The sequence below is a fragment of the Peribacillus sp. TH16 genome, assembly GCF_016651095.1.
In the GTDB taxonomy this organism is placed as follows: Bacteria; Bacillota; Bacilli; order Bacillales; family DSM-1321; genus Peribacillus; species Peribacillus butanolivorans.
On the sequence record NZ_JAEKEM010000002.1, the window covers coordinates 1 to 57,671 of the forward strand.

Here is a 57,671-nt window from a genome sequence, read left to right on the forward strand (position 1 = left end):
TATATAAAATGATTTCTTTATTTGTCGTTAATATGTGTTATTTAAAAGTAATTATTCTCTACATAGATTACTCAACTAAAACAGGTCATTGATGCTTTACTTCAAGGGAAGTTCTGCTGTTGCAACCTCTTTCTTAAGGAATGAAAGGATCAGGTTAGTTGACGAAAAAAATATGATAAAATACGGGTTTATATAAAAATATAAGCTATATGAGTTAGGAGATTTAAGAATGAGCATTACAATTAGGCAGGAACTATCTGAGGATTATAAAATTACTGAAAAAGTTGTAAGAAGTGCATTTGCTAATATGGAGTTTAGTGATAAAAAAAACATGAATTGGTGTCTCGTATTAGAAAATCCGACGCATTTATTCCAAATTTATCTTTAGTGGCCGTGAATAAAGAAATTGTTGGCCATATTCTTTTATCTAAATTAAAAATTAATAATGACAATCAATTTGCTGAATCCCTTGCCCTTGCTCCTGTTTCAGTCTTGCCAGAGTATCAAAATGAAGGTATAGGAAGACTCTTAATTCTTGAAGCATTAAAAAAAGCAAAAGAAATTGAATACAATTCTGTTGTTGTACAGGGCACCCAGAATATTATCCAAAATTCGGGTTTAAAAAAACATCTTTATGGGGAATAAAAGCACCTTTCGAAGTACCAGAAGAGGCATTTATGGCATTGGAGTTGCAAGAAAATGCTCTTTATAATATTTCAGGAGTTGTTGAATATCCAAGTGCATTTTTTGAATAAGGGAATACCTAAAAAAGGGTTAAATAAAAGAGCGCGATTCTTAAATAAGAAGCGCTTTTTTTTATGAACTAACTCGTACGTTAGTAGTATAAAAAGGAGCTGGTCAAAAAAACTGTTATTAAGATAAAATATTTGTTCATGAGCTAATCTAAAGATATATAATCGTGATTCCTAGCCATACTAATAAAGATTAAAATTTAGTTAGGAGGCAGTATTATGGGAAGTTCAAACAATCAAAAATCATCTAGCAGAAAAAAATCATTACCTCAAACTCCCAAAAACTTAAAAATAGAACCGGAACGTGTTAATGAAGAGTTTTCTCGTGAGCTAGGTGAAAGTCCGAAAATAAGAGCTACAAGACCTAAATGAAACTAAGATACGGATTGATTACATGCCTTTATTAAATTTTAGTAAAACAGATACAAAAGGGGCCACAATAAGTGGTCTCTTTTGTATGTTTAAAAATCAACATTATTAAGGTTTACAAAGCTATATGTTGAAAAGATCATATTGTGTTCATATTCAGTAACTTATTTTACCTTAAAGCTATTAATTATCGCGCAATATGCGAAAGTACTCTCCGATTGCTGAATCTTTGTATCTCGTATCCTTTTCTCGAAATGCTTAGTTGTTTAGTGATTTTTTAGTACATTACAGAATACTACTTGAAATGACTTAGTAGCTATTTGAGCATTATTGTGTTTAATATAGCGGAAAAGAGACTCAAACTTAATGTTACGTTTAACATTATTAGTCATAATATCTTTATTATGATGTAATTAAGTTAGATCATATGAAAGCGGATCTACTTTGTTTTTCTCCATCATTATTTCCTAGTGTGCTTAATAAGAATGGTTAATTAATTCAGCATTAATCTACCTAAGAGCGGATTTAATATTTGATCAAAATGTTTGATATTTATTAACTTATTTCTGAAAGTTATTTATGCTAACCGTTCCTCTAACAGCATTTTCAAACACAACTTTGTTTAAGTAGCATTAGCAATAAACAGTTAACTAATAATAAAACATATTAACGGTATTATGAGAATTATGTGGGTAGAGAGAGAAGACTATCTTATTATTTCTTATTGGTAAGCGGAACTTATGATATTTCAGGTTGTTAATTAAACAACTGCATAATTTTTGATGGATTTATTCAATTCAATAAGGAATTTCCGTTTTTTAAAAATTATTTTAATATAACTTTTTCGAAGTGTTAACCCGAAATATTTCTCATTTTGCTTATATTTATATATATCAGAATAATAAATTTGTCATTTTAATTCTTAAAGTTGAAGGATACCAAGTACAGAGCAAAATATTTGCTGAATTTGTAAGAGTTTTTATGTAAACAAATCGTGAGGAAACATTCTGATAATTAATGCTGGATTTAATTTGGGAGAAATCCGAAATAAACTACGAATGAAATATTAGATCCTGGTTAAAATAAAGATTGAAAATCATTTATGTACGTAGCTAGAAGAAATTAGCAGATAATTATAGAATTAAGTAAAAGTAAATTACATAAGATTTGAACTTTCTGTGAAATTAGTAAGAACCGCAATAATGAGAAATAAAAAACACATTATAATGCTGAGATTCTAAATCAATCAAATTTTTAACGAAATTATGATATATGATAATTATTTGATTTTTTCTAACTAAATGTAATTTCTAAAATTAATAAATAAAACAATAATAAAAATCTGAGTTTTCGTCTCACTTTGTTAAGTATTCTTAAGATATGAGACAAAATTAACAATTAAAATACAACTTCCTATAATATATATTATGTAAACTAGAATAAAAATTAGTTATGATATAGTTAAACCTTTGAACCTCCTTTATTATCTGGACTTTGGAACCTCTACCTCTTAAGATCCTTAGAATTATGAATACTTTTCATGTGAATTATAATTAGAAGTTATTGAACGAATAATTTATTATCGTATATGCACCTTTGACTATAGTGGTTTGTTTGTAGTTACAGCAAGCAATAGTTGAATCCATTCTGTACATTCAATTTGAAAATAAGCAATTTGAATATGTTTATAGCGTTTTTGAATGGGCTTACAGACTATCACGAAAACAAAACTTGAGCGCGTTTCATACAGCATCAAATTAGATCAAGTTCAAAAACAAAAAAAATTAACCTTGACTCGGAAATTATGAATGGGATTGAAAATGGATCATAAAACTACCGGTATATGTCTCTGTAGGATTTAATTTAAAATAGTGTTTTTCCGCTTCTTAAAACAAAATACATCGCGATTAGCCAAACCGAATGAAGTGATTTTTAAATACTTGCGACAACAGGAATCGGACGTTCAGAAATCATGTTTCTTACGTAGGAACACATCTACTAAATTAAACGATATGAATTTATGGAAAAAAGACTTTGCTGCCGTTTCATCCGCTTCTCCCCCCCAAGGGTTCGTTTCAAATCCACGATAAGGAAGTCTTTTATAAAGATGGAAAGTAATTGGGGATACGTGGCTATAAAGTGAAAAAGCACGGTTGCTTACTGCGCGTTTTTCCCTGTCTCATTTTACAGCATACGCTTACGCCCCCTTTTGTGTGTGAGGAAAACCATTTTAACATCGATTTACGGACTCTTCAGGAGCTTTTAGACCATGAAAGTATTACATCAACACAAGTATTTACGCATATCGCGTTTTTACAAATGAAGAAAACCATCAATTCTTCGTTTGATATTTTGTAATCCCTTTTACTTAAAAAAATAACTACCTCAATTGGGTAGTTATTTTTAAATCTGTTTGATACTCCATTTGAGGATTTGTAGGTCGTTGATAGATTCCCCCATGAGTTAGTACCGGATAGGTTGAATATAAAAGGATTTGTCCTATATGTGGTTGCGTCGGTACATAATATTAGCTGGTTGAACAATGGCTAAGGCAGTCCATTGAAACAACATGGGCGGCATTACACCTGCTAAATAAAGGTATTTCAGACGAAGCTCCTTCCTTCTATATATACCTCACCACATACTATTAAAGGTTACCAGACTAATATTTTCAAATTCCCTTTGGACTCCAATACATTAAGGCTGCATGAAATGGATATTCATACTCATATTTCCCCTCTTTTTCTACCACATATTTATCAAGAATAGTTTTCACCTCATGGTCAGAATAATGCTGATCCAGAATTTTTGTAGTATTATCGCGAATCATTTCCTCATAAGAAGAATAGATTTTTTTGCTTTTCAATTTCACGATCTTACAGTCGGCTAGTATTCCAAGTTGATACAATACATTTAAAATGTGTATGTAATCTCGTTTTCTCAAATTGATTGTATATCCTCGTTGTTTCAATTCCATATAATGAGGTTTTTCTGGTCCTGTTGTCATACCTACGATAACTAAACGTGTTGCTGACTCATTCATTTTTAATAAGGTATGACCGATTTCTTTCATACGGTAGTAGCAATTAAAACCAAATACTACGTCATATTTCTCTCTTTTTGTCTCACTTTCCCACTTATTATGAATCAATTCCATGTTTTCGAAACCTTTTTCATTTGCCTGAGATGCCAAAAAACTGATAATGCTTTTTGAACTATCTATACAAGTTAACTTCCTGACTTCTTCAGCAATAGCGAAGGTATAATTGCCCCACCCAGGACCGATTTCTAAAACATGATCATCTTGATTTAATAATGTTAGTAGCTCTTGTTGCACAAGTTTTGCATAAGGGTCCTCTTTATGTTGTTTTTTCCCTTCAACCCTCGAAGACCAAAAAGCTTCTTCTGCTGCATCATCATTTAGCCTTTTCGGTATATTTCCAGTATGATCTACCATGGCTTGTCTCCAAAGTTCAATATAATCAAAATTATCTGTCTTCATCTTTTCTCTCCTCAAATTATATAATTTATGTATAATACTTTCTTAAACTATTCTACCCCATAGTTGCAAAAGAAAAAGAGCTGCAAATCAGCTCCTGATAATGAACAAAGCCCTTTTCAATAATGATCTCTCAACAGATTAGCATTCGTCATTCTTAACTTCGTTCAATGCTTTGTGTATTGACTCACTGTTACTTTTAAGGATTTCTATCACCCTATTTTATAGGTAATTATTCTAATAATACAATAAGATTATTCAAACAGAATGAAGTAATGTTTACATTACTTGCGAAAAAGGGAATGAGGCGTTCAGAAATCGTGTCTTTTACGGGAGAACAAGTCGATCTAAAGAATCAAACGATAAGAGTGTAAGGGAAATGCTGCCGCTTCTCCCACTCTATAAAAATTATTAAAGGTTTACACGTTTTTAAAATGCTGTTGGATATAAAAATTCACTTTATCAGGTACTTCAATTTGGATGAAATGCCCGGCATTTTGAATGATGTGAACCTGTGCATGTGGTAAACCTTCTTTCTGGAGCTTGTAGGCAAATTCAAAAGGGATATAAGGATCCTTCTCCCCCCAAATTATGGTGACAGGTATTTTGATCTGGTTTAGTTTTTGATTGTACGATTTAACCTTTTCTATATTTCCTGACCGGTATAGATCTAAGATGACTTTACCTGATTCGGGAGTTCTAAAGACACGATAGAAGTCTTCCAGAGTTTCGTCAACTATGTTCGGAATCGAATTCTTCATGTCAGTTTGAAATTGGGAATCATCTGACATGCGCTTCATTATTTTTTCTCCGACATTTGGTGTTCTCCAAATCTGAGCAAGTGAGTGCCACTTGTAATCTCCTGATATGGTTGTATTTGAAACAAAGAGACTTAGTATTCTCTCTGGATGATCACATGCCCATTTAAGTCCAATAAGTCCGCCCCAGTCATGTACAATCAGATGGAATTTATCTAGTTTTAGTTCCCTCGTAAAATCCGAGACAAACTGTTCATATCTCTCCCATGTTGAGGATTCATCAAACCGTTCACTTTCGCCGAATCCAGGGAGATCCGGTGCAATGGTTCTAAATCCACAAGACACAAGGCAAGGAATCATTTCCCTCCACAAAAGGCTGGACTCAGGTACCCCGTGCAATAAAAGAACAGGGGGGTCATTAACATTGCCCTTCTCAATATAAGATATCTTCTTTCCATTTATTATCATATTTTTCTTTTCCACTTTAATCTACCTCCTAAAATAAGTATGGTGAAACCTTATTAGCATAAAATCAGGTCATAGTTACTGGATTGTAGAAAGGAAATTTCTTTGGAAACAGACTATTGATAAAATACTGAATTGACTATTCAGAGAGACTCATTGAAATTTCTACCTATCTCCCTCTCTCATTTCTATGTTTAACTGCGATTTAATGCTTGTGTTTTTTTATACAAAGCTTATTTAAAAATGCATTCTCAGGGATTTTTTTATGATAAGTCTTTATTAATTCATGCATCTCCAATATATATTAGGTTTATGTTGATTTCGAAATGTTTCCACATCAAGAATACTTGCAATGCAAAATTTTTTATTTACATAGAACTTATAAAACAAAACAAAAAAGGTAAAGCATAAAAATCAGGCCTCACCTCTGAAATGATTAAAACCTATGTTTCTCTCAAGATATCAAAGCTAATTCATTTATCTTGTTGTTCCGCTCATTCATATACTGATCTAATCTTTACGGGTGTTTCATCAATTTATTTAATACCTTAAAGATAATTCATTTACCTCCCTCACCTTTTGTATCAAGGATTCTCTATATTAGCATTTTTAGCAGATGACACTTATCTAGGATTAAGGTATTACCTTTATTAATGAATTTAGTCATCTGTGGACTTTTGCTGAGTGAAGAAAAATATGAAAATGATAATGGGAAGGGCTATTAGAAATGCATTGTTTCTAGAACTTTTTACTGTAGGAATATCTGTTAATGACATTTTACTCATTCCCTCTTATATTAGTTAATAATTCTGGTGGTACGATATAATGCTTAGTTATGATTGTATTAAATAAGTTATAATCTTCAATTGGCAGTGCCGGAACAACTTCAGGATAACCAAAAATAGGACCTGAAACATTAATTGTAAACTCACCAGACGAAACAAAAAAGCCAGTCACATGTATTACATCATTGATTAATAATATAGCTATAATGATGTCCAGTATATCGATAAAAAGGTTTCCTTCTTGCGAGTGGTCCTTCCCTTCTAAACGATGTCCTCCAAAAAGAGGACCACCTAATGAGAGACTAAATCTGCCTGGCCTTACAAATATGCCAATGATTGTGATTTGCCCGGTTAATAATAGGATTGCTGAAGTAATTTCGATACTACGTTGAAAGGAGTGAATTACTTTTTTATTTGTATCAAATTCACAGGTCTCATTCAATATCATCACTCCCTATGTAGGCATTTTATTCAGATATACTGACAAACGTCACTTAATTGATTGATTTTTTATATTGTTTATTACTGAACGTATTGATTCTTCAATTTCTTTATATCCGGTGCAACGACAAATATTCGAAGAAAGCCATGATTTAATCTTTTCAGGACTAGGATTGTTGTCATTAAGGAGTAATGCCTGACAAATCAATATAAATCCTGATGTACAATACCCGCATTGAAAACCAAAATGCTCTACAAATGCTCTTTGAATCGGTGTATCCTTGAGACCTTCTATTGTAAGAATTTCTGTATCAATTGCCTCAATAGCTAACATTAAACAGGATTTTATTGGCTGATTATTCACTATCACAGTACAAGCCCCGCAGTCCCCATTTAAACACCCAGGTTTAGCTCCAGTAAGTCCGATTTTATCTCGGAGTACATCAAGCAATATATCTGAAGCCAGTATATCTATCTCGTACCACTCTTTATTTATTTCTAAATTAATTGTGATTCTTTGATTTGTGGGGTACCTATTCAAGTTCTTCACCACCTAAATATGACAAAATATTAGATAGGGTATTTTCTAAAACAAATAATCTATATCCATCTGATCCTTCAATATCGTTTAATATAGGACTTGGTAAATACTCAAAAGAAGCTAAAACTCGCTCCTTATAAGATAATTTCTTGTCATTTAGTATTTTTTCCATTGGAATTGAACGAAATGGATATGAGCATACCCCACTGAATGCAAATCTAATAATCCCGTCTTTTTTTAAAGCAGCAACTGTTAAAAGTGGGTATCCCGTGTCCCATTGCTTACGTTTCTTTACACTTAGGTATGGTGCTTTTAGATATTCTTTTTCTGTACCAATTTGAACTAGAAATTCCCCTTCGTCCAGGCGTAACTCTTTATTAAAAATCTCATTAATTAAAATTTTTTTACTCCGCTTGGTCCTGCAATAATAACAGTACTATCTGATAATAAAAATGGCAGTACAGCCTCCCTATAAAAAATTTGTCCACATATATTTCCACCTATAGTAATTGAATTTCTTGATGAATAATCCGCAACCTCTTTTGAAGTATTCGTTAATAAAGGGAACACCTTGTTTTCTTCAAATACACTTAAACTCAATGTTGAACCAATGATTAGTTCATTGTTTTGAAAGCCGAATACCTTACATTCAGGAATACCCTTCAAATCAATAATCGCATCGGTATATATATAATTCAGACGTCCTAATGTTAAAATTTCTGTTCCTCCACCATAGTACAAAGGTTTTTTATCTTGTGATTTTAATGTTTGGTATTGTTCTATCGCTTCTTTTATGGATTTTGGTTTATAGTATTCGAAATTGTAAGATAACATCACAGTCTACTCCCTTTCTTCCCTCTCCAAATAAGTTCAGGGATTAACGGCAACTGGTTTAATGGTATTCCAGCAGCAAGAGATAAACAGTTACCGAGAGCGGCTGGCATGCCAAGAAGACCATGTTCTCCAAGGCCCCTAGCGCCATATGGAGCATCTAATTGTGGTGTATTTACAAATTCACAAATATATTCAGGATTTTCTCCATATCTTAACGGTCTATATGTTCTAAATTGAGGATTCAACACCCTACCAAAGTTATCAAAGTAGAACGTTTCACGTCCGCCAAAAGCTAAGCCCATGCTCATTGCACCCATTATTTGTCCTTCTGCAGTTTTTTGATTCAGTACCCTTCCTGCATCAATGACAGATATTGCCTTGACTATCTTGTAAGTATATTCATTTATGTCATACTCTACTTCAACCCCTTGTGCACCAACTGTCCATTCAGGTCCTGGCTTGCCTGCACCTGTTTCGGGGTCTAAATTTGTTATGTGTGGAATGGTATATTGTCCTCTACCGATTATTTGTCCTCCTATTGCACTTCCATCAGGATATTTATATCCATAAACTAACTGATTGAATGGTATTCCAATTTCAGGATCGCCCCTTAGATATACCCTTTCTTGACCGAGGTCGATGTCTTCAACTGGGGCTCTTAACACAATGGAAGCAAGTTGCTTTATTTGTAATAGAGCATCTTCGGCAGCTTGAATCGCTGCCCTCCCTGCCATTAATGTCGCACGACTTGCTACAGTTTTCCAATGTTCTGGAGTACTCTGTGTATTTACCTCCATCTGAACTTTTACATGATCAATATCCATCTTCAATTTTTCAGATACAATCTGTGCTAAAACCGTTTTCGTTCCTGTACCGATTTCTATTACTCCTGATATGACGTTTACACTTCCATCAGGATTAAAGGTTAAAATGACACCTGAGCCAGCGTTGGTATCAATCGTAGAAGTTTTCCATACACAAGCTATCCCTTTCGCCCTTATTGTATTTTCGTTTATTTTAACTAGCTGGCCCTCTTCCCAATTCATTTTTTTCTTAAGCTCACTTATACATTTAGGGAGATTACCTACCGTGCTAGAATTCAATTGAACCTGGGTTGGAGTGGAATTACCAGGGAGTATCGCATTCATTTCACGAAGTTCAAGTGGATCTATTCCAAGCTTTTTGGAAAGGGAATCCATAGTCCGCTCAAATGCAAACAAAACTTCTGAATGCGCAAAGCCACGATAAGGTGAGGCATATGGATGGTTCGTATACATACAAAGAGAATCGCACCAAATATTTTCTATATGGTAAGGACCAGTGCAATCAACTGCTCCAGCACGACTCAGGTCTGTAGCCTTGTCAGCATATGCTCCTCCGTCCCAAAGATAAGTCATTTCCGCAATTTGAAGCAAACCAGATTTTGTACATCCTAATTTCACTGTCGCATCTAATCCTATATGACATGGTGATGTCAAAATATCCTCTTCACGACTATTTTCAACTTTTACTAGCCTTCCATTAACAGCCTTTGATGCAATATAGGCTAATAGTTCAAGTTGTACCGAGGCTTTACCACCAAAAGCACCTCCAACTAGAGGCGTGTTTACAATAACATTTCCAATTTCAACACCAAAATAATCACTTATTAAACGCTTGATCATGAATGGTGCTTGAGAAGAAGAACTTATCACAACTTTATTATCTGCCCGAATTTCTGCCAAGGAACATCTTGTTTCCATAGCAACATGATCTGAAGGGGAAAAAGAAAACTTTTCCTCGACAATAATATCGCTCTCTTGCCAACCTTTTTTCATATCACCTTTTCGGATTTTGGTTCGATTTGCTATATTTGTACCTGGCTCAGGAAATACCTCGGATATTTTTTTATAGGTATCTAAATCTGGGTGGAGTAAAGGATATTTAGGATTTATGGCATCCATTGGTGAATTGATAACAGGTAAAGGTTCATAAATAACTTGAATACTGTCTGCTGCAAATTTTGCTTGTTTGGGTGTATCAGCAACAACAAGTGCGACAACTTCTCCATGATAGCGGACTTTATCTTGAGCTATGGGGTACCTATCCCTGATCTCTTCTCCTGTTAGCGGTAAATTCCCGCCAGTTATGATTGCACGAACTCCAGCAACTTTTTCAGCCTTGGTTATGTCAATATTTTTAATATTGGCATGTCCATACGGACTAATTACCTTTTTAACATGAAGGATTTTTGTTTCTTTATGGTCACCGGTGTAAATCGCTTGTCCTGTCACCTTATCCCATGCATCTTTACGAATTACACCTTTTCCGATAATATCCATATAGAATCCCCTCGTTATCATTATTATTCTTGGTTAATTGTTATCAAATATCAATTTCCCAAAATAAGTAATCTAATATATCATCAATGTAAGCAAACAGATTTCCCTCTAAAAAAACACAAGTATTCCTGCGCTATCTATAACTTCAGAATATGTTTTGCCTCTTGGTTTCCTTGTATATTGTTAATTTCAGAAAAAGATATTTTTGTCTCTAAGTATTGGAGGTTGTAACAGTCTTGAAAACTAGAAGCAACTAAGGAGTAGATAGGTTCTTTTTGAATACTTCGATGATGGTAGCCACCATTAAAGCGAATACTAAAAAGGGTTTTTCGTGTTATGTAATTAACATCTATATCTTTGGACATTAAATTACTTCTAGGAGAAAAGTTTTCTATCAATTTCTGATCAACATACTCAAGCTCAAGCATAATATATACCGTTCATTAACGTATGAATTCAAATATATGTATTACTAACTTTATGTTGAGTTATAAAGAAAATGTGTTTTTAGGGGGAATTAATAAATAATTCATTATATATACAATGAAATGTACAAAGTGTTTGGAGTGCATTTTGGAGCTAAGGTTTCCCATTAGAAGAACCTTTTGCTTTATGGCTTCATCTATATTGGTTTTCTCAGCTTATGCTTTGTAAGACAACACCTAATATGGAATATGATTAATTATTAACGAATTCAATATTGAGTGAATCAGAAGAACATTACTTTTGTGAATTTTAATGTAATGATATTTAAACATAAGAAAAAGGAGCAAAACAATGCTCCTTTTTCTTATGTTATTAAACTAAAACGCTAATAGTTGAACGAGTAACTTACTTTATATTCTTTAAAATAAAAATTGTGTCATTTAATATTTACTTTTTAGATAAGGCTGTCCATGTGTTTTCAAGCCAATTATCAAAGTCCGCTCCCTTTTCACCTTCGTAAATATCATAAATGTCCATTCTCATTTTCTTTAACTTCTCTTTGAATTCTTTAAACGTATGATCTTCAGGTAAGCTCTTCTTAATTCTTAACAGGATTTTTCGTAATCCCTTAATCAATTCTCCTTTTTTCCTTGAAGGTAATTGAACATCTTCACCGAATGCTTTAAGTTTACGGTAAGCGGCCTCTTGAATCTTATACACAGCATCGCTATTCATTATATGTGTAAGTACATCGATAACTTGTTTATTATTGAACTGACCTAACTCTTCAATCGCATCTAAACGTTCTCTCCAATTCGATGTACGATTGGCAGATTTTTTTAATTCCTCATAATTTGCAGGTAACTCAATTTTTTTTGCTTCTTTATTATTCAAACGAATCATTTCTCCTTCTGTCTTTATGTAAGTATCTAAGGTTTTATAAAAAATTAAACCCGATACTACAAATATCCTTTTTACTAAGAAATTTATTCTTACATTTCTTATTATACCCTTTTCCATATGTTAATATAGTAAAATTTCAAGGCCTTATGATTAGTAATATCAATTAAAGGTTTTAATCAATCGAACTAAAAGGGGTCATCGAGGCGGCTCACCCTAACTTTCGATAAAATGAAGTTAAAAAATGGAATAGAAACATCCGCTTCTGTACAATAAAAATTAAACTGTTTATATAAGTTCTCCTTAGATTTCTTACCAGCACATTTCGAGCAACTGATAATGCCATCTACCGAGTCAGACAGCTATAGTATGTATTGAAATCAATCATATAATTTCGTAACATATGCTTTAAGAATTGAGCATGAAATAGATTATTATGGATTAACAAAAAGCACCAGCAATTTCTCCTTATTTAAAGGAATTGCTGGTGCTTCTTATGCTTACTTGTTCTATTGACTAATTACCGCATTTTTCTTTCCATTCATTAATGTAATCCGCAAGCCTCAGCGAGTATTTCAACAAGATGCATACTTTTGATTCGCTTTGCCGCTCCCTCTCTTTGAATGCCAATGCTCATTTGCATCTGACAGCCAGGATTAACAGTGATGGCTGTGGCCACATTGGAACTACTAGGGTCAGGTGGATAGAACAATCCCACTTCTTCAGCTTTTATATGTATATTTGCCAATTTTACTAATTTACTAATTTCATTTGCATTCTTTGGTTGAATAACTATTTCAGGTAAATACTCTCCAAAAGAAGCATCATAGCTATAACAATACCTTTCTGATAAATCATTAAATATTCTGTCACTGGGGATAATCTGACTTATTTCAGCAAGTACTTCTTTCTCCATGCTTCTCACTGCCTTCTCTATAATAATCTAGAGATAAATGAATAGAAAAAATCATCATACCCACTTTATAGTTTTCGAATAAAAATATGGCTGATCGAAAAGATTGTACACATATGAATCGAGTTTCACGACAGAAAAGATCATCGATAAGTGATATCACTTCTTCAGTCAAACACTTTATAATTTTCCTAATAAGAGACATACTTTATTGAACACCTATCCAACGTTTTTTATTAAATGAGGTTTTTATCGAAGTGATTTTGTAACCTCTGTCATTCGTATTCAAGAATATGATAGCGTTGCAGTGTCCTGCTAGATATAATGAAATTAAAGGAAAAGGAGGGTTTCTATTGAAAATTGCATTGATTCATGCAACAACAACCGCACTAAATCCGATTGAAAAAGCGTTTCAGACAGTTGAACCAGACCTTGAGCTTCTTCATTTCATGGACACGAACCTGCTTGCTTTAATGGAAAAAAGCGGCACGCTAACTCCAGAAATCATTCGCCGCTTTTCTTTATTAGTGAACTTAGCCTATGACGCTGGTGTTTCCTGTATTCAACTTACCTGCTCTGCATTTAACGATATTACATCAATTTTACAACCTCTTTATCCTGTGAAGTTATTTCGGTCAGATGAGGCGATGCTTGATGAAGCACTTCAATATAATAGTATCGGTCTAATATCTACAGTAAAAGAAACACCAATCGCCCTTCAAAACTATCTAAGAGATAAAAACCCAGACTGTATTGTGGAATCCATAGTTGATCCTGGGATTATTCACTTATTATCGCAAGGAAAAAGAACAGAACATGACGAGCGGGTAAAAATGATGGTTGAACAAATAGATGGGAGAACAGAAGTGATTGTGCTTTCCCAATATAGTATGGAACATGTAGCAAAGCTGGTTAACCCTTCTGTCCCCATCCTAACGGCTCCTTTATCAGCAGCAAAACGGTGTTTAGCTTATTTGAATGGACAAATTGTGTAAAAACCCGCAGGGAAAATGTCTGAAAAATTAATTAATTCAAGCTAGTGAATAATAAACTTATTGTCTACGTTTCTATTAACCGTTCGTATGATGAGAACCGCCGAAAACCTTTCCGACACCTTGAATTTTTTCAAGTATAACGATTAGAACGACTGATATGAAAATAACTACGCTTGACACGGAAGCAACGATTGGATTATAGGCATCCTGCATTTGTGAAAAAATCTCAATTGGAAGCGTACGCATTTCAGGTGATACCATAAAAAGAGAGACAGTTACATTATCAAATGATGTTAGAAATGCAAATAGTCCTCCTGAGATAGCAGCTGATCCAATAAGCGGAAGTGTCACTTTCAAAAAAACAGTAAGTGGATTAGCACCAAGTATAGCTGCAGCACGTTCAAGATTATAATCAAATCCACTTAAACCAGTTAAAACGAGACGCATTACATATGGGATACAAATGACAATATGGGCAATTAAAAATCCTGTAGAAGTACCGGCAAGCATCATTGGTGTGAAATACATCAACAGTGCAATACCTAAAACAAGCTGCGGCACACTTAATGGAGAAGTTAAGAGTGCCGTAATGTACGATTTGCCGGGTATATCATACTTTGCAATGCCAAGAGCCCCTAAAGTTCCAAATATGACGGAGAAAATAGCTGCTAAGGCGGCGAATTTGGCACTATTAATAAATGCTTCCAAAAACTCAGGGCGTTCTAAAATTTTGGTATACCATTGTAGTGAGAAACCTTCTGCTGGAAAACTTGGATAATTAGCACTTGTAAAAGAAGCAGGTATAACTACAATGAGTGGTATTAAGATATAGATTATTGCTAACACAGCAACAGCGATGCGAAGGCCACCAAGAGTTTTCATCATCGGAATACCTCCTTAAATTTCCCTTTTTCAAACATTCTAGTAAAGACAGCTACTGAAATGACCGTTGTTGCTAATAGAATATAAGAAAGAGCTGATCCAAATGTCCAGTGAAGCAAGTTATTTATTTGATCATATATGACAACTGGCATAACAGGTACATTTGCTCCACCCATTAGTGCAGGTGTAACATAGGCACTCATCGACAAGCTAAATACAAGAATGCAACCAGAGACAATACCAGGTATACTTAGCGGCAAAGTAATTGAAAAGAACCTTCTGAAAGGACTTGCCCCAAGAATTGCTCCCGCCTTATCTAAAGAAGGATCAATATTATATAAGCTAGCAACAATAGATAAGATCATGAAAGGCAGATATGCATTAGAAAGCCCGATAACAACTCCAATTTCCGAAAATAGTAGTTTCAATGGAGTATCTATAATACCTAGAGCCATCAACGTTTGATTTATCGTTCCGTTAGGCAGTAGCAATAGATACCAACCAAAATTACGAACCACTATACTTACCAAAAGTGGTGACACGATCAAGAGAGTAATGTACCCTCTAACTCGTGGTGAACTTTTTGCCATTGTCATTGCTACTGGATAACCTAGAAATAGAGAAACTAAGACCGAATATAAACTGATTTTCACTGTCAACCATAAAGAAGACAAATAGTAACTATCCGTAAATATTTGTGTATAGTTTTTCAAGCTATATACTGCATCTGCCCCACCAAGATTATCAGTTGAAATAAAGCTTAAATATAGAATGTATAGCATTGGAATGACAAAGAAACCAAAGATAAATAATAAAATAGGTGTTAAAAGGAGTAGTCCTGGTATCCAAATTTTTCTTTTTTTGAATTTAGGTTCTTTTTGTGGCTCTATTGGATTCATATCCTTTTCTATTTCTTGACTAGCATAACTTCTGATGGGCTCCATCCGATATACACCTCACTCCCATTTTGCCATGAAGAATTAAAAGAAGAAGTTAAAACTTGAACACTTTTCCCTTGTAATAAAACATTAATTTCCCATGACGTACCAAGATAATTAATTTGACTAATCTTGGCTTTATGGTAATCAAAAAGTGATAAAGCGGTTTCTTCTACAGGAACAATTTGTACCTTTTCGGGTCTAATATACATCTTCACCTCATCCCCAGCTTTCAAATTGCTATCATTTCCCATGATATTATCTGCATCAACATGAGTGATATCATCACCTATTTTGACTGAAATTCTCCGCTTATCCACTTCTGAAACTTTACCTTCAAAACAATTTGACTTTCCAATAAATTGAAAGACGAATTCTGTTTTAGGATGATTGTAAATATCAGTTGGAGTACTGATTTGTTCGATTTTCCCTGCATTCATAACCACTACTCGATCTGACATAGACAGAGCTTCTTCTTGATCATGTGTTACAAAAATAGTTGTTACCCCAATCTCCTTTTGTAAACGTTTAATCTCGGCTCTTAGCTCATGGCGTAACTTAGCATCAAGATTTGAAAGGGGCTCATCAAGTAAAAGGAGTTCTGGCTCAACTACAAGTGCCCTGGATATTGCAACACGCTGACGTTGCCCTCCTGATAATTCTCTTGGATAACGATTTTCCAATCCTGACATTTTTACTAATTCAAGTGCTTTACTTATTTTCTTTTTTTGTTCAGCTTTACCTACTTTTCGCAACTTCAATCCAAAGCTAAGATTTTCATAGACTGTCATATGAGGAAAAAGGGAATAAGTTTGAAAAACCATACCTAAATCTCTCTTATATGGCGGAACCTTTGTTACATTGTTCCCTTTAATATAAACCTCACCTTGATCTGCATCGAGAAAACCTGCAATTAGATTTAAGGTAGTCGACTTTCCACATCCAGAAGGACCAAGAAGAGTAAGTAACTCTCCTTGCTTCACTTCTAAATCAATGCCATTTAATACAACATTTGATCCGAATTGTTTAAATGCTCCTTTCACCTCTACATCATTTTTATTCGTACCTTTCTGTTGAACTGGTTCAAGATGTGTATGTGTCCTTTTAATTTCTACATCGTTTTTTAAGACTTCCATGTGTTCAACCCGCTCCTTTTTATTTGAGTTTTTTACCTAGTTCAGGAGTAACTTCTTTTGCCCATCTGTCAGACACTTCAGCACGAATCTCAGCAAACTTAGCAAAATCAGGTTTGAATGTTTTATCCGTTTCTTTAAGTCCGATTGACTCTTCGAATTTTTCTGAAATTTCCATTCCTTCTACCGTCGGATAAAATCCTTTCTCGGAAATAAGCGCTTGTGCTTCTTCACTAATTAAATAGTTGATAAATTCAAGTGCTTCTTCATTGTTAGGTGTATTCTTCACAAGTGAAGCATTAAATGCTTGAAGCGGCACACCTTCTTTAGGAACAGCCATCTTAATTGGAACTCCTGAAACAGCAAGTTCGCCAATAGAATAACTTCCCATCACGGTTACGTCAGCAGCTCCTTGTTGGATAGCTGGCATCATTTGCGTTGAATTTTTATAAAAAGTATTAGAATATCCAGCAAGATCTTTTGCTTTTTCAAGCCCTGGCTCCATGTCGTCTGTACTGCCGCCATTTGAAATTGCTAAACCATTAAGAGTATTAAAGCCCCAATCATTCGTAATGTCTGAAAATGCCGTTTTACCCTCGTAATCTGGAGATACAAGATCGTTCCAAGATTCAATCGATTTTAACCCTTTCTTTTTAAATGTTTCTGTATTGTAAGCTGGTGCAATAACCAAGCCGAATACTGGAGCAGCAGCCTTTTCAATTGGAATGAATCGCGAATCTACAGATTTCATATTTGGAACATTAGACTCATCAACGGAATCAATAAGTCCCTTGTCTTGAGCTCGTATTACATCAACAGGTACAAAAAGGGCGACATCAATTTGTGGAGAGTTTTTCTGTAATTCCACTTTTGACAAAATTTCACCTGATAAACCCGAAATATAGTTAACTGTAATCCCAGTTTCTTCTTTGAATTTTGGAGCAATCACATCTCGAATGGCACTTTCAATAACCCCGCCATTACCGGCTATCGTAATTTTTTCTCACCTTTTTCACCTGTACTTGTTTGAGTTGCTTCCCCCGGCTTTTGTGGCGTTGGATTACCACATCCTGCAAGCATAACCAATAATATTATTGAGAATAAACTAATTATTTTTTTCAATTGATGAACCTCCCCATTTTACTTTATTAATGAATAATTCCTTGTTCGGTAAAATAATTTATGGCACCTTGATGATACTCAATAGGAATTTGCATAGTTGCTTCATTTATTGAAATATCAGATGCAGCCGGATGTGTATGCTGCAACTCAGGCAGATGTTCATATAATGTTTTAACAAGATTGTACGCCTGTAAATCTGACATTTCGTCGTAAGTTAATAAGACATTTTTAATTGAAATCGTTTGAATATTCTTTTTCATTCCTTTATATGTGTCACTTGAAATTTCATTCTTTGTATAACCACCATTTTGTTTTTGAAGGCGGTCAATGATATCTTCCGGTATAGGTATAAATGAGAGATTCGTTTCCTTTGAGATGAAAGCGATTTCATTATTCGGGATACCTGAAGAGAAGAAAGCCACATCAATAGTACCATTACGTAATGCTTCTGCAGATTGAGAAAATGAAAGATAGGATAAATTCAATTGGTCAAGCGGTAAATCAGTTTCCAAAAGGATTCGTTCTGCAATTAGTCTTGTACCACTTCCTGACGTACCGATACTAATGCGTTTCCCAACTAAATCTTCTAAGGAATCAATATTGTTTTGTTTCGTTGTAACAATTTGAACATAGTTAGAATAAAGGGTGGTTAATGCACGTAACTTTGATTTATTCGTTTCTGGCAAATCAAGTACATCTACTGTAGTAAACCCAATTTCTGCTTGATGCTGGCTAACTAATTCAGTATTTTCAATAGATGCATGGGTGATTTGAGTCCCCGATACTGCTCCATTATATTTTTCATACAAGTTGGACAATACTTGTCCTAATGAAAAATAAACCCCTGACATATCTCCTGTTGCAATAATTAGCAGTCTATTATTTAAATCCTGACCCTCAGAAGTGAATTGCTTCTGAATTAAAGTATTAGCAGGTGTAGTTATTTCCTGCTGCTCTTTCATAAAAGAGCATCCTGTTATGAAACAAAATAACAAAGCAGCTTTTATAAAGAGTGCTCCATTTTTCATATTGGCCCTCCTTTCTTAGTAAAGTTAAATGCAAGTACTGTGCCAAGTCGATTTATAGCTATAAAATGCAATTCCTGCCGAATTTTTGTGCATTTTAATCTTAAAAATCGGCATTTTTTGCCGGGTACCCAGAAAAAAATGCCGGTAAGTGGTTGATTTAATTTATCTCTTATTCCCCATTTGAAATAAGCTTAATTTTATCGCGAAGGCTTCTTTCTGAAATTTTTAGAATTTGTGCTGTTTTTTGTCGGTGATTTTTACAGTATTGAAGTGTAGCTGTTATTACTTTTTCCTCTATCTCTTTCATCGAGATTCCGATTGGGATACTAAAACTGTTAGAGTCTTCATTGGGACTGCCAGACTGTAATATTAGCTTTTGTTCTTGAACATATTGTGGCAGGTCAGTATCTTCCATATTATTTGAGTTTGAAAGGGCAACAGCATACTCTATAATGTTACCAAGCTCGCGCACATTCCCTGGATAATGATAATCTAGCAATAACCGACGTGCTGATGCTGTGAACGTCTTATCTTCCCGATTCATATCCTTAGCGTGTTTTTTGATGAAATAATCCATAAGCAATGGTAAATCTTCTTTTCTTTCTCTTAATGGTGGCATAGAAATTGGGATAACATTTAGTCTGAAATACAAATCCTCTCGGAACTTACCTTCCATTACCATTTGTTCTAGATTCTTGTTAGCTGCGCTTATAATACGGACATCCAATGAGATTTTTGTATTGGAACCAAGAGGTGTTACTTCCCGTTCCTGTAGCACACGTAATAATTTAGCTTGAAGAGGAAGTGGCATTTCACTAATCTCATCGAGAAAAAGGATACCCCCATCGGCAGCAACGCATTTCCCTTCCTTCCGCTGTGTGGCACCGGAAAACGCTCCTTTTTCATAACCGAATAATTCAGATTCTAGCAACATCTCGGGTATAGCTGCACAATTAACAATCTGCATTGGATTGTTTTTTCGTCTTCCTAAAGTATGAATGCTTCGGGCGACAAGTTCTTTTCCAGTTCCACTTTCTCCTGTAATAAGAACACTTGAATCAATATCCTTCACTCTTTCGATCATTGAAAAAATACGTTGCATTGCTTTGCTGTTACCAAGGAAATTTCCGAATCCTCTTGTCTTCTCTAATTCTTCATGAAGCGTCTCTAACTGATTGGACATCTGTTTAAATTCGGCTGCCCTCATTAAAAGCAATGACAGTTCTTCTATATTGATAGGCTTTTCGATATAGTAATAGGCCCCATTTTTTATTGCCTCAATGGAAGTATCAATAGATGAATAGGCCGTCATCATAATTACAGTAACATTGGGGGACCTGTGTTTAATTTTTTGAAGAATATCTAATCCACTTTTACTTCCAATCCGCAAATCAAGTAGAACAATATCAACTGAAATCTGTTCAATATGTCGAAGACCTTCATCTGGATCTGTAGTAGTGACAACTTGATAATCGTCTTCTAATGCAAAGCTAAGAGCTGTACAAATTGCGAGGTTCGTCATCGATCACTAGCACATGTGGCTTCATATTTCTGTTCCTCCTTTTATGATCATAACAAAAGATTTAATAACATTATTAACTCAAAATGGCTTCTTGTTCTTCAGATAAAGGTAATAAGATGACGAACTTTGTTCCTGAATTAAGATAACTTTTCACATAAATATCCCCATTATTTTCTTTAATTAGTCTGTATGATAACGTAAGGCCTAATCCGACCCCTTTTTCTTTATTGGTGAAGAAAGGTTCAAAGATGTGATTTTGTTCCTCCTGTTTCATCCCCTTGCCCGTGTCAGCTATGACAATCCGTCCTGTTTTTTCGTTCATTTTATCAATTGTAATTTTAATAGTTTTATGCTCTGTTTCTTCTACCGCTTGAATAGAATTTAATACTAAGTTAAGAAGCACCTGATGAATTTGTTGTAAATCTATATAAAAAACAAGGTCTTCATCAATTATTTGTTCAAAATTAATTTGTTTTTTTTCCATAGTTACCTTATGAAAAGCAAGTAAAGAAATAAGTTCGTGAGCGTAATAATTTCGTATATTTGGTGGACGTGGACGTGCATAATCAATTAGATCAGTAACAATCGCATTTAACCGGTTTACTTCAGTAGGCAAGTGTTCCATAAGAACTTGGCGAAATTGAGGATTTTCATATTTACTCGGAAGCAGATCTATGAAAGTTTTTATAGATGTTAAGGGATTCCGAATTTCATGTGCAACACCTGCGACTAGTTGACCAAGTGCATGCAACTTTTCTTGAGTGACCAATTTTTTCTCTAATAGTTTCTTTTCCGTCTCATCATTCATGGAAAGTAAGAATCCTGTTTGTATTTCTTCAGAATTGTACATTTTATGTACCGTATACGAGATTACTTTGCGTTCACTCTCCTCATTTAATACCAAAACTTGAAAATAGTTTGTCCCATTTTTCTCTTCATGTTCTTGATAGGAACTATTAAATAACCTTATTAGAGTTGGATAATTCCTAAGATTCAAAATATTTTTCGCGGAGATGTTAAGAATATCCGATGCTTTTGTATTACAGCTAGTTATTACAAAATCAAGGTCGAATGTAATGATCCCTGTATTTATATTGTTTAAAATTTGATCTTTAAATGCTTTACTATTAGCAATATTTTGCCGTTGCTTCTGTAAATCCTTATTTAAAAGGTGTAGACTCTTTGTTTGGGCATGGACTGATTTCTTAAGTTTTTGATTCCATATGTAAATAATTAAAAGGATCAGAGCTACTGCGGCTAAGATTATGATTAACCAAAAGATAAATTGCTCCAGCTTGGCAATTTTTTGATTGGATTGAGGCATGACCCATTTATCAATTATCTCGTTTAAATTTCGATTTGCTTTAAGTTCAGTGAGTGTATTGTCCATCATGAAAAGCAACGTTTGATTCCCTTTTTTAACTGCAATCGTATAATCTGCGGGTTCAATAACTTCATCAAGTATGATGTAATGATTTTCTTGTCTGAACTTTTTTAAATAATAGTCTGCAGTCCATTTGTTTCCGATAAATACATCTGCCCGTTTGTTCAATAATGTTAGAATACCCGAGTATTGATTAGAAACAGTAGTTAGGTTTGTATTTCTCATGTTCAAAAATGTGCTGATTACTGGCGTGTTATTATCAAGTACAACATGTGAATTACGTAAATCTGTGAGAGTATGAATATCATTTTGCTTGGCGTTTGGGATAATTATTGATTGAGACATTGTGAAATATGATTGGGTAAAATCAAATTGATTATCTTTTTCGGTACTATATGTACTACCAACAATCGCATCAATAGATCCATCCTTTAATGCCTTTTCCGCATCTTGCATACCCATAGGAATATATTCAAAATCAAGCCCATTATAATCCGCTATTTTCTCCATTATATCAATGTTAATACCAGTCAGCTCTCCATCCTTATTTTTAAATGAAAAAGGTGGAAGAGCCCATTCTCCCGCAATTTTATACGTTTTTTGTTCGGCAAAAATATCAGGGGACCATATTGTTTGAAAAAAGAGAGTGAAACAACAGATACCTAATATTTTATACAATTGTTTTATAATTAAGAGCCCTCCTTAAAGTTGAAATTCTTAATTCCATGTAGTTATACTCTCGTTAAAAAACGCCATGATATTAATACTTCTCCAATAAGAACTTGATACCTTTAATATCAAACATATTATTAGTGAAATCTGACACAGTTTTACATGTTGCAACAAATTATGTGCCGCTATTCTACAATAAATAAATCAACTTTATTGTAGTAGGTAGCCACGCTGCCACCCTTGCATCAGCACGTTTGCAAAATCTGTATATATGTAAATCGGGCTTAATGTCAAAAGCGTAATTACTATATAATTAAGTACCACATATTCACACTAAATACAGAAAGCTAAGCAACTAAAGTAAGAATAGCCCCTCTCACATTGAGAAGGGCTATTCAAACATTTCATATAATTTTCATTCACTTTTAGAAATAGCATCTGATTCTATTTAGTTTAGAAAAGATTAACCTAGCATAGGTGCCGATTTCAGAGAATTCCAACAGAAATAAATAGTCCGCATAGACAATTGTATACTCCTAAAAAGTAAACTCTTCCTCGTATAAAATTAATGTAATTTTGGCAAATTGAGATTAATTAAATTGATATATGTCGATAATACTTAGAAAAGGAGTGAATAAAATGTCGATACAACAAACTAGGTCAATTAAACACCAAGTAGTCTCTGAAACAGAGAAGACCTTAAGGATGTTAGTGAAGAATGAAAATATGTCTCCAGAATTACAAGATTGCTATAAATTAGTGATTGGACACTTAAAACATACAATGGGCCATAAATATAACGGAAAGTAATGTTTGGTCATACTCACTATTTAGATTTAGTTCCGGATGTTTATTAGATTCAATTTCAACTTAAAGTCAATTTTTTTCGTTCAGTTTACTCCATTTCACTATCTTATACAAAAACCCCAATAATAGGAAAATGTTTGAAAGTCTATTTTCTTAGGTTCAGATAAAGAATCCAATTCGAACATTTAAGGTGTTTTCCTAATTGAATTGAATTTCATTGGACAAAATTGCCTATTCATTGATTATTTGCCCAATTTAATTTCTAACAACTCAAAAAAGCTAATATTACTCTATAGATGGAAAAATTTTAAAAAGCATTTCCTTAAAATTACAAGGCTTTATTTATGCGAGGTTCTGTTATCTTGTTCAACTAACGGTTCAGATTTGATTCCAAATGCTCCTCTAGAGACAAAATTCTAAACGCTAACTCTTGATTTAGGTCCAAGACCCCTATAACAATCTGATTATCTTCCGTTATTGTTACATATCTTAAGGTTTCATCACCTTGAATCCGAAAATTGGTTTCCAATGGTGTTTCCATCTTTGCAAAGACAGTATCTGTGTACGTAAGTGGAAGAAAATCATCTAAACCTTCTTCGGGGCTACCTAGCCACTTAAACATAAAATCTTTCAATGAAAGTTGTTCAATCGTCGATAGATGATTTTTAAATGTTAATTTGTCTATTGTTACCTTTTTCAACTTAACCACTCCTCAATATTAAATAAAGTTTATACGTATAAACTCCTAACATCAAGGGTATTACAATGACAAACGATTTACATTTTGATTACTAGCCAACTTAATAAGCCATCTATTCCAACCATTTACTAAGTATCTAATTACTTCTTCTTAAATCTTTTTTTAATAGTAAGGTATTTTTTTTCAAATTTCCAAATCGTATTTCACCATTCCCTCTAAACAGTAGCTTTGCCTACCTACCATTAGTACTCATTTTCTTTTAACTCCTTATATATTTATCTACCATGAGGTTTTGTAGTTTCCTTTACCATTTAAAGGAGTTTTATAGCTATTATTTTTACCATCTTGCCATGTAGTATTTCCATTTTCATCTTTTATGAGAAACTTGAATTCATAGAATCGATCTGCGGCTAAATGGAATGTTCCACTCCAGTTGCCTTCTGGATTTTGGGTTAGCTTATATTCGTAATCTGCAGGATTCCACCTGCCGATTTCTCCTCTATCACCAATCAAGTAAACACCCTGATTGGGTGAGACAGGTACATTTTCAACTGTGAATGTAACTGGAATAGACTTACCTTCTAATTTATCTGCCAGCATCCTAAACTCATTTGTTGGATTTCCTTCATCATCGAATAAATATGACATTCTAAGCAAGGTAAAGCCGTCAAAATCGTAGTTGAAAACCATTTCTGCTATATTATCGAAACCCCATTCATTATTGATAAGAGGAAGTGCATTTTCACCGTTTAAGGAAATTCCTTTCTCTTTAGCTAAAGTAGCGATTTGAGTCACTAACGTTTTAGGAGCGCTATAGTATGGTGCAGTATGGGCGTCGTAATCACCCATTTCTAAACAAGTAAACGTGAGGGCCAAATTAGACTTTTTAAACTGCTCAAGTAGTTGAGAGTAATTATAGTAACCAGCGCTATACTCTGCTGAATGCGGCATAACTGGATCATTCATTTTCCAATGGACACCTGAGATTTTAGCCCCAATTGGTACATTAAAAACTTTATCAAAATGTTTATGGGCAAATTTCGAAATTTTTGAAAGATGATTTTCAAGAGCTCCTTGATACCACTCCATAAAGTCGTTTCCAAATTGTGTGTCACTTGCTTCACCACTAGTAAAAAATTCATCCCCGTTACCTGGCGGTTGAATCTCATTCCATTTTTTATACTCTGTTCCCCAAGCAGCATTGAGTTTTTTAATAGTGGAATATTTTTCTTTCATGGTAAGCCTGAAATTCCGTTTCGCACCTTCTGTATAAACTTGAAGCTGTCCCCTCTCAGGATAGTTCCAACCGTCTGCATTTTGATAGGAGGGATATCTCAATTCCCCAGCTGGACCTGCACTTAGATAGATTTTGACAATTAGATCCTTTTTATCAGCAAAGTTCGTTGCAAAGGATTTGTACAATTCGTTGTATTGATCAGCTGTTCCATCCCACCATGGAGCAAGTACTTCTTTATTCCAGTAACCACTTTCACTCTTGAATGCCATGTTTTCGGCAGAATCTTTCTTCCAGAGCCAACTTGGGATGGGATAGTTACAATCATCACCCACATTACCACCACATTGATGCGTAGATAAAATGGGCACCCATTTTAAACCGGAAGCTTCCACTACCTCCCCATACTTTTTATAATAGGACCATTCAAACTTATTATCTTTTTTACTCTCGACTAATCCCCACCAGATATCTGTTGTTATTGCATATACTCCATTTTCCTTCAACTGAATCAATTCTGCTTTAAATGCTTGCCAATCTGTTATTTCACCCAATGGCGCCATCACATATAGCTTGTAATCTGGTTTTACTTCTGCAAAACCAGGTGAAGTACTTGATAAAGGAACAAAATACAGCATAAAGGTAAACATTCCAATAGATAATTTTTTCAAAAAACCACACCTTCCCTTATTGATAATAGAAACCGAGACTTAGTAATAAAATCAGAAATAAGGTTCATGATGTGATAACGTTTTCATTTTCGTGAAAAATAAAGTTGACCTTTACAAAAAAGTATATTTCACTTGGAAATATTTATCAATTATTTTTTCGGGAAAGATAGGGAAATATCCGTCTCGCTAAGCAGGGACTTCAGGAATTCATAACTCTCAAAAAGAAAAACTGGATAGTCCTAAAAAAGACTATCCAGAAAAAAATTCCTAATGGATGCTCTTTCTATGTATGTTTAGTTAGGGATATATATTTTCGAACCGTTAACGATTCAAACTATTAATGAGCTTCATCAGCAAATGTCATTAATAGATTGAATCGGTATCTCTCAATTAGAATTTTCATTAAGGATTTTGCATTCTTAATAAGAGCTGTTTCTTACATTTCCTTTTATTGATGACTACATCTTCATTTGAGGGTTGGTTCTACTCACTGCACGAAACAAGAACTTACTTCATATGATGTGTTATTGGCGGGGAGTAGATATGGAACAATCAGTATTATAGCCAGGGAAAGGTTGGGTGCAACAATATGAGGCAATATCCAATTCATAACATTCCATTTCAAAATCTTCAGGAAAAAAACATGTCATTTGAAGAGGTATTCGATCATATTGTAAAGTTCATGAAATTAAATCCATCTGGTAACTATCGATTGATGGTCGGTACTGATTCTCAAGTACATAAAAAACATACGGTTTTCATTACAGGCATTGTGATACAGCAGGTCGGGAATGGTGTGTGGGCTTGTATAAGAAAAGTGACGATTCCTAGAAGGATGACCCAATTACATGAACGTATTTCCCATGAATTGTCGTTAACTGAGGAGATTGTATCCATGTTTACGGAAGAAAGAAAAAATCAGTTAATCGATATTGTACTGCCTGCTGTATATCAAGGGGCAACGTTCATCATGGAGGGCCACATTGATATCGGGATTGGAAAACGGAACAAAACAAGTGAGTTTGTAAAAGAAATGGTAGCTAGGATGGAATCCATGGGAGTGGAACCCAAAATTAAACCCAATGCTTTCGTTGCCTCAAGTTATGCCAATCGGTATACAAAGCAAGAATAAATGTTGCTAATAAACAACACGTAAGGTACCAAGCTGTAAACTATGGAATTAAAAAAAGTAAGACGGTTGAAAATAAATATATTAGTTCAATATGGGTTCGATATTATCGGTTCGGTTCTTCAGACTACAAAGCGATACATACAATTCCTATAGTACGTTGTGAAAAAAACAGCAAAAAACCGGCCTCAGACCGAGACCGGTTTCAACATTTAAAGATGTAAGCCGCCATTGCCGTATTCAGTAAGAAAGTTTTAAACCACCACTCCTCAAAGTGGGTGTTTGCAGAAACAATCCTGTTGTCCAAGTCAGTGACAAGGCATAACATTCCTGTTTCAATATAAAACTCCCTATTACAGCTTAAAGGTTAAAACTTAATAATCATTACGAACAGCGCAGCTTGTATACTTATATTACCTAAACTCCGCTCATTCCACAATGTAAACAATTACCATTATCTAAAAAGATTCAGCAAAGCCCGATACAACCTAAAAATAGCTACGAATGAATTGAACATTAGTAAATCAAAATATTGGTATATTCCCATTTTTACTAACTTAAATGATCACTGTCTCAAAAGTTTATGTAACACCTATTCGATAAAAATATATTTATATTGAATTTAAATATTGATTAAAAAAACTATATAATCCCCATGTTTTTTCTTGAAGGTGTAATTCTGTTCTTTTGTCAGAAAAGGAGGATAGGGGAAATTTTTTTCATATCCTTCCCTGGCTACTGATATAATAGAATCTATTAAAAAAGGTCAACCAGTAATTTTGAACTGACCCCATAAAGTTAGACAGGTTATTTCGTTAGGCAGCCCGTTGGGCATGAGCTCGGTATTGTACCGGGCTCATGCCTTTTAATTTTGCCTTGATTCGTTTGTGATTATAGTATTCTATATATTTTGCTAGTTCTTGTTTAAAGTGTTCCACACTTTCAAATTCTTTTAGATAGAGAAGTTCCGATTTCATTATACCAAAGAAATTTTCCATAACAGCGTTATCGTAACAATTCCTTTTGCGAGACATACTTTGCGTAATGCCACGTTCCCTAAGGGCACTACGGTATTGTTTCATTTGATAATGCCAGCCTTGATCTGAATGAATAAGGAGAGTATCGTCGTCTGTTAAACGTTCAAAAGCTTGATCTAACATCGTTGAAATGAGTGAGTAGGTTGGTCTTGAACCGATTGTATACGTAATGATTTCTCCATTAAATAAGTCCAATATCGGCGATAAATATAGCTTTTCTCCAAATAATTTAAACTCTGTAATATCCGTAACCCATTTCTCATTTGGTTTTTCAGCTTTGAAATTGCGATCTAAAATATTTTGTGCAATCTTGCCCACAGTTCCTTTGTAAAAGCGATATTTTTTCATACGGACAAGACATTTTAGCCCTAGTTCTTTCATGATAAGCTGTACCTTTTTGTGGTTTACTTTGTGTCCGCGATTTCTAAGTTCATCACGAATACGACGGTAACCAAACCTACCTTCATGTTCATCGAAAACAGATTTAATCAATACTTTCAGTTCTGGGATCTGGATCAGGACGACCGAAGTTTTTCACCCAATAGTAATACGTGCTATGCGGAATGTCTGCGAGCTGTATAAGTGCTTTCACCGGGAATGCATACCTTAATTCATAGACTACTAGTGCTTTGTCTTGTTTGGTGATTTTTCCTTGTTTTGAACTAAGGCATTCAACTTTTTTAAATAGGCAATCTCCATACGTAAACGTTCATTCTCCGCCTGTAAAGCCTCTATTGATCCTTCATCGGGTACTTGAGTATTTGATGTCTTATTATTTTTATTTTTCATGGATGGACGCCCCTTTTTCTTTGATTGTAGGGCATCAAATCCTTTTGTTTCATAAGCAACTTTCCATTTTCTAAGCGTTTCATAAGATGGAATATTAAAAATCGCCGCTGTTTTCCTGATAGACGTCCCGTGTTCGTTCATATAATTGAGTACATCTAGTTTAAACTGTGCGGGGTAGAGTGTATAGCGTTTTTCAAAAGCATCATCATCAAAAAGTTCAAATTGTTTAATCCACTGATGGAGTAAACTCGGATGAACACCAATAGATTTAGCAATTGTTTTTCCTCCCTCATTACCATCTATATATTGTCTTACTGCCTGTATTTTTTCTTCTGAAGAAAATCTCGCCATAAAAAAACTGCACCTCCAATTGTTAGTTGTGTCTAACAATTGGGGTGCAGTTCATTTTTACTGGTCGACCTTATAATACGAACTATCCGATAGTTAAACAAGAACCTTATTTTCTATTGCATTATTGCGTATTTCCGAATTGAACTACCCACCACTTATCGACCTTACGGTCTGATTGAAGTGGGGGATTCCTAAGAACATTAGCCTATCGGCCAATTTTTAATTAGGCTACTCCCGTAGTTCCTACGGTTAGAAGCCTTATGGCTTCATTCATTAGATTGAGTCCTGCGTTAATATCTCGATTGTGGTGAGTAGAACAAAAAGGACAATCCCATTCACGAAGATTCAGATCTTTAACGTCTTTATTTTGGTAACCGCAGCTAGAACACAATTGGCTAGAAGCAAACGTTTTAGATACGGTCACGATTTGTTTACCATACCATTTTGCTTTGTATTCCAACATTTTTTTGAATTGGTACCAAGATACTTCACAAATAGCTTTAGCTAGTTTGTGATTTTTCATCATATTCGACACTTGCAAGTCTTCCATTCCAATAACATCGTGGTTTTTGATGATTTCGGTAGAAACTTTATGAAAGTAATCCATTCGGGCATTTGAAATTTTTTCGTGTAGGATAGCCACTTTTTGTTTTTGTTTTTGATAGTTTTTAGCTTCAGCCAATGGTTTATTTTGATTCAAGGCATTTCTTGTCGCCTTGAAAGAATCCGTTGTGCTTTGGCCAATTTCTTTTCGACCATCCGGAAGAATTTTGGATTTTGATAGACCGTACCATCTGAAAGAATAGCAAAATTCTTCAAACCAACATCTACACCGCACGAACGATTATTTTTAGGAAGTACTTGTACATGGGTTTCGGCTAAAACGGAAATGAAATATTTACCCGAAGGGTTCCGCCTGATTGTGGCATTGATGATTCGCCCTTCGACTTCGCGGCTTTTAGCAAAACGAACTAGACCGAGTTTTGGCAATTTGATTTTGTTTCCAATTATTCCGATATTTCCATTCGTCTGTTTAGTCGTGTATGACTGGATAGGATTCTTTTTTGATTTGAAGCGTGGTGACTTATTTTGCTTTTTATAATATCGACTATAGGAATCTGCTAAATTTTCCACCGATTTCTGTAAGGCAATACTGTCTACTTCTTTCAGGAAAGAATACTCTTTCTTTAAAGCTGGAAGTTCTTTGATTGTTGCGTATTTATCCAGAAAATAACCTTTCCATTCATTAGAGGGTAATTGGCCGTCCTGCTTCATTTCTTCACAAATATACCAGTAGGCATCTTTCTCCTTTTGTTTGCCTAAAAAGAAGTTAAAGACAAAACGGGAGCAGCCGATCGTTTTAATGATTAGAACTAGTTGTTCTTTAGTTGGATAGATTCGAAATTTATAAGCTTTGGCCTTCTTCGTGAGGAACGACAATCAATTGTGTGAAGGTCATATTGCAGCCATTTTCAAAAGGATTAATTTCAACGGTAATCCTGTCCTCCGTATCACTGAATTGAGGCATTTTAAATGTGAAAACTAATTTACTTGGTGAGTCAACTTCTATGTACTTACCAACTGCCCTGTAATCTTTACCTTCTCTATGGTCGACAATTTCCCAGGTGCCACCTACAATAGGCTCATTGGTTGCCACTTTATTCGTTGATTCCATTGTAAAAAACCATTTTCTCATCATTTCTGGGTTCAGCCAAGCGTCAAATACTCTTTTCGCCGGGACATCAAAACGACGAATCATAGTAAGTGTTGTTGTTGATGTATTAACCATCTTTATCAACCTTTCCTAAATAAGTTAATTATTAAATTGTACTAACAATCTAATGTTCTTCCTTTTTGGCTTTATTTAGCTCACGTTCAAGAACATCAAACTGCCTGTTCCAAAATCACTCATAAAAACGAAGCCATTCTATAGCGGATGATAACAAATCGGGGTTTAGACGACATATATGTGTTCTCCCTTTCGATGTCTTATTTAGTAATCCTGCCCGTTCTAAAACTTGGATATGCTCAGAAATTGCTGCTAAAGACATATCAAAAGGTGCTGCCAGTTCTGAAACTGTTCGGTCATTAGAGGCAATAAGGCGAACTATTTCTCTTCGAGTTGGGTCAGCCAAAGCTTGGAAAATATTATCTAGTTTATCATTATTATGTTCAACCATATGGTTAACTAAAATGGATAAAACTAAATAACTCAACCATTTGGTTAAATATGATCTCTATGCCTTTTTTTTAAACAGATTCGTGTAATGTATAACATCAACTCTTTATTTCACTATCTTACTTACGTTAGGGCAACAAGAAAAGCGATTTATTCCGATAACTGCCTAATATAGCGGAAGCTCTTCTATATAATGTAAGTTCCTCATAGAATAAGCGATGGATGATAAATAAATACTTAGCTGTAAGCTAAATTGGATTGCAACTCTTAAATCATTCCCTTTTCTTTATGTAGATAGGGTAAACGCTACTTTTGAAAGAAATAATATGAACAAATTATGTATACTCCAATAAAAACTAAAAATATATTATGAAATTACTAAAATTTCTCTTTTACTAATGTCGATCTTGTTGTAATATAAATGTAACAATTGTAATATTAATTGCGCTATTGTTACATAATTATCCTAATTAGAGATTGGGGAGAGAAAGTATGAAAAAATTTTCAGGTATGCTATTATCAATCATCATTCTTTTTTGTACAATGAGTACCGTAGTTACAGCACAAAATACATCACAGAATTTATCTGACAAAAATGCATTAAAGATAGCCGATAAAGCCAGCAATCATTTCTGGAATGCATTACATGGATACACTAATCAATCCTGTTCACAAAAAACATTTAATTATAAAGGTACAGAGTATTCTTACCTTTGCCAAGAATTTAATACTAAAGACAAGCTAGTTAAATACTTAACTGAAGCATTTACTAATAGTGCAGTAGAAAAAGGACTGACAAAGTATAAATATATTACGTATAAAGGAAAATTAGCTCGTCCTATAGGAGACGGCGACAGCATGTTAGAGTGGAGAAAAGCGAAAATTAAATTGGTCTATCAAAAACCGAACGTTAAATCCTATAATTTAACGGTCCCTACAGTCGACGGTGATTCGGTTAAAAGAACAGTTACTTTTTATAAGTCCGGATCCAAGTGGAAAGTTAATCAGTTCGATGCAGTCCAATAAGTTAATGGCTTTGATGAAAAACCTCTTATGCAGTAAACATAAGAGGTTTTTCATTTGCATGTTTCCCCGCGAGTTCAGATTCCCCATCACCACACTATTTAAAAGCTTCATATTAAATACTCCCCTCACTATGGTATAGGTTTCATCTATAAACTTGTTATTGCTCTGCCAACCTTTAGAGCCCTAAAAAAAGAAAACACAGCAAGAATGCTGTGCGTTAACGTATTTTTGCTTTTCGAAAGCCTTGATAAGAATCAATTACTGCAAAAATGATGGTCAGCATGATGAGACCCCAGTATATCGAACCTTCCCATTCATTTGGTGAAAATAATTTTGTCATATAGGGGTCACCATATCATTTCGGGAAAACTGTACGTTTAGACAAAATTTGGACACAAATCAACCGATCCCTAATATACTAAGGAACCGGTAATATTCGTATATTTACTAAAGAAATAAGATTCCTACGAGTATCATACTTTTTTTGAAACTTTGTTGTTCTTTGTTTCGCCCAATTGATACACTTCTTTTCAATTAAATGATACGATAATATAGAACAAAGTATTGTCATTGTTATACATAAGATAAGAAGGAACAGAATAGATATCTTTGCATACAAAAGTTTAAATAGTACCATCATGATTGGGAAATGACACAAATAGATACTATATGAAATTTCTCCTAAGTATACAAATGCACTCTTATTTAACATTGCTTTTACTTTTAGGTTACTCATGGCCATTATAATAAGTGTACTAACACCAATTACGACACCCCAATCTTTTAATAAGAAAGTAGTATCATTACGAGAAAACCCATAAATCAAAATGGAATATAAATATAGAATAATCCCTAATGCAATAAGAAGTCCTCTTTTTAATTTTTTCATATTCCTATATAAGTAGATAAGTTTTTCCTGATGCTTAAAAAGTAACATTCCAACCATAAACATAGATGTGAAATGCAGTGTATCGGCATAACCATTATAAAATCCCTCAGCTTTCCCAATATGCAACATATTAAGGAAAATACTAATTAAAGAAAAGCTCATAGCAAATAGTATCGTTTTCTTCCAACTCAGTTTATAAAAAAGAAGGAATAACAAAGGAAACACAATAGATATACGCATTTCTTGAGCCAATGACCAGATAACTGGATTATAATTTTCCGTAAAAAAGTTATTAAGAAGCACAAAGTGATTTATAATATCTAATTTTGTTATAGACCCTTGCCACCTATCATAGAACCAATCCCGTAGTCCTGTCACTTCATACGGCGAAAACAAAATAAATAAAGCAAAGGTGATGAATATCCAGAAATAATAAGGGATATAGATTCGTACAAATCGCTTAATTAAATATCCCCAATAATTTGTTTTTGAATAATAAAGTGCCATAGATAACACAAAACCACTGAGTACATAAAAAACGATTACAGCTTCCCCACCAGCCCATAAAAACCTAAGCGGGGAGAATTTAATAGAATTAGGCAACGATGGTAGCATTAAACAAAAATGTCCAAATACCACTGTAATAGCCGCTACTCCTCGTATGGAATCTAATTCTTTTATTCTCTTACTCATAAAATGTTCTCCTTGTATATAGTTAATAAAGGCCACTATACTAGTGTAGTGGGAGAATTGTACATATTGTGCTTATTTTTCTTTAAATTCCTGATATAAGCGGTACAAAGTCAATCTGTGTATCTTTTGAAGGGAATTTTCGTATTTAGGCACAAATTATATAATAATAATAATAGAAAGAATAAAAGAAATTTTATCTAAAGTTTCTTTAAAAATGTTATTCCAATTTATTGGCACACATAAACATATTTACTTATTTTAAAAGCTACATTCTAATAGATAACTGGACATTGATAAATACACAGTTTATGAAAGTGATTATAGGGGGCACCATATTCAAAAAAGGAAAACTGTGCGTTTAGATATATTTTGGACACAAATAATTAAATTCCTTACTATACAAAGAACTGATTTAATGGATTATATAAATGAAACAGACTTTAATATTACATCTCATAAATAGTCATACGAATTAACATAATTATTTATGAGGCCCGTAAAACATAATTTAGCAATGAAGTTTTTACTTTTCAAGAAAGGAAATGCTCTTCAAATGCTTCACATGTTCTTTTATATCTTTAGTTAATCTTAACCATTCTGTTTTGGTTTTTAATGCATCAGAATCACTTGCATCAGGAGCTATTACTTCGTCTCTAAGACTTCCATAGGTCTTCTTGAGGTGTAAAGTCGCCATACTTGTTTCTGGTACAGGAATTTTATTAAACATCTCGTCACTAACTATGGCAATCACAGTTTCGAAACTTGGGTCTGGGATATATCCGAACCAAGCTGGATCATCATGTTGTGCTTTAAATTTAATATCATTCATCGTAACTTCCTTTAAACGTTTTACATTTTCCGAGCTATCGTATCGTGATAATAGCAATGCGGTATCTTTTTCAACATCGGGTAAAGATTGAATGGAATAAGAATCAGAAAAAGTAGGAGATTTCACATTCTTTGGTCGTCGTAACAATCCTTGTTTTACAAGCTCTTCAGCTGTATCTCTCTTCAAAATTAACGTATTTAAATCTTCGATTGTAGATTGTTTAATTTTATATACGGCATTTGATTGAATTTTATTTTTATATTGATTAACTATGTCTTGTAATGGTTGTTCGTTACCTATCAGTAACATCCCATTTCTAGTCTGGGTTTCGTGCTTATTATCGAATAGTGAACAAGCACTCAAAAGAGAAATAGCCATTACTCCAATGATGCATATACGAATTATTTTCTTCATTTTACATTCTCCTCAATTAAATATATTGGACAACAATTCACATGGTTTTTTTATACAAATATCGAAGGTAACGCCAACGAATCACAAAAAAGTATACAATTTGTAAGAACATAAAGGATACAAGTATAACAAAAGAATCAGTTACAATAGAAAACGAAACTAGATTTTGTAGTGCAGTAAAGGCAACAATACTATGAACTACAGCTATTGTAATTGGTAAAAAGAACATGATACAGAGCTGACGTGTTATGATCTTTTTTAACTCGTTTTGAGTTAAACCAACTTTCGCAATCGTCTTGTATTGTTGTTGGTCCCTTTCTAGGTCTGTATATAGACGTGAGTATAGAAAACTTGCAGCAAAGGTAAAAAACACAATTCCAACTAATGCGCTGATAATGAGTAACATTCCGTTTTCTTGTTTGTCAGACAACCATTGCAATACTAGAGAGTTAAGATAATATTTTCCTTCTTCATCCAGTGGGATAGAGTGCTGTAATTGACTGGCAACTTCTTTGGATTTCTCCCAATCTTTCACAGCAAATACATGGAACTTTGGTAACCCCATTGCATTCAGGCTCATGTTTGGAATTTTTTCATACATGCTGTCAGAAACTACAACCATCGTTTTTCCAGTATCTTTTTCATTCCATCCTATATAGGATACCGTTTTCTTAATATGAAACTGAATATCCATATTTCCTTGCAATAAATCAATTGTTTTAATGACGTCTTCTTTATTTCTAAATTTTGTTTGCTGTGAAACTGTTGTTGGCACTATAATAGCTTCATCGTCATTTCTGAGTGTTTCTTTTGGATGCCCAAGTGCATTGGCAACGCTGTTAAAATCTGCCAAACTAAAAATAATAAGGTCGTTTTCGGTCTCTTTTGGAGTGGCAGTACCTTCATGATAGGAAAAACGAGCCTCTGACAACTGTTTTTTAATTTCTGAAACATGTGTTTCTTCTTGCTTGTTTTCAGGAGAGGATTGATAAGTAAAAGCAAATGGGTTGGTCATTTCAGCTAATCCTGGATTTCCCAGAGACATAAAAGTTCCAATCCCTGTGAACGAAACAGCTGAAATAATCGCTACCATAAAAAACATAATGGCATTATCTTTCATACGATATATTAATTCTGAAATTGTAAGTAGGTTGAGTTTTTTTAAGAAGATGGATTCCTTACGTTTCAATATATACAACATATACACACTCAATTGAGTAAATAAGAAATATGTTCCTATTACAACCAACACTACGCCTATTGGAATCAAAACGAGCAAATTCTGATGCAAAGGAAAATAAAACTCTACTGCATACCCTACAACGATTAATATAATTGCCAGCAAAGAAAGTACAATAGATGCTTTAGGTTCTGGTTTTGGTTTTTCTTCAGACAGTAAAAGTTCAATTAGTTGTCCTACTTTCACTATTCTAGAAGTTAATAAAGCAATGGATAGAAACAACAGTAAAAAAGCTCCGACAGTCATTAAGATTGCTTTTATTGGTATATAAAACGCTAATCCTTTATGGATCGCAAAAATGTTAGCGCATATTATTAAAACAAGTTTAGCCAAAATAAGACCGACCGTAATCCCACATATAATAGCAGCCATACCAATAAGCATATTTTCTATGAATAACAGTTGATGCAATTGTCTAGGTGACATACCTTGAATCATTAGAAGTCCAAATTCTTTTTTTCTCACTTTTAAGAATGCACTTACAGAGTATAAGAGGAAGAAAAATGAGAAGATAAATATTAAATATTGAGATGTTTGCATCCCTATCTTTCCTAGTATATTTATTGTTGCACTTATAGTAGTCAGTTCACCCTGTAGGTCAGGATGGAATACTAGTAGTGCGTATATAAAAAAAACCATCACAGAAAATGCGCTACTCAAGAAGTGAGCAACATATGTGCGCTTGTTTCGAATAATATTATTAAACGCGAACTGCCGAAAAGTCATTCCAACGTCCCCCTAATAACGATAAAACATCTAGAATTTTTTGATAAAACACTTTACGACTATCTCCACAATAAATTTCATTGTACAGCTTTCCATCTTTAATAAATACAATACGATCGCAATAACTTGCAGCCATCGCATCATGTGTCACAAGCATCATTGTTGTACCCAACTCTTTATTGAGTTTTGAAAATTGTTCCATCACATCACTTGCAGATTGTGAATCCAAGTTTCCTGTGGGTTCATCTGCTAGTAATAATGTTGGATTATGAATAATTGCACGTGCAATAGCCGTTCGCTGTGCTTGACCGCCAGAAATTTCATACGTACGCTTATTTAAGATATCTGTAATCCCTAATTTTCCAGCAATAGATGCCACACGTTGATTCATTTCTTGAGGGGGTACCCCATCTAACGTAAGCGGTAGAATAATATTTTCTTTTACTGTTAATGTGTTTAATAAGTTAAATGATTGAAACACAAATCCTAATTCCCGTCTTCTAAATAAAGCTAATTGATTTATTGGCAACTGATGTGGACTTTCTCCATCAATGATAACTTCCCCTGAAGTAGGGGTATCAATAGTTGAAATCATATTTAGTAGTGTTGTTTTACCACTCCCAGATGGCCCCATAATTCCTACAAACTCGCCTTTATTTATCTTTAAATCAATATTAGACAGGGCTGTATAGGAAACATCCCCCTTATATATTTTACTTACATCGTAAACATTTAGTATTCCCATAGCATTCTCACCTTTCATTTCTGGTTGTTTATATTATAAAGTGTAACCAATTTTTCTTTTCTCTCATATCGAACTTCCTAACATTTATCTAACAACTTTGTAAGATTCAAAAAAATACCGATAAATGATATTTCATTCATCGGCTAATGATATACATAAGGGAATACAAGTTGAACTGTTGTTCCCTCTCCTACTTTAGATTCCAATTTAATTTCATGATGTAATTTAGTACATACTTCTTGTGAAAGATATAATCCCATTCCTGTCGATTCTTTAAATTTCCGACCGTTTTCTCCTGTATAAAATGGTCGGAACACGCGCGGTAAATCAGAAGCTATGATTCCCACACCCCGATCTTTCACTTCTAAAATAACTGTACGTTTGTTGGTAAAGGCTGAAATTGTAATTTTTTCTTTGCTTCCTGTTGAATATTTAATCGCATTTGAAAGAAGTTGGTTAAGAATAAATCGAAACCATTTCTTATCTGTTTCTACTGTAAGATCTGGATCTACTTTTACTTCTGGGTAGACATCACTACGTATAAAATAACGTTTATTTTCATGAATGACAGAATCAATCATTTTCAGCAATGATACCCTCTCTACAATGAAATCTTGTTCAAATGTCTCTAGTCGAGCAAGATATAGCACAGTTTCTAATCCTTTTTTGATTCGCTCCGTTTCTTCCGTTATACTATCAAATTCGGAACCTTCTGTTGCCTGTGTAATTAATTCAATGACAGAAAGAGGCGTTTTCATTTGATGAACCCATTGGTTCATAAAGGTAAGTTGTTCCTGGTGTTTTCGTTCCCATTTTTTTAATTGTTTTTGATAATGACGATATTGGACTTGCAGTAATGTATCTAACGCTGTTGATAAAGGAGTGAAATCCCTCTCCCTTATTGATTCACTTAGTGTATCCATTGGATTTGATAAACTTGTATAAAATGATCGATGACTACAATATCGATATACAAGGTATACAATTAATAAGCAAACACCGAGAAACAATGTATATAATACAATCGATACATGGGAAAAACCATCCAGCCAATATATTAAAAGGATGATGAATGATTGAATCATTGAAATACAAATAAGTGGGATATGTTCTCTTAAAAATAATTTCATTACTGGTTATCACCCTTTGTCCAAGTAGTATTCAAGCGATATCCGGCACCACGAACAGTTTCTAGTACATCACCAACTCCTAAATATTGTAATTTTTTTCGAACTCGACCGATATTGACACTTAACGTATTTTCATCTACATATGTATGAACGTCCCAAAGCTCTTCTAAAATTGCTTCACGTTTTACAAGGATAGGGGACTTTATTAATAACATTTCTAGTAATAATGTTTCTTTTTTTGTAAGTGTAACAACTTTTTCTTCCAAACGAAGTTCCATCCTTTCAGGAAAAAGGGTTAATCCAGATTTTTCAACTACACGTTCCGTTACTTTAGGTGCATATTCACCATACGCCCTTCTTAATTGACTACGAATTTTAGACATTACCACTTCATAGTAAAATGGTTTTGTAATATAGTCATCACCACCATTTTCTAAGGCCATCACTTGATCCATCTCTCCACTCCTTGCAGATAGAAATATAATTGGACAAGTAGAAATAGCTCGTATTTGGCGGCACCAATAATAACCGTCAAAATTAGGCAGATTTATATCTAATAGCACTAAATCTGGTTTAATCTTTTGAAATGTATCTAAGATATTTTCAAAATCCTCTATAATAACACTTTGATATCCATATTTTTTAATATGAATTCGCAGTAATTCAGCGATTTTTATATCATCTTCTACAATCATGATTGTATTCATATTGTACTCACCTCTAATTTAAGTGTGATTTTTAATGTTCGTTTGGCTTTTTATATTTAATTTTTAAGTAAATTTATATAAAAGAGATGATATCTTACATACACCCTTAAATGCAATTAATATCAAATAAAGCGTATATCGTGGAGTTAGTATAGTTTCATGGACACATTTTAGTTAAGTCCTTACAATGATTTTTGAGAGGATGTGTCCGTCTTGGAACGTAAGAATACAGGTAAAAAATATAATAATGAATTCAAGAAGACTATTGTAGATCTTTATCACTCGGGTAATTAGGTCAAAGAATTAAGCGGCGTATATGGCGTATCAGAAGTTACCATTTATAAATGGGTTAAAGAATTTACCCATATCAGTTTAGGGGAAGAGTCTATGACTCCAAAGGAATTAGCCGCCATACAGAAGGAAAACCTTCGGTTAAAGCAAGAAGTTGAAATCTTAAAAAAGGCTATGGCCATATTCGCGAAAAAGTAACCGAGACAGTTCTTACCGAATTTATTGAGGAACACAAGAAACAATATCCCATACAAAAAATGTGTGAAATACTAGAAATCCCAAGAAGCAGCCATTATCAGTCCCTTCAAATAGTCTTATCAAATCGCAAACAGGAAAACCAAGAACTCACGAAGGAAATTCATCTCATTTACCAGGAAAGCAATGGAACGATATGGGGCTCCAAATATTCATGAAAGCTTATTATCCAAAGGGTTTTCCCTAAGTCTAAAGCGTGTTCAACGTTTAATGAGCAAGGCGAGAATTCGTTCTATTACTAAGAAAAAATACCGTCCCTATCCATCTAAAGAAAAGGTTATTCAATTGGATAACTTGCTAAAACGAGACTTCACTACTCAGACCATTAATGAGAAATGGGTAGCAGATATTACGTATATCCACACGTTAAAAGACGGATGGTGTAACTTAGCTTCGGTACTGGACCTTCATTCTAAGAAAATAGTAGGGTATTCATTTTCTCGTTCAATGACGACAGAACTGGTCATAAAAGCTTTCAATAACGCACACATTTCACAAAAGCCCTTGGAGATTTAACTGAAACATTTACTAATAGTGCAGTAGAAAAAGGGCTGACTAAGTATAAATATATTACGTATAAAGGAAAATTAGCTCGTCCTATAGGGGACGGCGACAGCATGTTAGAATGGCGGAAAGCAAAAATTAAATTGGTCTCTCAAAAACTAAACGTTAGATCTTATAAATTAATTGTTCCTACTGTTGATGGTGACACCGTAAACCGAATTGTTACCTTTTACAAGTCAGGATCTACTTGGAAAGTAAATCAGTTCGATGCAGTTCAATAAGAAAATAGCAAAATGAAACACCTCTTATCCAAATAGTTAAAACTATATTGGATAAGAGGTGTATTTTTTATGAGAACTACCATTTGAATGGATAATTCTTTATATAGGCTCATATTTGTGTATGGCGCGGAACCTCACTTCTAATAAAGCACAGCAAGTATGCTGTGTATTAACGGATTTTTGCTTTTCGAAAGCCTTTATAGGATTCCAAGACTGTAAAAAATACATCGATTAGTATGACTCCCCAGTAAATCGAGCTTTTCCATTCATTGATAGAAAATAGATTCGAGATATACGTAATGAATTCGTGGGTGAATAAATTCGGATTACTGATGATGATGATAAATGTTATAGTGGATAGTAGCTGATAAATGGCATTGATCAAGGCAAGTTTTAGCGTCCATTGTCCTACGAGTAACTTGTAAATAGCCAAGATGACACCCAAGATAATGATGCAAAAAATCAGCGGCCAATAGGAATTCAAGACCTCTTGATTAAAAGAGGGTGTCACAAAAATAAGGCCGTTATTTCTTCCTTCATAGACACCTAAGAGGTTGGCTGCGTTGAAATAAACGACAGCGAATATTGAGATAGCTAACAAACTTCCGAAAATCTCAATCTTAGGAATTACTTTTTTCTTAGAAATGTTCGGAATATGTTTTAAATCCTCTGGAGTCCATCGTTTCAAACTTTTTGTTAAAGGCATCTGATCCTTTGAAGTATCTGTGCGTTCTAAAATGGCAAATAAAAGCGTTAACCAAAAAAACACTTGGATACCTGTACTGATGATCCCTGCTATCCCTTTTCCTATTAACATGATAACTACTTCTATAATCGTTTTTTCACCAATATCTCCAAACACATTTTCTCCTATAAGTGCAATCAAGGAAATTACGGCTGCGATTGGTAAAATCATTTTTAATAGACTGATATATACATCATAATAACGTGGTCCAATCAAGTGCATCGGCCGATCTCGATAACCACTTGCCAGTGTAACCGGATCTCCTAATTTTAAAAGGACCTCTTTCACGTCTTGCTCGGTATAATCGTCTGGAAGCATATCTTCGATTGTAGACTGAAGCTCAAGCGCAATATCCTCTCGGTTTTTCTCTGGTAGTCTGCGGGTAACTTCCTGAATATAAAGTTCAATCAGTTCCATCGTCTTCCTCTCCTTTTAATAAAATATAAAGCTCCTGAGATGTTTTTTCCCATTCCTTCTTTAGTTGAATGAAAATTTCGTTTCCATAATCGCTTAAAATATAATACTTACGCGGTCTGCTCTCTGTAGTATCCCAGCTACTAGTCACCAATTCCTGTTTTTCCAGGCGTCGAAGCAATGGATATAATGTACTTTGATCAATGGTAATTCCCGACTTCTCTAATCGTTGGACAAGCGAATAACCATATTGGGGTTTTTTGAGCTGACTTAGAACTGCTAACGTCAAAGTTCCTCTGCGAAGCTCTGTTGTTAATGAATTCAATAAAGTGCTCACCCACTCACCTCTTCTCTATACTATGTGACGTACACTATACTTTATACTATGTATCATACACTATTATAGTTCCTACACCAACAAAAAATGTAAATATTTTCTGAAAAAGGATTTAGTGTATGGAAATTTTAGAATCACAAAAAAGAGAAGCGGTTTCCGCCTCTCTGCATTTCGTTATTAAAATCTTACAAGAATGACCCATAAAATCATCGTGGTAATTATCGTAACTACGCCCTGGAGCAATGTTGCCATCGTTTGTGCTTTGTAGGCATCCGTTACTTTCATTCCACTAAGTTGGGTGACTACCCAGAAGAAGCTATCATTTACATGGCTAACAGTCATCGCACCTGCTCCAACAGCCATAACAACCAGTGCAAGTGGGACAGCACCCTCAATACCTAGTGTTGGTAGCATTGGTGCAATCAGTGATGATGTAATGACTAATGATGCTGTGGATGACCCCTGAGCTGTTTTCAAACCAGCTGCAATAAGGAATGGAACTAACAGGAACAAAGCTCCACTAAAGATGCTTCCAAGATCCCAACCTTGAATGATGTCAGCGATACCTGTATTTTTAATGACTGTTCCAAAAGCCCCGCCTGCTCCTGTAATTAATAAAATTGGGGCTGCATCTAATAAGGCTGTCGCAATCCAATTTGTTAACGTTTCTTCATCATATTTTGGTAGCAAGGTGAGTGCTGAGATAACACCTACAAGCAATGCAATCACAGGCTGGCCTAAGAAAATGAAAAATGAAGCGATACTTCCTTCTGTTCCAATCAGATTTAATACCGAACTAACTCCAATTAGGACGATTGGTAAAACAATCGGTAAAAAGGATTGAAAAGCAGATGGCATTTTCCCAAATGAACGAACAATCTCATCATAATCGTAGTCCAAATCATTTCGATCATCTTCTACCTCTATTTTGCTGGCCACTTTTATTGACCATAAATATCCAGCAAGTGCCGCAGGAATAGCGGTAATAAGCCCTATTAAAATGACAGTTCCTAAATATCCATCTGCTCCTATATTTCCTGCTGCTGCAATTGGACCGGGAGTAGGCGGCACAAGCGTATGCGTTGCATACAAACCAGTTGCAAGCGCAACTGACATTGAAGCAACAGCTACTTTTGCCCGTTTTGCCAAGGCTTTTCTTAAGCTGGATAGAATTACGAATCCAGAATCACAAAAAACAGGTATGGATACAATAAAGCCAATCAAACTCATCGCTAGCTGCGGTCTTTTTGGACCGACAATACGCAGTACAACCTCTGCCATTCGTAAAGCTGCTCCTGCCTTTTCCAAAATAGTTCCAATAATTGTTCCAAAAACGATGACAAGCCCAATGCTTGTCATCAAACCGCCAAATCCCCCGTTTATATTCTCTACAATTTGTTCTAGAGGCATTCCTGAAGCAAACCCAACAAACAAGGTTCCTAATAGAAGCGATAAGAACGGATGTAGCTTAAATTTAGTTGTTGCAAATACAATCAAAAAAACTCCGATGGCTAAAACAATAAATAACATATGATAACTCCCTATTTTTTATTTTTTAAAAGAAGCTAAAAAAGTGCGCATAACTTGCTCAGCTGAAACCTCTAAAAATTCAGCCCCTCTTTCCATAGCTTCTTGTAACGGCATGGGAGCGTTTACAAGACTATGAATGCTAGTAATTCCATGATTATATAAAACGTCAATACCTGTTCCAATTGAACCAGCTAAGACAAATACAGGAATGCCTTGCTTTTTCGCTTCTTCTGCCACCCCCATGGGTGTTTTACCTGATGCAGTTTGGTAATCGATTTGTCCTTCACCAGTAAAGACACAATGAGCTCCAAGGAGTTTTTCTCCAAGTTTGGTATATTCAATAACGATATCGACGCCTCTTTTCGTTTCGGCAGAGAAAAAGGCTTGGAATGCACCGCCAATTCCGCCTGCAGCACCAGCCCCTGCTTTATTATGCAAGCGAATACCTGTCTTGGTTTCTACCAAATCAGCCCAAATTGATAATGCTTTATCGAGAAGATCCACCATGACTGGTGTTGCCCCTTTTTGTGGACCAAATACAGAAGAGGCCCCATCAGGTCCGACCAATGGATTTTGAACATCTGATGCGATTATAAACTCACATTCTGCTATTCTTGAATCAAAATCTTGTGTATTTATTTCCACAATTCGTGATAATTCCGCCCCTCCGAATCCAACCGATTTCCCTTCTAAATCTAATGTTTTCATTCCTAAAGCCTGGAGCATTCCCACTCCGCCATCATTGGTAGCGCTTCCACCAATTCCTAAAATAAATTTTCGACATCCATCGTTCAATGCTTTTTGAATGAGCTCGCCAGTTCCATATGTAGTGGCTATCAATGGGTTCAATTTATCTGACTCGACTAAACATAAACCTGATGCACTTGCCATTTCAATCACACATGTTTCCTGATCTCCCAAGATTCCATATGCAGCCTGCACACTATCAAGTAATGGTCCTTTTACTGTAACTTCGACTTTCCGACCATTTGTTGCAGCAACAAGACTATCCATTGTACCCTCGCCGCCATCCGCTACGGGAACTAGTAGTGTCTCTGCTGCTGGCAATACCTTTTTGACTCCCCGGTCTATTGCTTGCGAAGCCTCTAGTGCTGTCAAGCTTCCTTTAAAGGAATCTGGTGCAATAACAATTTTCATGGTCAGGCCCCCCTACGAATAAATTTAATATTAGGTTTATTATAATCTTCAGAAATATTTTAATCATCGTTCAAGCTATACAAAAAATTAGTATGACATATTTAGTTTTTTTGGCTATACTACATAGAAATAATTATCCTATGTTTGTTTTTTCATTAATATCTAAATTTATAAAACTACTAGTATTAGAGCGGGTTTGAGTATTACCTTAAAACACTTATATAAAAATTAAAAGGTTAGTTAATAAAAATAGCTACACTTACTCTATCTCAGCAGTAAAACTACCTAAAAAACTATTTAAGGATGATTTATATGCTAACTCAAGAAATCGTTAGGGAAATTGTTAAACAAACAACTATTAGACTCAATCGAAATATCAATATTATGGATGAGAAAGGAATCATTATTGCTTCAGGGAATCCTGATCGTATTAACCAAGCGCATTTTGGAGCAATAGAGGTACTTAAAACCAGTAAACCTTTAATTATTCATGAACAGGATCGCCATCATTGGCTGGGCGTACTTCCTGGTATTAATTTACCCATAGAGTTCCAGAAAGTAATTATTGGTGTTATAGGAATCACAGGAGACCCCGCAGAACTCAAGGAGTTTGGAGAATTAGTGAAAATGATTACAGAAATGATGCTTAATCAATCATTTATGGCAGAACAACTCGAGTGGAAACAGCATTTGAAGGAACTCGTTTTTGAAGACTTACTTAAGGAAACGATTAATCAAAATTCAATAGATCAGCGACTCAACCTGATTGGAATGAAATTAGAACCTCCTTTTCAAGTAGGTATTTTGGAAATAAAATTGAATCCGTTAAAAAAGAATGAGGTGATCCAACTATTAGAAAATGTTTTCGATACACAACACACCCTTATTGGATTCTTAAACGTTAATCGAGTTTTCATACTAACTTCTACCCTTACTGAAAATTTAATGAAGCAAAAAATGAATACAGCTATCCATCAATTAATCGCAAAAAGATTTTCTTTGCGGGTTGGGATGGGTTCATTGGCGGAATCCGAATTATATATATGTCACTCATTCCACGAAGCCGAATCAGCCCTGCTACTCGGCGACGACAATCAGTCTTTAACTACATATACAGAAGTGGAAACCAAAGCCCTTTTGGACCGAATAGATGATCGAACGAAACAACAATTTCAAGAAAGAATATTGGGGAGCTTATCTGAAAAACTGATTGAAACACTCCAACAATTTTTCCTTAGTAACTTAAATATCGGCGAATGTGCAAAAAGTATGTACATTCACCGTAATTCTCTTATTTACAGAATCAAAAAAATAAAGGAAATCACCGGTTATAACCCTCAGGAGCTAAATGATGCAATAACCTTACAATTAGCCATTTGGGTCAAACAAATGCAGCGGAAAGTTTGATTATTATTGAGTGATAAAGTTGTACCTTCAATCTAATTATGTTCCTTTCCTGTTTAAGAGTCTGAAGTAAATTTTTGTATAAATAATCGAAGTACCGAGTAGATTAACAATACATGATTCTTTGCATACAGGAGGGCTAGGATGAATAGCATCGCCAATATTTTAATTATTCTTGGATTTTCTATTATTTTCTTAATTTTCATTGTAATAGTTCTTTTATTAATCTATATGATTTTCTTTGATCGTAGGCAGAAACATCATGCGATTCTAAGGAATTATCCAGTGCTGGGAAGGGTTCGTTACTTTTTAGAAAAGATAGGTCCTGAAATGCGTCAATACTGGTTCAACAGTGATAATGAGGGAAAACCTTTTTCTCGAGATGACTATGAACACATGGTAAAAAGCTCAAAATATTTACGGGATGTCATTGGTTTTGGTTCAAAACGAGATTTCGATGAAGAAGGATTCTTTGTAAGGAATAGTATGTTCCCAAAATTGGCTGAAGAAGAAAAATACGACCGAGAAACAAAAGTGATGACTAAAAGATACGTCCTTATGAAGGATCCGCTTTTCTCACAACGAGAAGAAACATGGGGAGATGAAGAATCCAATGCCTATTTATTGGATGATGAGGATGCTGTGATTATTGGTCCGAACACAAAAAATCCCTTTAAATTAAAAGGACTTATCGGGATGTCTGCTATGAGTTATGGATCATTGGGGAAGAATGCTATCACTGCTCTGTCTGAAGGATTAGCTTTAGCAAAAGGCACATGGATGAATACAGGAGAAGGTGGCCTTTCCCCTTATCATTTAATAGGAGGGGTCGATATTATTATGCAAATCGGACCAGCCATGTTTGGAGTTCGAGATAGTATCGGCGAAATGGATTGGGATGAGTTAAAAAGAAAAAGTGAAATTCCAGAAATCAAAGCCTTTGAGGTTAAATTAGCCCAAGGGGCAAAAACTCGCGGAGGTCATATCGATGCTGAAAAAGTAAATCCTGAAATTGCAGAGATTCGAAAGGTTGAGGCTTACAAATCAATCGATAGTCCGAATCGATTTCATCAATTTCATGATGTAGAATCAATGTGTGACTTCGTTGACAAAATCCGAAACCATACAGGCATACCGGTTGGTATTAAAATGGTTATCGGTGGAAATGATAGTGTTGAAAAACTTGCCAAATATATGAAAGATACTGGAAAAGGTCCAGATTTCATAACATTGGATGGCGGAGAAGGAGGCACAGGTGCTTCTTATCAAGAATTGATTGATAGCGTAGGGTTGCCTATCAAATCAGCTTTACCAATCCTAGTTTCAACTCTTGAAAAATATGGCGTCCGAGATCAGGTAAAAATCATTGCCTCTGGTAAGCTGTTCACTCCTGACCGAATTGCCATCGCTTTAGCTATGGGAGCCGATCTTGTCAATATAGCTCGTGGTTTCATGATTTCAATCGGATGTATACAGACTATGAAATGTCAATCCAATGCTTGTCCTGTCGGGGTTGCAACGACTGATCCAGAATTGCAACAGGCACTAGTCATTGATGAAAAGAAATACCGGGTCGTAAATTTTCTCGTTACCCTAAGAAAAGGACTATTCCGAATATCAGCAGCCGCTGGTTTAGATTCTCCCGTTCGTTTCCAGCCAATGCATATTAGCTATAAGGACGACAAAGGAATCGTCACGTCCCTTGAAAATATTCTAAATGAAGTAAAGGGACAAATAAGAGTAAGTAAATAGTTGTAAAAGTACTAAACCACCGCCTATTTTGTTGATAGGCGTTTTTTTTGTCGAAGTCTCCTCTTCTATTTCCTTCGATACGAAAAGAAATGAAAGTGAAGTCAATGGCCCCCTCAATTTTACGAACCAAATGGTTCGCTGGCACCAGTTGATCCAAAGTAATCATTTCAAGTTGATCTCGCTGAATAGAATTATGTTTCGAAAGCATTGTCATCACATCAAGTTTTAATACTCCTATATTAAAACAAAAAAGACTGTAGGCAAAAGTGTTTATTTCTAATTGTTAAAACAAAGTTGATTGGAACGGAAAGTGCGAGACTCCGGGAAAAGCGTGTCCAAGGGAGACCCCACAGGCGCAAAGGCGCCGAGGAGGCTCCCTGACCGCCCGCGGAAAGCGAGTGCCCTACGTTCCAATCAACGTTCGAATTTTTACAACCCCTCAAAAAAACTGTAGACAAACTCGATTTTCATCGAGTTTGTCTACAGTCTGAAAGCTCATGTGTATGAGCTTGTATAAACCAAATTAAATTTTTAAAATCAAAACTAGGAAGAAAAATTAAATGGATTGATAATACCATATGCCTTCACGTTTGAATTTACTGCATTGGTCGTTGGAATAGAGGTATTCAAGGTGTGCCAATGTTTCACCCACCGCAAACCGTGATTCGTGGATTGATAAATTTTTAAAAAGGACATTGCACGAGGCATTTACTGTTATCGGCTCTTTCATGTTTTCATAAACTTCATTTAATCGATCTTGATGGTGATCCAATAATTCCACAATTCTTTTATTGGCATTTTTAAAAGGTGTTCCATGTGAAGGGATGACATATTCAACGTCTAGCTTTTGTATTTTTTTCAATGAAGTAAGAAACGCTTCTAATGGATTGTTGATGCCTCGAAACCAATACGAGATATTTGGTGAAATCCTAGGTAAAATATGATCTGTTGAGAAAAGGACACTATTTTCCTTATTATATAGGGTAATTAGCCCATCTGAATGTCCTGGTGTCAAAATCACTTCATATTCGTACTTGCCAAAACATATTTTCATCCCTTCTTCAAGGTGATTATTCACAGTAGGATAGGGTTTTACCTGTGTGATAAAGCTAATTTCATCACTGGACAAGGCAGATGCTTTATCATCTATAATACCGCATGCATCATAATTGCCCTTAAGGAATTGTAGTGAACCAGGCTCCCAATATGTCGTCCCCGCCAATTCATCCACTTGTGTCATCCAAACATCTGCACCTGTTAATGCTTGTAAAGTTCCAGCATAGCCGAAATGATCTGGATGATAATGAGTAAGTACGATATCATTAACATCGTGTTTTTCAATTATGGGATTCCATATATCCCTTGTTACTTTGTTGTTCAATCCTGTATCAATAATTGTCCACCCTTTTTCACCTTCTGCTAGAAAACAATGAACGTGGTCCAACCTAAAAGGCAATGGAATGGTAACTTGAGTAACTTCCAATTCATTCAGCAAGTCTAATTCTCCTTCCAATATAACTATTGAATTCACTTTTCTTCTTGGATTCCCTCCTTCTTTAATAACGAAAAAACATTTTACGCCATGTAGTTATGGGATTCCTTTTATGGGGACTGTTTGGTTATCATATTCTACAAACAAATAGTTAATAGAAGTAACTATTAACTAAAGTTATATAATTTATTAATTCGACGAGTTCTCTGATGTTCCTCTAATCAATATCCTTGGATTTATCGATAATGGTATAAAAATCAAATTATTATTTTCTTTAAATAGTTGAGTTGCTGTATAAAGCAACACGATAATCTTACATCAAATTCAATTCGTGTAGAAATTATTCTATTAGAGAGGTCATTTTGCTTGCTTATTCCATTGTAATCACTACTAGTTAACTTAATGAAAAAGAACCGCCATCACTATATGATGGCGGTTCTTCGCTTTACTTATCTTCCTCGATTGTTTCAACAAGAATAAATAGAAAATTATAGATTAGACTAAAAGCTTCTCCTAATGACATGTCTTCTCGAAATCCTTTAACATTATTCAAGGCAAAATTCACGTCCCATAGCCCATCACCTTGGTTGAACATCAAACTGAATGACCCGATACCGCCTTGAAGCTCCTTATTTAAATAGGCTTTTATAGCATCTCCTATTTTTTTCTGAAATTTTAATCCGAACATGGCGTTATAAGTACTGAATACATCATCAACTTCCAAAGAAAGTGCCTCAACCCCGATTAGTTCGAACCATGAAGATTCAAAGTAAAGGAATTCCTCTATATTTGTTTTTAAAAACTCAATTGGTTGAGATAAAAATGCAGCAGTTTCTTCAGAAATCATTTCTTCGCTTTCTTTATTACTGCGTTCGATATAAGCATCAGCAAAGCGGAAAGTGTTTTCTTTTTCTACGATAGAAATATCGTCAGGGATTAACTTATGTCTCTCTGCATAATCCAATTCTTCTTTAAACAATTCCAGCTTGTTTTCACTTAAAGTTTTTGATATGTATGCTTCCATTTGTTTTTTTAACATGGTATGTCCTCCTAGTATCTTTTCAAACTGATCCGTTTCAATCATAGCATATTCATTACAGATAAAATAACTATGTGAAAAATCAATTAATATATCGATTGTGGCAATCGTTTGGCGTCTTCGATATAGTTATACTAGAGGGTTTTATACAAATGAAAGAAATGAGATGTTAAACATGCAAAAAATCATTATAGTGGGAGCAGGAATTTTAGGAGCCTCCACGGCCTATCAGCTTGTAAAAATGGGAGCCGATGTTGTCATTGTTGATCGCCTAGATAGAGGACAAGCCACCGCCGCTGCGGCAGGCATCGTGTGTCCATGGATTTCACAACGGCGTAATAAAGATTGGTATCACCTCGCGAAAAATGGTGCGCGTTTTTATCCCAATCTAATTAAAGAGCTTGAACGGGACGGGGAAACAGAGACTGGCTATGCCCAAGTAGGGGCTATCAGCTTACATACGGATGAAGAAAAACTGCTGGCCATGCAGAAACGAGCGACAAAGCGAAAAGAAGATGCACCTGAGATAGGGGATATTACTTTGCTCACTTCTGAGGAAACGAATGCCCTATTTCCGCCTCTTTCCGGCGAATATGCTGCTGTCCATATAAGTGGAGCCGCACGAGTCGATGGACGGGCACTTCGTGATTCATTACTTCGTGCTTCACAAAAAAACGGAGCGAAACTTATGTATGGTGAGGCTGCTCTGACATATAGCGATTCACAGGTAACAGGTGTAACAATTGCTGATGAGGTCATTGCCGCCGATAAAGTAATTGTATGCGCAGGAGCATGGGCCCATCAATTACTGGAACCATTGGGAGTCAATTTTCAAGTCAGCTTTCAAAAAGCTCAAATTGTTCATCTAGGGTTGCCGGATACAAACACAAATAACTGGCCGGTTGTTATGCCGCCTAGTGACCAATACTTGTTGGCTTTCGAAGATAATAAAATCGTAGCCGGGGCAACACATGAAAATATGGAAGTATTCGATAATCGAATGACCGCAGGAGGATTACAGGAAGTTTTTAATAAAGCATTAAATACTGCTCCTGGTTTGGCAGATAGTACGTTTATTGAAGCAAGAGTAGGGTTCAGACCCTTCACTCCTGATTTCCTTCCAGTAATTGGCCCCATACCTGATTGGGAAGGTATCATAGTTGCTAATGGGCTAGGTGCTTCCGGTCTAACAATGGGCCCTTATATCGGCTCTCAACTGGCAAATCTTGCACTTGATAGAGAAATAGACATCGATTTAGAAAAGTATGACGTGAAGGGTGCTATAGAAATGTAACCTCTTGTATTAGCGCTCGATATATAAATACACGAAACAAATAAAATAGATTAAGAATATGAACTGTGCCCAAGAAATAGACGATTGACAACAGTAATATCTTTGATTTACCACTAAATGACCCCGGCCTTTGTCCAGGGTCATTCTTTTCGGTATGCAATCGTACTTCAGTTTCGAATTCAGAGAAAAAAAAGACAAATTCTCGTTCCGAACCGAAAGGCAGGAAAAGAATTTATCTTTAAAAGGTTTTTGGGGATAGAGATAAACGATAGGGTTTACAGGTAAAACTTATTGGTTAAAACGTCCGCGCTGGCGTAGTAATTCTCGGTTCAAGTTTGGATCCTTTTCAAATGCAGCACGTCCGTGAAGCCAAAAAATATTATTAACGACAACCAAATCACCAACAGGAAGTTCTAGTTCAATTACACTTTCATCAGCTTCCAATGATTTAGAGAAATCACGTAGGTATTTTGCTTGTTCAATGGACTCAGGATAAACAAATTGATCGATAAAACAAACACCCGGCTTGTTATTATGATTAAAGAAAGTTAAACGTTCAATTTCTTGATCAATATTTTTACTTTTTGGAGCTTTATACGTAAATTTTTGATTTGCTAATGGGTGATTGACGTACTTATCAAGTTCCTTCCAATCATCAAGGTGTAATAAACGTGATTCGCCTCCGCGGGCATTTTCTTCGATCGTCTTCATCATAAGCAACCAGTCTGTCGGCTCATCTACAAAGGTACCGTCTGTATGAAGAGTAAATAAACGATATGCCTGACGTAGATATGAATCGCTGCTATCTGTATCTTGTACACTAAAACGTGCATAGTACTTTCCAGACATTGCATCATGGTTTGGAGTTCCAAGTAAATGTGAAATCGCTGTTGCGAAAATAACATATTCATCAGTATTTTCAGAGACACCTTCTAAACCAAGAGTGAATCCGCCAGACTCTCGATCATGAACAATGCTCCGAAGTACTTCGCCAAACTCTTCTCCTACTTGGTCCAATAGGTAAGAAGCGACAATGCGACGTGCGTATGGTGTATATTCCAAATGTTGTACAGATTGATTATCCTTTAATACTACTTCTAAAAAACTTGCAATTGCCTCTTTTGAGATTTCAATATGATACAAACGATCTGTTTGCGGGTGAACTTTCACCTCATATTTTTCAGTTTTCTTTTCAAACTTCGCTTTCTTTTTTTCTGCAATACTCATGAATAATTCCTCCTGTTATTTGTAAAATAGGGTAATGAGTTAACGGGAAATATAAAAAGCCAGTCGCACAAGTTCCCTACTAAAATAGGATTCTACTTGTACAACTGGCTTATATTCACTTCACTGCTCTATGCAAATAGAGTCACAGCGAATATGCAGTTTATGTATTATTTATGTTTCCTGTTTCCAATTATTATAATCTATTCACGATTTTGAAAAGGTATTTTACAAAAGGTGATAATGTCATAATATTGGCTTAATTCAATTAAAACACTTGCGTATTCTAATGTCAACTCTTTTTACTTATTATTCAGATAAATTAAATCAAAAATCTAGTTCGGTTGTTTTGGTTTTTCCCCGGCCTTAATTTGCTGAAAATGGAGATCTAAGTCTTTTAATGCAGCGATCAACGCATTTGTTGCCTTTCCCCGATAATAGGATTGAATAGATTCTATCGCATTATCAACACCATCATTTAAACTAGTCCCTTTTAACACGCGTCCAATAAATTCACGTCCATGTTCTGTTGCCAATGTACAGGAAGCTTCTAGTATAACCCCATATTTAGCATCGACTTCTGCAGTAATGGTTAACGTTTCAAAGACACTTTTTGCTGCCATTCCCTGGGGTAAACGTGCGTGACCTGCAATAAATATTGTTTTACCATTAAACATGAGGCTTCTTCCTTTCTAAAAATGATTTATTTTATTAAAGCTGCTTCCAATAAGTGCGATTGTTCTGGAATACGGTTAACAACCTCTTTTCCAATTTCAATAGAAGCTGTAGCTGCAGGAGACGGAGCGTTACATACATGAACAGTACGTTTCCCCATTATAATATGAAAGTCATCTACCATATTCCCATCGTCCTGTAGAGCCTGCGCTCGAACGCCTGCAGGTGCCGGAATTAAATCATCTTCCTGAATTTCAGGAATTAACTCCTGGAGGCTTTTCGTAAATTGCTTCTTGCTAAAAGAACGGACATATTCATCCATCCCTTCTTTCATAAATTTACTCGCGAGTTTCCAGAACCCTTTGTAACTTAAAACTTCTGTTAAATCTTTTGCATTGAAGTCCGTTTTTTTATAGCCTTCACGTTTAAAACTTAACACAGCATTTGGACCAGCATCTACTTCTCCGCTAATCATCCGAGTAAAATGGACCCCTAAAAACGGAAATTTTGGATTTGGAACAGGATAAATTAAATGGTTAACGAGATGGCGTTTTTCTGGTATCAACTTAAAATACTCGCCACGGAATGGTACAATTTTCATATCAGTTTTGTACCCCGCTGCTGCTGCAATACGGTCACTGTGCAACCCAGCACAATTAATTACCAATCGTGCTTTTAGGGTGCCGTTGTTCGTCTCAATCGTTACACTATCTGATTCCTCGTTAATTTTTTCTACTTTTGTATTTAGCTTAATCTCACCGCCATATTCTTTGACAATATCGGCGATTTTTTCGCTGACCTGACGATAATTTACAATACCTGCTTGCGGGACGCGAATCGCACCAAGTCCGTTTACATGTGGTTCGATTTCCTTTAATTCATCTACACTTATTTTTTTTATAGCCAATTCATTTTGTAGACCACGTGTATACAAATCATTAAGAATTGGTAACTCATCTTGCTTTGTCGCAACAATGACCTTTCCACAAATATCATGTTCGATTCCATGTGTTTGACAGAATTCCGTCATTGATTTGCTTCCTTGGCGAGCAAATCGTGCTTTAAAACTTCCTGGTTTATAATATATTCCGGAATGAATAACACCGCTGTTATGACCAGTTTGATGATTTGCAACAACAGACTCTTTTTCAATAACTACCACTCTCGCATTAGGATACCGCTTATAAAGTGCCATTCCCGTTGATAAACCTACAATTCCCCCACCAACAATTGCAAAATCATACATAATTACCACTCCTTATTATTTATGGTTTTTTTAGCAACTCCATACACGTGATTAAATTATTCTTTGTTCGTAAAATATGATATTCCACAGATGCTCGAAGTTCTGCAGGATCGCCTCGTAAAGCTGCTTCATAAATCATCCTGTGTTCCCGCTGAGTTTCAGGGTAATAATCAATAAGCAAGTTGGGCGCAATTGGCGAGATACCTAGCGTTTCTACCATTTTTTGAACCCTAGGCCATGGACAACCTTTTCGAAGGGTTTCATGAAAAGCCGCATTCAATTGAATATAGTGTTCATTTGTTACATCGGATAACTGAATCTCTTCCATTTCAATCAATATTTTCTCTAATTGTTTTTTGTCTTCTTTTGTTAAATAGGGAAGTGACTTTTCAACAGCTAGGCCTTCAAGAAGAGACCTAGTATGGTAGATTTCTTCAATATCATCTCGGGTTATTGGAGTGACGATAGCTCCTTTGTGTGGAACCATTTCCACTAAACCTTCCATTTGAAGCTGTGTAAGCGCTTCTCGAATGGGCATTCTGCTTACATCTAATCGTTCAGCCCATTCCTCTTGAATTAAACGCTCGCCTTTTTTCAGTGTCCCGTTTAAAATTGCCTGTCTAAGACTTATTGTTACATTGTTTACGATTGTTGACTTATCTCTATTAGCATTATCCAATTTATCTTCCACCTTTCAACATTGGATACAATTTTAACTATAACAACTATATAAAACGATTACAATAGTAAAAATAAAAGATATTGTATCCAATCCTAAAATAATTGGATACAATATATCGAAAATCCACCTTTTATCTATCACAAAAGAAAGTAACCTTCTGCTACGCTTACTTTAGTTCAATCTTTAATTTTTCTACTCTACGTAATAATGTCGTTCTATGGAAGACCGAGTTTTTCATCAGTTTAGACACATCCTCTCCTTTGTATAGATTATATAATTATTAATGTTGGTATTTAAAAGAGGAAAAAAAACTTGGTCCTCTTTATGTTTTTCAACTATGCTTCCGTTTGTTATTTTGAAAAAGGTGATTCTTTTTTCTGACTATGATACAATTAACTAAAAAACCAAATTTATACAAAGGAGTGAGGATATAATGAGTAAAGAAGTATATATTATTGGCGATATTCGCACTAATAATTTCACGGATGAAAATTTATTCGATAAAATTGGGTCATTATGGAATAAAATGAATGATTTCAATATTGAAAATGATATTAAGTATGGGGTTTACCATCAATACACAAGTAATTATCGTGGTGACTATACTTTAACTATTGCTACTGAAACTCCAGTGTCAAATGAAAAAATTATTATTCCAGAAAATGAATATAAAGTGTTTGAATGTTTACAAGATGAGCATTCCATAAGTGAAACTTGGAAAAAGATATGGCAGCTTGAAGATGAAAAAAGTTAAATAGGGCATATAACCTGGATTATGAAAAATATTATCCTGATGGAAAAGTGGAAATACATATAGCGATTAAATAATGCATTAACAAAAGAACCCTATAAAATATAGGGTTCTTTTGTAATGTCCCTAAAAAATAGTTATCTAAGATCTTTGTTATCTATACTATCCTTAGCTCAATTTCCCATTGAATTTAACACCTAATATCTAAGAAGAAAAAGACACTGTCATTACTCTTGTTGAGCAATATTCCCTCATGTTCTTTATTCTTCCCTCTTTATTTTAGATTCATCAAATATTTTGTTAGTACAGATTTAAATATCTTTTCTAAATATAAGGAATTCTACTTTCCAGTTATTTATAATGTGCGCTGATGGTTCTATAAAATAACAACTATTCCAAAAGAATATTATATTAATATGTAAAGATATTTAATAACAAAACTTTTTTTGATTTACCTCATTTTATTCCCCAGGGTTTCTTATAAGATGGACCACCAATTTATATACAAATGATTCATCCTAGATAATTTACTCTTAAATTTAGAATTATAATTGAAATAACTAGTTTACATAATGTTATTATGATAAATAAAAAAGAACCTTATTGGTCCTTTTTTTAATA

At 34.8% G+C, this 57,671-nt stretch carries 49 protein-coding genes, 1 other RNA gene and 4 pseudogenes (1 of these 54 running past the window's edge); 12 read left to right on the forward strand and 42 right to left on the reverse strand.

Features of this window, described 5'->3' with window-relative positions; all coding sequences use genetic code 11:
- Nucleotides 1–229: 229 nt before the first annotated feature.
- Both JFV29_RS00010 and JFV29_RS00015 read left to right on the forward strand, forming a co-directional pair.
- Nucleotides 230–755 (forward strand): annotated as a pseudogene (locus JFV29_RS00010) (GNAT family N-acetyltransferase).
- Between the two features lie 216 nt (nucleotides 756–971).
- Complete coding sequence (locus JFV29_RS00015) at nucleotides 972–1,124, forward strand: YfhD family protein (protein ID WP_201180482.1); 153 nt, start codon at nucleotides 972–974, stop codon at nucleotides 1,122–1,124.
- A gap of 2,668 nt (nucleotides 1,125–3,792) precedes the next feature.
- On the opposite strand, the gene JFV29_RS00020 is transcribed toward JFV29_RS00015, so the two are convergent.
- The 8 genes and pseudogenes from JFV29_RS00020 to JFV29_RS00055 form a co-directional block, all read right to left on the reverse strand.
- Nucleotides 3,793–4,623, reverse strand: coding sequence for a methyltransferase domain-containing protein (locus JFV29_RS00020; RefSeq protein WP_201180483.1), 831 nt, complete (start codon nucleotides 4,621–4,623; stop codon nucleotides 3,793–3,795).
- A 416-nt stretch (nucleotides 4,624–5,039) separates the two neighbouring features.
- Nucleotides 5,040–5,861 (reverse strand): alpha/beta fold hydrolase, encoded by an 822-nt coding sequence (locus JFV29_RS00025; protein ID WP_201180484.1) that lies wholly within the window; start codon nucleotides 5,859–5,861, stop codon nucleotides 5,040–5,042.
- 759 nt (nucleotides 5,862–6,620) lie between these two features.
- Nucleotides 6,621–7,076: a hypothetical protein gene (locus JFV29_RS00030; RefSeq protein WP_201180485.1), complete on the reverse strand. Its 456-nt coding sequence runs from the start codon at nucleotides 7,074–7,076 to the stop codon at nucleotides 6,621–6,623.
- Nucleotides 7,077–7,118: 42 nt separating this feature from the next.
- Complete coding sequence (locus tag JFV29_RS00035) at nucleotides 7,119–7,610, reverse strand: (2Fe-2S)-binding protein (protein ID WP_201180486.1); 492 nt, start codon at nucleotides 7,608–7,610, stop codon at nucleotides 7,119–7,121.
- Nucleotides 7,603–8,444 (reverse strand): annotated as a pseudogene (locus JFV29_RS00040) (FAD binding domain-containing protein). The gene JFV29_RS00035 and the pseudogene JFV29_RS00040 overlap by 8 nt, the downstream one beginning before the upstream one ends.
- Nucleotides 8,444–10,765 carry a xanthine dehydrogenase family protein molybdopterin-binding subunit gene (locus JFV29_RS00045; protein ID WP_201180487.1) on the reverse strand — a complete coding sequence of 774 codons (2,322 nt, stop codon included), beginning with the start codon at nucleotides 10,763–10,765 and terminating at the stop codon, nucleotides 8,444–8,446. Before JFV29_RS00045 ends, JFV29_RS00040 begins: the two are co-directional and overlap by 1 nt.
- Nucleotides 10,766–11,638: 873 nt before the next feature.
- Nucleotides 11,639–12,085 (reverse strand): HEAT repeat domain-containing protein, encoded by a 447-nt coding sequence (locus JFV29_RS00050; protein WP_201180489.1) that lies wholly within the window; start codon nucleotides 12,083–12,085, stop codon nucleotides 11,639–11,641.
- A gap of 550 nt (nucleotides 12,086–12,635) precedes the next feature.
- Nucleotides 12,636–13,007 (reverse strand): FAD-binding oxidoreductase, encoded by a 372-nt coding sequence (locus JFV29_RS00055; RefSeq protein WP_201180491.1) that lies wholly within the window; start codon nucleotides 13,005–13,007, stop codon nucleotides 12,636–12,638.
- Between the two features lie 350 nt (nucleotides 13,008–13,357).
- Here JFV29_RS00055 and JFV29_RS00060 point away from each other — a divergent pair, with 350 nt between their 5' ends.
- Entirely contained in the window at nucleotides 13,358–13,999 is a 642-nt protein-coding gene (locus JFV29_RS00060) for a hypothetical protein (protein WP_201180493.1), read from the forward strand.
- Between the two features lie 75 nt (nucleotides 14,000–14,074).
- Here JFV29_RS00060 and JFV29_RS00065 read toward each other — a convergent pair whose 3' ends face one another.
- From JFV29_RS00065 to JFV29_RS00095, 8 genes are all read right to left on the reverse strand, one after another.
- Nucleotides 14,075–14,881: an ABC transporter permease gene (locus JFV29_RS00065; protein WP_176527609.1), complete on the reverse strand. Its 807-nt coding sequence runs from the start codon at nucleotides 14,879–14,881 to the stop codon at nucleotides 14,075–14,077.
- Nucleotides 14,881–15,825, reverse strand: a complete 945-nt coding sequence (locus tag JFV29_RS00070; RefSeq protein ID WP_446728204.1) for an ABC transporter permease — start codon at nucleotides 15,823–15,825, stop codon at nucleotides 14,881–14,883. The genes JFV29_RS00065 and JFV29_RS00070 overlap by 1 nt, the downstream gene beginning before the upstream one ends.
- Complete coding sequence (locus JFV29_RS00075) at nucleotides 15,789–16,955, reverse strand: ABC transporter ATP-binding protein (RefSeq protein ID WP_098177963.1); 1,167 nt, start codon at nucleotides 16,953–16,955, stop codon at nucleotides 15,789–15,791. The genes JFV29_RS00070 and JFV29_RS00075 overlap by 37 nt, the downstream gene beginning before the upstream one ends.
- A gap of 19 nt (nucleotides 16,956–16,974) precedes the next feature.
- Nucleotides 16,975–17,901, reverse strand: coding sequence for an extracellular solute-binding protein (locus JFV29_RS00080; protein ID WP_342366460.1), 927 nt, complete (start codon nucleotides 17,899–17,901; stop codon nucleotides 16,975–16,977).
- 38 nt (nucleotides 17,902–17,939) lie between these two features.
- Nucleotides 17,940–18,074: a hypothetical protein gene (locus JFV29_RS30855; RefSeq protein WP_274606891.1), complete on the reverse strand. Its 135-nt coding sequence runs from the start codon at nucleotides 18,072–18,074 to the stop codon at nucleotides 17,940–17,942.
- 26 nt (nucleotides 18,075–18,100) lie between these two features.
- The gene (locus JFV29_RS00085) at nucleotides 18,101–19,102 is read right to left on the reverse strand and encodes a TAXI family TRAP transporter solute-binding subunit (RefSeq protein WP_201180494.1); all 1,002 of its coding nucleotides are present in this window, start codon (nucleotides 19,100–19,102) and stop codon (nucleotides 18,101–18,103) included.
- A gap of 169 nt (nucleotides 19,103–19,271) precedes the next feature.
- Complete coding sequence (locus tag JFV29_RS00090) at nucleotides 19,272–20,624, reverse strand: sigma-54-dependent transcriptional regulator (RefSeq protein ID WP_342366461.1); 1,353 nt, start codon at nucleotides 20,622–20,624, stop codon at nucleotides 19,272–19,274.
- A 73-nt stretch (nucleotides 20,625–20,697) separates the two neighbouring features.
- Complete coding sequence (locus JFV29_RS00095; RefSeq protein WP_201180496.1) at nucleotides 20,698–22,686, reverse strand: transporter substrate-binding domain-containing protein; 1,989 nt, start codon at nucleotides 22,684–22,686, stop codon at nucleotides 20,698–20,700.
- Between the two features lie 633 nt (nucleotides 22,687–23,319).
- Here JFV29_RS00095 and JFV29_RS00100 point away from each other — a divergent pair.
- The gene (locus tag JFV29_RS00100) at nucleotides 23,320–23,490 is read left to right on the forward strand and encodes a hypothetical protein (RefSeq protein ID WP_201180498.1); all 171 of its coding nucleotides are present in this window, start codon (nucleotides 23,320–23,322) and stop codon (nucleotides 23,488–23,490) included.
- 367 nt (nucleotides 23,491–23,857) lie between these two features.
- Here JFV29_RS00100 and JFV29_RS00105 read toward each other — a convergent pair whose 3' ends face one another.
- The gene (locus tag JFV29_RS00105) at nucleotides 23,858–24,187 is read right to left on the reverse strand and encodes a hypothetical protein (protein ID WP_056519558.1); all 330 of its coding nucleotides are present in this window, start codon (nucleotides 24,185–24,187) and stop codon (nucleotides 23,858–23,860) included.
- 279 nt (nucleotides 24,188–24,466) lie between these two features.
- Entirely contained in the window at nucleotides 24,467–26,092 is a 1,626-nt protein-coding gene (locus JFV29_RS00110) for a family 14 glycosylhydrolase (protein ID WP_201180500.1), read from the reverse strand.
- A 589-nt stretch (nucleotides 26,093–26,681) separates the two neighbouring features.
- Here JFV29_RS00110 and JFV29_RS00115 point away from each other — a divergent pair.
- Nucleotides 26,682–27,224 carry a ribonuclease H-like YkuK family protein gene (locus tag JFV29_RS00115; protein ID WP_201180502.1) on the forward strand — a complete coding sequence of 181 codons (543 nt, stop codon included), beginning with the start codon at nucleotides 26,682–26,684 and terminating at the stop codon, nucleotides 27,222–27,224.
- A gap of 215 nt (nucleotides 27,225–27,439) precedes the next feature.
- Here JFV29_RS00115 and ssrS read toward each other — a convergent pair.
- The 6 genes and pseudogenes from ssrS to JFV29_RS00140 all read right to left on the reverse strand — a co-directional run bounded on the left by ssrS (nucleotide 27,440) and on the right by JFV29_RS00140 (nucleotide 31,614).
- Nucleotides 27,440–27,626: non-coding RNA, 6S RNA (gene ssrS / locus JFV29_RS00120), on the reverse strand.
- Nucleotides 27,627–28,036: 410 nt separating this feature from the next.
- Nucleotides 28,037–29,398: pseudogene (locus tag JFV29_RS00125) on the reverse strand (IS3 family transposase).
- A 223-nt stretch (nucleotides 29,399–29,621) separates the two neighbouring features.
- On the reverse strand, nucleotides 29,622–30,098 hold the full coding sequence (locus tag JFV29_RS31515; RefSeq protein WP_446728205.1) for an RNA-guided endonuclease TnpB family protein: 477 nt from the start codon (nucleotides 30,096–30,098) through the stop codon (nucleotides 29,622–29,624).
- Complete coding sequence (locus JFV29_RS31520; RefSeq protein ID WP_446728206.1) at nucleotides 30,095–30,838, reverse strand: RNA-guided endonuclease TnpB family protein; 744 nt, start codon at nucleotides 30,836–30,838, stop codon at nucleotides 30,095–30,097. The genes JFV29_RS31515 and JFV29_RS31520 overlap by 4 nt, the downstream gene beginning before the upstream one ends.
- The gene (locus JFV29_RS00135; protein WP_201180503.1) at nucleotides 30,804–31,187 is read right to left on the reverse strand and encodes an SRPBCC family protein; all 384 of its coding nucleotides are present in this window, start codon (nucleotides 31,185–31,187) and stop codon (nucleotides 30,804–30,806) included. The genes JFV29_RS31520 and JFV29_RS00135 overlap by 35 nt, the downstream gene beginning before the upstream one ends.
- A 115-nt stretch (nucleotides 31,188–31,302) precedes the next feature.
- Nucleotides 31,303–31,614, reverse strand: a complete 312-nt coding sequence (locus JFV29_RS00140) for an ArsR/SmtB family transcription factor (RefSeq protein ID WP_242486770.1) — start codon at nucleotides 31,612–31,614, stop codon at nucleotides 31,303–31,305.
- A gap of 455 nt (nucleotides 31,615–32,069) precedes the next feature.
- Between JFV29_RS00140 and JFV29_RS00145 the strand changes: the two genes are divergently transcribed.
- Complete coding sequence (locus JFV29_RS00145) at nucleotides 32,070–32,603, forward strand: IseA DL-endopeptidase inhibitor family protein (protein WP_201180505.1); 534 nt, start codon at nucleotides 32,070–32,072, stop codon at nucleotides 32,601–32,603.
- A 217-nt stretch (nucleotides 32,604–32,820) separates the two neighbouring features.
- Here JFV29_RS00145 and JFV29_RS30860 read toward each other — a convergent pair whose 3' ends face one another.
- From JFV29_RS30860 to JFV29_RS00175, 7 genes are all read right to left on the reverse strand, one after another.
- The gene (locus tag JFV29_RS30860) at nucleotides 32,821–32,943 is read right to left on the reverse strand and encodes a hypothetical protein (protein WP_274606892.1); all 123 of its coding nucleotides are present in this window, start codon (nucleotides 32,941–32,943) and stop codon (nucleotides 32,821–32,823) included.
- A 78-nt stretch (nucleotides 32,944–33,021) separates the two neighbouring features.
- Entirely contained in the window at nucleotides 33,022–34,185 is a 1,164-nt protein-coding gene (locus JFV29_RS00150; RefSeq protein ID WP_201180506.1) for an acyltransferase family protein, read from the reverse strand.
- A gap of 523 nt (nucleotides 34,186–34,708) precedes the next feature.
- Complete coding sequence (locus tag JFV29_RS00155; RefSeq protein WP_201180507.1) at nucleotides 34,709–35,428, reverse strand: lipoprotein BA_5634 family protein; 720 nt, start codon at nucleotides 35,426–35,428, stop codon at nucleotides 34,709–34,711.
- A 37-nt stretch (nucleotides 35,429–35,465) separates the two neighbouring features.
- The gene (locus JFV29_RS00160) at nucleotides 35,466–37,394 is read right to left on the reverse strand and encodes an FtsX-like permease family protein (RefSeq protein ID WP_201180508.1); all 1,929 of its coding nucleotides are present in this window, start codon (nucleotides 37,392–37,394) and stop codon (nucleotides 35,466–35,468) included.
- Nucleotides 37,369–38,139: an ABC transporter ATP-binding protein gene (locus tag JFV29_RS00165; protein WP_201183260.1), complete on the reverse strand. Its 771-nt coding sequence runs from the start codon at nucleotides 38,137–38,139 to the stop codon at nucleotides 37,369–37,371. The genes JFV29_RS00160 and JFV29_RS00165 overlap by 26 nt, the downstream gene beginning before the upstream one ends.
- A gap of 143 nt (nucleotides 38,140–38,282) precedes the next feature.
- Nucleotides 38,283–39,269: a sensor histidine kinase gene (locus tag JFV29_RS00170; protein WP_201180509.1), complete on the reverse strand. Its 987-nt coding sequence runs from the start codon at nucleotides 39,267–39,269 to the stop codon at nucleotides 38,283–38,285.
- Nucleotides 39,269–39,976: a response regulator transcription factor gene (locus tag JFV29_RS00175; RefSeq protein ID WP_201180510.1), complete on the reverse strand. Its 708-nt coding sequence runs from the start codon at nucleotides 39,974–39,976 to the stop codon at nucleotides 39,269–39,271. Before JFV29_RS00175 ends, JFV29_RS00170 begins: the two co-directional genes overlap by 1 nt.
- Nucleotides 39,977–40,189: 213 nt before the next feature.
- Between JFV29_RS00175 and JFV29_RS30070 the strand changes: the two are divergent.
- Together JFV29_RS30070 and JFV29_RS00190 are read left to right on the forward strand one after the other, a co-directional pair.
- A pseudogene (locus JFV29_RS30070) lies at nucleotides 40,190–41,026 on the forward strand (IS3 family transposase); the annotation flags it as partial.
- 65 nt (nucleotides 41,027–41,091) lie between these two features.
- On the forward strand, nucleotides 41,092–41,307 hold the full coding sequence (locus JFV29_RS00190; RefSeq protein WP_201254625.1) for a DL-endopeptidase inhibitor IseA family protein: 216 nt from the start codon (nucleotides 41,092–41,094) through the stop codon (nucleotides 41,305–41,307).
- Between the two features lie 169 nt (nucleotides 41,308–41,476).
- On the opposite strand, the gene JFV29_RS00195 is transcribed toward JFV29_RS00190, so the two are convergent.
- From JFV29_RS00195 to JFV29_RS00210, 4 genes are all read right to left on the reverse strand, one after another.
- On the reverse strand, nucleotides 41,477–42,469 hold the full coding sequence (locus JFV29_RS00195; protein ID WP_056519546.1) for an HAAS signaling domain-containing protein: 993 nt from the start codon (nucleotides 42,467–42,469) through the stop codon (nucleotides 41,477–41,479).
- The gene (locus tag JFV29_RS00200) at nucleotides 42,456–42,803 is read right to left on the reverse strand and encodes a PadR family transcriptional regulator (RefSeq protein ID WP_201180513.1); all 348 of its coding nucleotides are present in this window, start codon (nucleotides 42,801–42,803) and stop codon (nucleotides 42,456–42,458) included. The genes JFV29_RS00195 and JFV29_RS00200 overlap by 14 nt, the downstream gene beginning before the upstream one ends.
- 177 nt (nucleotides 42,804–42,980) lie before the next feature.
- Nucleotides 42,981–44,333, reverse strand: a complete 1,353-nt coding sequence (locus JFV29_RS00205; RefSeq protein WP_201180515.1) for a GntP family permease — start codon at nucleotides 44,331–44,333, stop codon at nucleotides 42,981–42,983.
- 18 nt (nucleotides 44,334–44,351) lie between these two features.
- The gene (locus tag JFV29_RS00210) at nucleotides 44,352–45,491 is read right to left on the reverse strand and encodes a glycerate kinase (RefSeq protein ID WP_201180516.1); all 1,140 of its coding nucleotides are present in this window, start codon (nucleotides 45,489–45,491) and stop codon (nucleotides 44,352–44,354) included.
- Between the two features lie 312 nt (nucleotides 45,492–45,803).
- On the opposite strand from JFV29_RS00210, the gene JFV29_RS00215 reads away from it, so the two are divergent.
- Complete coding sequence (locus tag JFV29_RS00215; protein ID WP_201180518.1) at nucleotides 45,804–46,898, forward strand: CdaR family transcriptional regulator; 1,095 nt, start codon at nucleotides 45,804–45,806, stop codon at nucleotides 46,896–46,898.
- A 141-nt stretch (nucleotides 46,899–47,039) separates the two neighbouring features.
- Nucleotides 47,040–48,647 carry an FMN-binding glutamate synthase family protein gene (locus JFV29_RS00220; protein WP_201180519.1) on the forward strand — a complete coding sequence of 536 codons (1,608 nt, stop codon included), beginning with the start codon at nucleotides 47,040–47,042 and terminating at the stop codon, nucleotides 48,645–48,647.
- 556 nt (nucleotides 48,648–49,203) lie between these two features.
- On the opposite strand, the gene JFV29_RS00225 is transcribed toward JFV29_RS00220, so the two are convergent.
- Together JFV29_RS00225 and JFV29_RS00230 are read right to left on the reverse strand one after the other, a co-directional pair.
- Nucleotides 49,204–50,178, reverse strand: a complete 975-nt coding sequence (locus JFV29_RS00225; protein ID WP_342366462.1) for an MBL fold metallo-hydrolase — start codon at nucleotides 50,176–50,178, stop codon at nucleotides 49,204–49,206.
- A 406-nt stretch (nucleotides 50,179–50,584) separates the two neighbouring features.
- Nucleotides 50,585–51,178, reverse strand: coding sequence for a branched-chain amino acid aminotransferase (locus tag JFV29_RS00230; protein ID WP_190269573.1), 594 nt, complete (start codon nucleotides 51,176–51,178; stop codon nucleotides 50,585–50,587).
- A gap of 175 nt (nucleotides 51,179–51,353) precedes the next feature.
- Between JFV29_RS00230 and JFV29_RS00235 the strand changes: the two genes are divergently transcribed.
- Entirely contained in the window at nucleotides 51,354–52,472 is a 1,119-nt protein-coding gene (locus JFV29_RS00235) for an NAD(P)/FAD-dependent oxidoreductase (protein WP_201180520.1), read from the forward strand.
- Between the two features lie 288 nt (nucleotides 52,473–52,760).
- On the opposite strand, the gene glaH is transcribed toward JFV29_RS00235, so the two are convergent.
- The 4 genes from glaH to JFV29_RS00255 form a co-directional block, all read right to left on the reverse strand.
- Nucleotides 52,761–53,699 (reverse strand): glutarate dioxygenase GlaH, encoded by a 939-nt coding sequence (gene glaH, locus JFV29_RS00240; protein ID WP_201180521.1) that lies wholly within the window; start codon nucleotides 53,697–53,699, stop codon nucleotides 52,761–52,763.
- 332 nt (nucleotides 53,700–54,031) lie between these two features.
- Nucleotides 54,032–54,373 carry a DUF3870 domain-containing protein gene (locus tag JFV29_RS00245; protein ID WP_057213787.1) on the reverse strand — a complete coding sequence of 114 codons (342 nt, stop codon included), beginning with the start codon at nucleotides 54,371–54,373 and terminating at the stop codon, nucleotides 54,032–54,034.
- Between the two features lie 26 nt (nucleotides 54,374–54,399).
- Entirely contained in the window at nucleotides 54,400–55,617 is a 1,218-nt protein-coding gene (gene lhgO, locus JFV29_RS00250) for an L-2-hydroxyglutarate oxidase (protein ID WP_201180522.1), read from the reverse strand.
- Nucleotides 55,618–55,636: 19 nt separating this feature from the next.
- Nucleotides 55,637–56,296 carry a GntR family transcriptional regulator gene (locus JFV29_RS00255; protein WP_201180523.1) on the reverse strand — a complete coding sequence of 220 codons (660 nt, stop codon included), beginning with the start codon at nucleotides 56,294–56,296 and terminating at the stop codon, nucleotides 55,637–55,639.
- A 436-nt stretch (nucleotides 56,297–56,732) separates the two neighbouring features.
- On the opposite strand from JFV29_RS00255, the gene JFV29_RS00260 reads away from it, so the two are divergent.
- Entirely contained in the window at nucleotides 56,733–57,053 is a 321-nt protein-coding gene (locus JFV29_RS00260) for an effector binding domain-containing protein (RefSeq protein ID WP_201180525.1), read from the forward strand.
- A gap of 612 nt (nucleotides 57,054–57,665) precedes the next feature.
- On the opposite strand, the gene JFV29_RS00265 is transcribed toward JFV29_RS00260, so the two are convergent.
- Nucleotides 57,666–57,671: the 3' portion of a site-specific integrase gene (locus JFV29_RS00265; RefSeq protein WP_207196090.1), read on the reverse strand. It continues 567 nt past the right edge of the window; only the last 6 of its 573 coding nucleotides appear in the window; its start codon lies off the right edge, out of view; the stop codon is at nucleotides 57,666–57,668.

Excerpts from the sequence above, each read along its gene's own strand:
- JFV29_RS00015 (WP_201180482.1), top strand. The coding sequence starts at position 972 with ATGGGAAGTTCAAACAATCAAAAATCATCTAGCAGAAAAAAATCATTA.
- JFV29_RS00020 (WP_201180483.1), bottom strand. The coding sequence starts at position 4,623 with ATGAAGACAGATAATTTTGATTATATTGAACTTTGGAGACAAGCCATG.
- JFV29_RS00030 (WP_201180485.1), bottom strand. The coding sequence starts at position 7,076 with ATGATATTGAATGAGACCTGTGAATTTGATACAAATAAAAAAGTAATT.
- JFV29_RS00045 (WP_201180487.1), bottom strand. The coding sequence starts at position 10,765 with ATGGATATTATCGGAAAAGGTGTAATTCGTAAAGATGCATGGGATAAG.
- JFV29_RS00055 (WP_201180491.1), bottom strand. The coding sequence starts at position 13,007 with ATGGAGAAAGAAGTACTTGCTGAAATAAGTCAGATTATCCCCAGTGAC.
- JFV29_RS00065 (WP_176527609.1), bottom strand. The coding sequence starts at position 14,881 with ATGAAAACTCTTGGTGGCCTTCGCATCGCTGTTGCTGTGTTAGCAATA.
- JFV29_RS00070 (WP_446728204.1), bottom strand. The coding sequence starts at position 15,825 with ATGGAGCCCATCAGAAGTTATGCTAGTCAAGAAATAGAAAAGGATATG.
- JFV29_RS00075 (WP_098177963.1), bottom strand. The coding sequence starts at position 16,955 with ATGGAAGTCTTAAAAAACGATGTAGAAATTAAAAGGACACATACACAT.
- JFV29_RS00085 (WP_201180494.1), bottom strand. The coding sequence starts at position 19,102 with ATGAAAAATGGAGCACTCTTTATAAAAGCTGCTTTGTTATTTTGTTTC.
- JFV29_RS00090 (WP_342366461.1), bottom strand. The coding sequence starts at position 20,624 with ATGACGAACCTCGCAATTTGTACAGCTCTTAGCTTTGCATTAGAAGAC.
- JFV29_RS00100 (WP_201180498.1), top strand. The coding sequence starts at position 23,320 with ATGTCGATACAACAAACTAGGTCAATTAAACACCAAGTAGTCTCTGAA.
- JFV29_RS00115 (WP_201180502.1), top strand. The coding sequence starts at position 26,682 with ATGAGGCAATATCCAATTCATAACATTCCATTTCAAAATCTTCAGGAA.
- JFV29_RS00135 (WP_201180503.1), bottom strand. The coding sequence starts at position 31,187 with ATGGTTAATACATCAACAACAACACTTACTATGATTCGTCGTTTTGAT.
- JFV29_RS00145 (WP_201180505.1), top strand. The coding sequence starts at position 32,070 with ATGAAAAAATTTTCAGGTATGCTATTATCAATCATCATTCTTTTTTGT.
- JFV29_RS30860 (WP_274606892.1), bottom strand. The coding sequence starts at position 32,943 with ATGACAAAATTATTTTCACCAAATGAATGGGAAGGTTCGATATACTGG.
- JFV29_RS00150 (WP_201180506.1), bottom strand. The coding sequence starts at position 34,185 with ATGAGTAAGAGAATAAAAGAATTAGATTCCATACGAGGAGTAGCGGCT.
- JFV29_RS00155 (WP_201180507.1), bottom strand. The coding sequence starts at position 35,428 with ATGAAGAAAATAATTCGTATATGCATCATTGGAGTAATGGCTATTTCT.
- JFV29_RS00160 (WP_201180508.1), bottom strand. The coding sequence starts at position 37,394 with ATGACTTTTCGGCAGTTCGCGTTTAATAATATTATTCGAAACAAGCGC.
- JFV29_RS00165 (WP_201183260.1), bottom strand. The coding sequence starts at position 38,139 with ATGGGAATACTAAATGTTTACGATGTAAGTAAAATATATAAGGGGGAT.
- JFV29_RS00170 (WP_201180509.1), bottom strand. The coding sequence starts at position 39,269 with ATGAAATTATTTTTAAGAGAACATATCCCACTTATTTGTATTTCAATG.
- JFV29_RS00175 (WP_201180510.1), bottom strand. The coding sequence starts at position 39,976 with ATGAATACAATCATGATTGTAGAAGATGATATAAAAATCGCTGAATTA.
- JFV29_RS00195 (WP_056519546.1), bottom strand. The coding sequence starts at position 42,469 with ATGGAACTGATTGAACTTTATATTCAGGAAGTTACCCGCAGACTACCA.
- JFV29_RS00205 (WP_201180515.1), bottom strand. The coding sequence starts at position 44,333 with ATGTTATTTATTGTTTTAGCCATCGGAGTTTTTTTGATTGTATTTGCA.
- JFV29_RS00210 (WP_201180516.1), bottom strand. The coding sequence starts at position 45,491 with ATGAAAATTGTTATTGCACCAGATTCCTTTAAAGGAAGCTTGACAGCA.
- JFV29_RS00215 (WP_201180518.1), top strand. The coding sequence starts at position 45,804 with ATGCTAACTCAAGAAATCGTTAGGGAAATTGTTAAACAAACAACTATT.
- JFV29_RS00220 (WP_201180519.1), top strand. The coding sequence starts at position 47,040 with ATGAATAGCATCGCCAATATTTTAATTATTCTTGGATTTTCTATTATT.
- JFV29_RS00230 (WP_190269573.1), bottom strand. The coding sequence starts at position 51,178 with ATGTTAAAAAAACAAATGGAAGCATACATATCAAAAACTTTAAGTGAA.
- JFV29_RS00235 (WP_201180520.1), top strand. The coding sequence starts at position 51,354 with ATGCAAAAAATCATTATAGTGGGAGCAGGAATTTTAGGAGCCTCCACG.
- glaH (WP_201180521.1), bottom strand. The coding sequence starts at position 53,699 with ATGAGTATTGCAGAAAAAAAGAAAGCGAAGTTTGAAAAGAAAACTGAA.
- JFV29_RS00245 (WP_057213787.1), bottom strand. The coding sequence starts at position 54,373 with ATGTTTAATGGTAAAACAATATTTATTGCAGGTCACGCACGTTTACCC.
- lhgO (WP_201180522.1), bottom strand. The coding sequence starts at position 55,617 with ATGTATGATTTTGCAATTGTTGGTGGGGGAATTGTAGGTTTATCAACG.
- JFV29_RS00260 (WP_201180525.1), top strand. The coding sequence starts at position 56,733 with ATGAGTAAAGAAGTATATATTATTGGCGATATTCGCACTAATAATTTC.